This window comes from Salinifilum ghardaiensis, from assembly GCF_054491345.1.
In genome coordinates this window covers 3428713-3486383 of sequence record NZ_CM137101.1, presented here as the reverse complement: position 1 = coordinate 3486383, position 57671 = coordinate 3428713, and the positions used below count along the sequence as shown (strand labels likewise).

Below are 57671 nucleotides of genomic sequence, written 5' to 3'. Positions count from 1 at the left end.
GCCCGCGCCGACTCGGTGCCGAACCTGGAGATCGAGACCGGCGAGATCATCGGTGCCGGGCACGCCAGCGCCACCGGTCGGTTCGACGACGAGCAGCTGTTCTACCTGCGTTCCCGGGGCATTCCGGAGGACCAGGCGCGGCGGCTCGTGGTGCGCGGGTTCTTCGGCGAGATCCTGCAGAAGATCACCGTGCCGGAGGTCCGCGAGCGGCTCGAGGCCTCCATCGAGAACGAGCTCAACGCGGTCGGCGCCTGACTGCTCGCACACCAGCTTTCGCAGACACCGGGAGAACGAACAAGAACATGGCCACCCTGGAGATCAAGGACCTGCACGGATCGGTCGCCACCGAAGAGGGCGACAAGCCGATCCTCAACGGCGTGAACCTGACCATGAGCTCGGACGAGATTCACGCGATCATGGGGCCGAACGGCTCCGGCAAGTCGACCCTGGCCTACGCCCTGGCCGGGCACCCCAAGTACCAGATCACCTCCGGCTCGGTACTGCTGGACGGTGCGGACGTGCTGGAGATGAGCGTGGACGAGCGCGCTCGCGCCGGCCTGTTCCTCGCCATGCAGTACCCGGTCGAGGTGCCGGGCGTGTCGATGTCGAACTTCCTGCGCAGCGCCGCCACCGCCGTCCGCGGCGAGGCCCCGCAGGTGCGCCACTGGGTCAAGGAAGTCAAGGACTCGATGGGCAAGTTGGACATCGACTCCTCGTTCGCCGAGCGCAGCGTGAACGAGGGCTTCTCCGGCGGTGAGAAGAAGCGCCACGAGATCCTGCAACTGGACCTGCTGGACCCGAAGTTCGCCGTGCTCGACGAGACCGACTCCGGCCTCGACGTGGACGCGCTGCGGGTCGTGTCCGAGGGCGTGAACCGGTTCGCCGGCAAGGGCGACAAGGGGATCATGTTGATCACCCACTACACGCGCATCCTCAAGCACATCAAGCCCGACTACGTGCACGTCTTCGCCGAGGGCAAGGTCGCCGCGTCCGGTGGTGCGGAGCTGGCCGAGCGGCTCGAGGAGCACGGCTACCAGCAGTTCACCGGCAGCAAGGAGGCAGCGGTCTAGTCATGAGCATCCAGCCTCCTCGTACCACGAGTGCGAGCACGCCCCCGGAGGCCGCGTCGCTGGACGTCGCGGCGATCCGGGCGGACTTCCCGATCCTGGGGCGCACGGTTCGCGACGAGCGCCCCCTGGCGTACCTGGACTCCGGAGCGACCTCGCAGCGTCCGCGCCAGGTGCTCGACGCGGAGCGCTCCTTCCTGGAGAGCTCCAACGCGGCGGTGCACCGCGGTGCGCACCAGCTCGCCGAGGAGGCGACGGATGCCTACGAGCTGGCGCGGCGCAAGATCGCCGACTTCGTCGGAGCGGGCACCGACGAGGTGGTGTTCACCAAGAACGCCACCGAGGGCGTGAACCTGGTCGCCTACGCCATGAGCAACGCGGCCACGGCCGGGGCGGAGGCCGAGCGCTTCCGCCTCGGCCCCGGCGACGAGGTCGTCGTCAGCGAGATGGAGCACCACGCGAACCTCGTCCCGTGGCAGCAGGTGTGCCAGCGCACCGGCGCCACGTTGCGCTGGTTCGGCGTCACCGACGAGGGGCGCCTCGACCTGTCCGACATCGACGGCGTGATCACCGACCGGACCAAGGTCGTCGCGGTCGCGCACCAGTCGAACGTGCTCGGCACGGTCAACCCCCTGGACGAGGTGGTGGCCAAGGCGCACGCGGTCGGCGCGCTCGTCATCGCCGACGTGTGCCAGTCCGTGCCGCACGCGCCGGTGAACCTCGCCGAGCTCGGCGTGGACTTCGCCGTGTTCTCCGGGCACAAGATGCTCGGCCCGAGCGGCATCGGCGTGCTCTACGGGCGGCGGGAGCTGCTGCGGGACATGCCGCCGTTCATCACCGGCGGTTCGATGATCGAGATGGTCCACATCGACCGCTCGACCTTCGCCGAGCCGCCGCAGCGGTTCGAGGCGGGCGTGCCCATGACCTCCCAGGCCATCGGTCTCGGGGCGGCCGTGGACTACCTGTCCGCGGTGGGCATGCAGCGCGTGGCCGCGCACGAGCGGCAGCTGACCGAGGCGGCGCTGGGCGCGCTGTCCGAGGTGGAGGGCGTGCGGATCATCGGTCCGACGACCACCGACCACCGCGGCAGCGCCGTGTCCTTCGTCCTCGACGGGGTGCACCCGCACGACGCGGGGCAGGTCCTCGACAGCATGGGCGTCGAGGCCCGGGTCGGGCACCACTGCGCCTGGCCGCTGCACCGGAGGATGGGCGTGCCCGCCACGGTGCGCGCCTCGTTCTACCTGTACAACGAGCTCGACGAGGTCGAGACGCTGGCGGACGCGGTGCGCGAGGCGCGGCGCTTCTTCGGGGTCGCGTAGCGGGAGTTGATCGATGCAACTGGAGCAGATGTACCAGGAGATCATCCTGGACCACTACCGCAACCCGCACTGCAGCGGTCTGCGCGAGCCGTACGACGCGGAGTCCTTCCAGGTCAATCCGGTCTGCGGGGACGAGGTCACGCTGCGGGTGCGGTTGAGCGGATCGGGCCCGGACGCGATCGTCGACGACGTGTCCTACGACGGCCAGGGCTGTTCGATCAGCCAGGCGGCCACCTCGGTGATGACCGATCTCGTGGTCGGCCGGTCCGTGAAGGAATCGATGCTGACCGAGTCGTCGTTCAACGAGATGATGCACGGCCGCGGTCAGGTCGAACCGGACGAGGACGTGTTGCAGGACGGCATCGCCTTCGCCGGCGTGGCGAAGTACCCGGCACGGGTCAAGTGCGCCCTGCTGGGGTGGATGGCGTTCAAGGACGCCGTATCGCGGGTTGCCGAGGTCGAGGCGTCCTAGGGCAGACTGGACGCCGCGGGCAAGACAGCCGCAGGACAGGAGTGGGAGCGTCATGACGGACGAAACCCAGGTTCAGGACAGGGCCGATGCCCCGGAGGCGACCGCCGCGGGGACCGCTGAGGACTCCGTGCAGCGCGGGGCCGAAGGAATGCCGGAACCGCCGGCCCCGGCCGCCGAGCTCGCCAAGGTCGAGGACTGCGAAGAGGCGATGCGCGACGTCGTCGACCCCGAGCTGGGGATCAACGTGGTCGACCTCGGTCTCGTGTACGGCATCACGGTCGAGGAGGACAACACGGCCACGGTGGACATGACGTTGACCTCGCCGGCGTGCCCGCTGACCGACGTCATCGAGGAGCAGGCCGGTTCGGTGCTGATGGGCGGGCCGAACGGCGGGCTGGTCCGCGACTTCCGGATCAACTGGGTCTGGATGCCGCCGTGGGGCCCGGAGAAGATCACCGACGAGGGCCGGGAGCAGCTGCGCGCCCTCGGCTTCACGATCTAGGAGGATATTGTCAGGTCGTTTTGCGTGCGGCCCTTCGGCGCTGGCGCGTCGAAACGAGGAAGATCGCAGTCACCCGCGACGACGATCGGCAGCGACTTGACGGAGCACTTCTAAAAAGCTGCTGAGAGACGCGTGACCGCGGCCGGTGCCGGACCCTTCCGCGCCGGCCGCGGTCGTGTCCGCAGGGTTCACGGCGCCGCGTCGGGGTCCGCCCCGGTCTCGGCGGCCCGGACGGTCCGCCGCAGCGCCCCGGCGAAGCTCTCGTCCACGTTCCGCTTGCTGCTCTGCTGCGGCACGCTCGAATCGCTCTTCGGCGTGCCGCGCAGCACGTCGACCCGTTCCGAACCGGGGCGGGAGAGCACCCAGCTCGATCCGGACAGCGACTTCGCCTCGTGCTTGAGCGGGGCCAGTCGCTGGGAGGCCTGCTCGTAGGAGGCCATCGTCGACGGCGTGCACACCACGGTCGCCAGGGACAGGCCCACCTCCACCTCCCCGATGCGGCGCGGCGGGTCGAGCACCCGCTCGGACAGCGCCACGACGTCGTCGACGTCGGCGACGAGCAGGAAGTCGTCCCCGCCGACGTGGCCCACAGACACCGAGTCGAACGCGGTGGCCGCGTCCGTCAGCGCCCGCCCGAGGGTGCGGATCAGCTCGTCCCCCGCGGAGAAGCCGACCTCGTCGTTGACGGCTTTGAACCCGTCCACGTCGAGCCAGCTGACCGTGAACACCTCGCCGGCGGCGATGCGGCGCGCCACGTCGCGGGCGACCGCGTCGCTGCCGGGGAGCCGCGTCAGCGGGTTCAGCGTCGCGGCCTGCTCGACCTTCAGCTCGGCCATGCCGCGGATCAGGTCGCCGGCCTGGACCACGCCGAGGCAGCGGCCGTCCTCGTCGACGACGACCGCGTCGTCGTACATGCGGTTCTGGCTGGATTCGGTGACCAGGCTCAGCGCTTCCATCGCCGTGGTGGCCGTGGTGACCAGCCGCGGTTCGTCGGCGAGCCGGGAGGCGGGCCGCTTGGCGTGCAGTGCGTGCCCGTACGGGCCGGTGACGGCGAGCAGGAAGCGGTTGCGCTCGACCGTCCACTGCGGAACGTTGTGCTCGTCGACGAGGACGACGCCGCTGGCCTCCGGTTGCTGGGCGAAGACTTCGCGCACCTCGTCGGCGAGCACCCCGTGCGACAGCGTGACGGCCGGGATCAGGAACTCGGACACGCGGGGACCTGCGGCGAGCGTGCGCACCTGCGCCGAGCCCGGGTCGGTGACCTCAGCGGCCACACCGGGGACCGTGCGCGCGGTCGGGGGGCGGCGCGCGGCGGGCCCGAGCAGGTTGCCCTGCACCAGGCGCACGCCGTTGTGCCGCAGCGCGGTGAGCTGCCGCTCGGAGTCCACGCCGACGGCGTGCAGGCGCGCCTCGACGCTCTGGCACAGGTGCGCCAGGGCCTCCAGCGTCGCCGTCCGGTGCGGGTCATCGGGAACCCCGGCGACGACGGAGGAATCCACTTTGATCAGGTCCGGGGCGAGGTCGGTGAGCACCTTCAGCGGCACGTCGCCGCTGCCCAGGTCGTCCAGCGCGATCCGGAACCCCGCCTCGCGCAACTGCCGTGCCGCGCTCAGGAACCGCTCGGTGTCCAGCCGGGTGAACGGCGGTCCGATCTCCAGGGTGATGTCGGCCTCGTGGCGCCCGGTGGCCCGGACGTGGTCGCGCAGCGCCAGCACCTGCTCGGTCGCCTCGACGAGGGTGCCGGCGAAGACGTTGACGTGCAGCGGCACGTGGGCCTCGTGCTCGGCGGCCACGCCCAGCGCCGAGGTCATCAGCGCGACGTCGAGGTCGGCGAGCCGGCGCTGCCGCGCCGCGGCGCGGAACAGCGACTTCACGTTGCCGCTGCCGGGCCGGGACAGCACCTCGGCCGCGACGATGGCGCCCGTGCGGACGTTGACGACCGGTTGGAACCCGAACCGGACGGCGTTGAGCAGCGCGCGCACGGAGTCCGCACTGCCCGCGGTCATCGTCTCGCCGGTGCTGTGCACGAACCGCTCCGTGACATGTCAGTCCTCCACTCCGGTGGAGGTGCGTCCGCCTCCCACTCCGCTCCAACCTAGCGCGGTTGAGCAGTGCGTAACACCGTCCTCACGGGGCGGGTGTGGCCATGACCACAACCGAACGCGGCGGAGCGGCTACAACTCGTGCGGACCGGTCCGCCCGAAGCCGTGCCGCGCGATCGGACTGCCCGGCCGCACGCTGCCCCACGCCAGGCGCCGCCGCACCCGGGCGGGGGCGTTCCGGAACATCGCGGACATCGCCGCTGCGGTGCGCGCGGGATCCCCGTCGCCGGTGAGGAACGCGGTGCGGTGCCGCGGTGGCAAGGTGAGGAACGCTTCGAACATCTCCGGCACCAGGTGCGGGGGAAGCGCCAGCATGGCGTGCAGCGCCCGCCGCCGCAGCAGGTGCGCGCCGAGCTGCCGCGGTGGCCACAGCATCGCCCAGGCGGTGCGGGCGGCCTGCTGCGGTCCGCTGCCGAGCCCGGCGCTGATGGCCGCGGCCAGCCACGGTGCGCGTTGCAGCGAGGTGGCCACGCTGAAGCCGCTCGCCGGGTGCACCAGCCCCGCCGCGGCGCCGAACGGGATCACCCGCCCGGGCCTGGGCAGCGGGTCGTCGACGGGGAACCGCACGCGCTCCTCGGTCAGGCGCTGGTCGGGGTCGACGCCCGCGGCCGCCAGCCGCCCCGCCAGCCGCCGGCGCAGCAGCGCCAGCGGCAGCGCGGGCCGGCGCGCCAGCGCGGTCTCCTCGACGAGCAGGCGGCCCGGGGCGGTGCGCACGGCGTAGCGGAAGGTGGGCCAGCCGCCGTCGCTGTCCGGGGCCGGGCGCCAGTCCATGAACACGTCGGCGTCCTCGCCGCCCGGCAGCTGCTCGGCGGCGAGCACGACGCCCACGGCGCTCTGCTGCGCGGGAGTCCGGGGCGGGCGGCCGCCGCAGAGCACGCGGGCCGGGCCGGTCGCGTCCACCACGGCGGCCGCGGCCAGGCACCGCCCGTCGCGCAGGTGCACCGTCGATCCGGTCGGTCCGTGCTCGGCGGCGGCGACGCGACCGGTGATCTCGGTGACGTCGGGGCGCTGCAGGTGCTCCCACAGCGCGGCGTTGTCGAGCACCACGTACGGGCTGTGCCAGGTGTGCCAGCCGGTGCCGTGCACGCGGACCCGGGGCATGACCGCGGCCCGGGCGGCTTCGGGCAGGCAGGGGGGCAGTTCCGAGCGCCAGGCCGCGTAGGTGTGCGGCCAACCGCGCCGCGGGTTGGGGTCGACGAGCGCGACCTCCAGACCGGTGTCGGCGCAAGCCGCGGCCACCGAGCGGCCCGCGGGGCCGGCGCCTGCGACGAGGACATCCACCACGCTCCGCATCAGATCATGACCCGCACGACACGGTGCGCAGCCCCTGGTCGGTGCGCGCCCGCGCGGTCGGTAGCGTGACACCATGCCGACACGTTCCGAACTCCGCGCCCGTCGTTTCGGTGGGAACGCGGGTGCGGCCTCGACCGAGGACCTGGCGGGCAGCCCGTTCCGGGCCGACCGGGACCGGGTGAGCACTTCGGCGTTCTTCGCCCGCCTCGGCGGTGTGACGCAGGTCGTCAGCCCCGGCGGCCCGGGGCTGCTGCTGCACAACCGCCTGACGCACAGCCTCAAGGTGGCGCAGGTGGCCCGCGCGGTGGGTGAGCGGCTGCTGGCCGAGCCGGAGATCGCGGCCACGCTGGACCGGCTCGGCGGCTGCGACCTCGACGTGGTCGAAGCGGCCGCGCTCGGCCACGACCTGGGGCACCCGCCGTTCGGGCACCTCGGCGAGGTCGTGCTCGACCGGCTGGGGCGCAACCGGTTCGGCCTGGTGGACGGATTCGAGGGCAACGCCCAGAGCTACCGCGTGGTCACCCGGATCGACGTGCACGGCACCGGCGGCAGCGGCCTGGACCTCACCGCCGCGGTGCGCGCGGCGCTGCTGAAGTACCCGTGGACGCGGGTGCCGCACCCGGAGGCCCCGGATCCGCGCGGGGTGGACGGGCCGCCGCGCGGCGCCTCGGAGCCGCAGGATGCCGCGGGGACCGGATCGGCGAAGTTCTCCGGTTACCTCAGCGAGCTCGCGGACCTGCGGCACGCGCGAGCGCCGTTCGGTGAGCTGGAGCACTGGCAGCAGACCGTCGAAGCGTCCATCATGGACACCGCGGACGACATCGCCTACGCGATCCACGACCTCGAGGACTTCCACCGCGTGGGGGTGCTGCAGGGCGCGAACGTCGACAGCGAGCTGACCCGGTGGCTGGGCGACTCCCTCACGTTCGCCGGCGCGGCAGCCGAGGAGCTGGCCGAGAACTCGCAGCGGCCCGGTGCGTCCCTGGAAGCGCTGCGGCGCCGCATCCACGACAAGGACGCGTGGATCGCCAGCGACGAGGCCTTCATCAACGCGGTCAAGCGCGTGCGGGACAAACTGGTCCGCAGTCTGCTGTGGACACCGTTCGACCGCTCCCAGCAGGCCGAGCGCGCGGTGGCCGAGTTCTCCGGCGAGTGGACCCGCCGACTGGTCGAGGGCGTCGAGGTCGAGGAGAAGCCCTCCACCCGCTCCGGGCACGTGCTGCTGGCGCCCGAGCAGTGGCACGAGGTGCAGGTGCTGAAGTTCGTCCACCGCCGCTTCGTGCTGCAGCGCCCGGACCTCGCGCTGCACCAGCGCGGTCAGGACCGGTTGCTGAGCAAACTGGTGGAAGCGCTGGACAACTGGGTCATCGACCGCAGCGAGGTGGCCCGCCTGCCGCACCGCTTGCGCGACCTGTTCGACCTGGCCCGTCAGGAGACCACCGAGCTGTGGGACGTCTACCAGCAGCTCAGCGGTGCGGCCGCGCGGGCGGGAACGGCGGCCGAGCGGGAGGAGACCATCGAACGGATGGCCCGCGGTCGCGCGGTGCTCGACTTCGTCGCCTCCCTGACCGACGACCAGGCCGCCGCGCTGCTGGAGTCGTTGTCCGGGCGGACCACCCAACTCTGGAACGACGCCTTCGTGCTTTGACCGGTCGCGTGGGTCTTGCGTGGCCCGGTTGTGAGAGCCTGCGTGCAGGCGGGCGAGTGGTGGAGCGTTGTGCTGGTGGAGCACTCGAGAGGTTGGTGCTCGGAGGACGGCGCGCCGGAGCCGGAATTTCGCATCGAACCGTGGCCGACCTTCCTGCATGACCGCCTCCACGCGTGAACGCGGTGCAGTGGCAGAGGAGGCCGTCGTGGCGAAGGTGCGGGAGCTGCCCGGCGGAGGGCGGGCGGTCGAGGTCGGGCCCGAACGCGTCGCCCGCTGGTTCGAGCGGTTCGCCGAGCGGCACGGCGGTGCGCAGCGCACCGAGCGCAGTGCCGAGCGGGTGACCGTCACCGCCGCCGACGGGTCCACCGCCGCGGTGGCCGTGCCGTTCGGCCCGCTGCCCGGGCCGCACGGCGCGGTGACCGGGTTGGACGTCTCCGCGCTCGTGGAGCACCTGCACCGCGAGCGGCGGATCGGGCTGGTGCTGGTGCGCCGCGGCGCGCACAGCGTCGGCATCGCCGCGGGCGAGCGCGTCGTGCGCTCGAGCACCGACCGCCACCGGGTGCAGGGCAGGACGAAGGCGGGCGGCTGGTCGCAGCAGCGCTACGCGCGCCGGCGTGCCGGGCAGGCCCGCGAGGCGCTGCGGTCCGCGGCCGACGCGGTCGCCGAGACCCTCGTGCCGGAGCTGCCGGTGCTCGACGGCGTGGTGCTGGGCGGGGACCGCGGCGCGCTGGACGAGCTGGCGACCGACGGGCGCCTGGCCGAGCTGTTCGCGCGGGCCGAGCCGCGCGTGCTCGACGTCGCCGAACCGCGCCGCGCCGTCCTCGACGAGGCGGCCCGGCGCGCGGCGGCGGTGGAGGTCGAAGTGCGCGAGGCGTGAGCGCGGTGACACCCGCCCGGATCACCGGTGCGGCGCGTCGACGGGTACACTCGCCCAGTGGTGCGCAGGTCGAGGGCAGTGGCGAAGAGCCCCGCGGACGTGGATTGACCCCGTCTCCCACGCGCGGCTGCTCGCTTTTCGGCGATCGTTCGACCCGACCACGACTTCTCCCCGGAGCTTTTGTTGATTTCTGCCAGCGGCCTGGAACTGCGCGCGGGTTCGCGCATCCTGCTGTCCGACGCCACCCTGCGGGTGCAGCCCGGCGACCGGATCGGCCTCGTCGGCCGGAACGGCGCGGGCAAGACCACCACGCTGCGCGTCCTCGCCGGCGATGACGAGCCCTACGGCGGCACGATGCAGCGCAGCGGTGAGATCGGCTACCTGCCGCAGGACCCGCGCGAGGGCGATCTGCGCGTCACGGCCAAGGACCGGGTGCTCTCCGCCCGCGGCCTGGACCAGCTGCTGCGGGACATGGAGAAGGCCCAGTCGGCCATGGCCGAGCTCGCCGACGAGCGCGAGCGGGACAGGGCCGTCGCGAAGTACGGCCGGCTCGAGGAGCGCTTCGCCGCCCGCGGCGGCTACGCGGCGGAAGCCGAAGCGGGCCGCATCTGCGGCAACCTCGGCCTGGAGCAGCGCGTCCTCGAGCAGCCGCTGGGCACGCTCTCCGGTGGGCAGCGCCGGCGCGTCGAACTCGCGCGGATCCTCTTCGCCGCCGCCGAAGCCGGACCGGGCGGACGCTCGGCCACCACCCTGCTGCTCGACGAGCCCACCAACCACCTCGACGCGGACTCGCTGAGCTGGCTGCGCGAGTTCCTCAAGAACCACGAGGGCGGGCTCGTGGTCATCAGCCACGACGTGGAGCTGCTCGACGACGTCGTCAACAAGGTGTGGTACCTCGACGCGATGCGCGGCGAGGCCGACGTCTACAACATGAGCTGGCAGCGCTACCAGGACGCCCGCGCCGCCGACGAGCAGCGGCGCCGCCGCGAGCGCGCGAACGCCGAGAAGAAGGCCTCGACGCTCAAGGCGCAGGCCGACAAGCTGGGGGCGAAGGCCACCAAGGCCGTCGCCGCCAAGAACATGGCCCGGCGCGCCGAGCAGCTGCTCGAGAACACCGAGACCGAAGGTCCCAGCGAGAAGATCGCCAACATCCGGTTCCCCGAACCGGCCAAGTGCGGAAGCACTCCGTTGCGCGCGTCGGGCCTGTCGAAGGCCTTCGGCTCGCTGGAGATCTTCAGCGGCGTCGACCTGGCCGTGGACCGCGGCAGCCGGGTCGTCGTGCTCGGCCTCAACGGTGCGGGCAAGACCACGCTGCTGCGGCTGCTGGCCGGCAAGGAAAGCCCCGACTCCGGCGAGCTCGAACCCGGATACGGCCTGCGCACCGGGTACTTCGCGCAGGAGCACGAGACGTTGGACCACGACGCCTCGGTGTGGGACAACATCCGCTCGGCCGCCCCGGACACCCCGGAGCAGGAGCTGCGCACCCTGCTCGGCGCGTTCCTGTTCCGCGGGGAGCAGCTGCAGCAGCCCGCCGGTTCGCTCTCCGGCGGCGAGAAGACCCGGCTGTCCTTGGCCGGGCTGGTCTCCAGCGCCGCGAACGTGCTGCTGCTGGACGAGCCCACCAACAACCTCGACCCGGCCAGCCGCGAGCAGGTGCTGGCCTCCCTGCGCGCGTACACGGGCGCGGTCGTGCTCGTCACGCACGACCCCGGTGCGGTCGAGGCGCTGCAGCCGGAACGCGTGATCCTGCTGCCGGACGGGACCGAGGACCACTGGTCGGAGGAGTACCTGGACCTGGTCCAACTGCACTGAGGACCGCCGGATCGGCGTGCGCCGCGGGTCGTGCGGGGCGCCGTGCGGCGCCCCGGAACGGCGGTTCCGCCCGGGCGTGCGGAACGCCACGCGCCGGCGGTGGTGATCATGCTGACACCGCCCGAATACGTGTCCGAACCGGCGTGTCAAGGATCTTGGCGTGCGATCGCACAAATAACACCCGTGTAGGTGAGCTGATCACGGGGACGAGTGTGGTGAGCGTCGTCATTTGAACACGCACGGTGCCTGATGCGCCAGATGGCCTAGTTCATTCCGGTGATCGGAAGCCTCCGATTTCAACCATTGGACGATCTTTTTTTCATGATCACCTGGCGTTCGCGCTTTTCCTGTTCGATCATTGCGCTGACAGGGGTCGCGAGGCCCGACCTGCTCGGAGGGAAGGCGGGGACACTGTGACTGAGCTGAAGAAAGGCGCGCGCATCACAGGCAGCGCACGCGACAAACTTGCCGCTGACCTGAGAAAGAAGTACGAGAAGGGAGCGAGCATCCGCGCTCTCGCCGAATCCACCGGACGGTCGTACGGGTTCGTGCACCGGGTGCTGACGGAATCCGGCGTGCAGCTTCGCGGCCGGGGCGGCGCGACGCGGTCCAAGAAGAAGTAAGCGGCGGCCACGCCCGGTGACCTCGGGCGTGGCCGCGTTCAGCTCGTGGCCGGGCGCGTTGCGCACGTGACCCGGCGCTGTGACGGAGGCGGCCGGTGCCGAAGGCGGAGATGGACACCGACCTGCTGGTGCAGGCCGGGGTGGACCTGGCCGTGCAGCAGCGGCACGCCACGATCACCCTGAACCGGCCGGAAACGCGCAACGCGCAGACCCCGTTGACCTGGCGGGCGCTGCGGGAGGTCGGTGCGTACCTGGATCCGGAGGTCCGCGTCGTGGTGGTGCGCGGCACCGGCGGAGTGTTCTCCGCGGGCCTCGACCAGCGGCTGCTCGACGATGACGCGGTCGAGGGCATGGCGGGGCTCGCGGATCTCGTGCGTCGCCCCACGGAGCTGGCCGACGGGGAGATCGAAACGGCCCAGCAGGGTTTCACGTGGTTGCACGACCCGGAGCGGTTGACCATCGCCGCGGTGGGCGGCCCTGCCGTGGGAGCGGGACTGCAGCTGGCGCTGGCGTGCGACCTGCGCATCCTCTCGGAGGAGGCGTGGATGCGCGTGGACGAGACGGAGCAGGGGCTCGTGCCGGATCTCGGCGGGACCCGTCCGCTGGTGCAGACCGTGGGGTACGCGCGGGCCGTCGAGCTGTGCGTCACCGGGCGCGAGGTGCCCGCGCGCGAGGCCGAGCGCATCGGCCTCGCGAACGCGGTCGTGCCGCCCGAGCAGTTCGACGGCGAAGTCGACCGGCTGGTGGCCGCGGCCTGCCGGCTCCCGGACACGGCGCTGCGCGAGACGCTCGCGCTGCTGTCGCAGGACGCGGACGAGGCCGTCGACCCCGAGCAGCAGCTCGCGGCCGAACGGGCCGCCCAGCTGCGCTGCATCGGGGACCTGGCCGAGCGCCGCGGCTGGGAGTAGCAGGACTGCGCCGCGGCGCCGTTGCGCGGGGCCCGCGGACTCCTCACATCCCGGAGGTCCTCCCGTCCGGCAGCGCCACCGGGGCGAGGCGCGCGAACTCGTCGCCGGGGCCGGGGTTGGTGCTGTCCGTGCCGCCGCCGAAGTGGCGCAGCACGCCCCACACCGCGTTCAGCGCGGTGTGCACGGCCCCCTCGGCCCAGCCCGCCGTCCAGGACACGTCGTCGCCGGCGAGGAAGAAGCCGCGGTGGTGCTCGGCGAGCTCGTCCTGCGCGAAGTGCGTGAACAGGCGCCGCTGGTAACGGTAGTGCCCGGGGAGGTTCGCCTTGAACGCGCCCGTGAAGTAGGGCTCGTCCTCCCACGAGACGGTGACCGGATCTCCGATGATGTGCTCGCGGACGTCGACGTCCGGGTAGATCTCGCCCAGGGAACCGAGCATGATCGACATCCGCTCCTCCGCGGGCAGCGGCAGCCACTTCAGCGAGTCGTCGCACCAGGTGTACGACAGGCACAGCGCCGCGGGCCGGTCGTCGCCGAAGTCCAGGGGGTAGGTGCTGCGCGTCATGCGGTCGGTGAGCGTGGTGCTCAGCACGTCCCGTCCGGTGCGCGGATCCGCGTCCTTCCAGAAGGGACGGTCGACCGGGACGAACGTCTTCGACGACTCCATGTAGTGGGTCCGCTCGATCGCCGTCCACTGCTCCATGGGCAGCAGGGATTCGTCGCAGGCGATCTTGTTCAGCAGCATCCAGCTCTGCCCGGTGAACACGGCGGCCGGGAAGTGCGCCGTCTCCCCCGAGGCGTCGGTGACGGCGATGGGGCCGGAGCCCTGCCGGCGCAGTTCCGTGACCGCGGGGCGCGGAACACCGCCGTGCAGCGAGCGCAGGCTCGTCCCGCGCTGCCAGTGCACCGGCTTGTCCGGCTCGTGCCGCCACAGCCGCTGCGGCAGCTGCTGGCACCCGCCGAGGATGCTCACGTGGTCCTCGTCCGCGCCGGTGTAGACCACGCGGAGGATCTCCAGCATCGAGTTCGGGAAGTCGGTGTCCCAGCCGCCGGTGCCGAAGCCGACCTGGCCGAAGATCTCCCGGTGCGCGAACGACGCGAACTCGGGGGAAGCGCTGAGGAAGCCGTAGAAGGACTGGTCGTCCAGCTCGACCACGAGGCGGTTCCACAGCTCCTTGATCCGCGCGGTGTCCCGCCGGCGGATCGCGTCCTGCATCTCGGTGAGCTGCGCGCGGTCGCGCAGGGTGCGGTCCCACGCGCGGGAGACCTCGGAGAACACCGCCGGCAGGTCCTCGAGGGTGCGGGCGTAGTGCGATCGTCCCTTGAGGTCGATCACCGTGCTGCGGGCGCCCGGGGCCAGGGGGTTCGGGAACGGCGCGGTCTCCAGCCCGACCTCGTCGATGTAGTGGAACAGCGCCGTGGCCGACGCCGGGAAGCGCATCGCGCCCATCTCGGCGACCACGTCGTCCGGGCAACCGGGGAACGGAACGCTGCGCATGCGCCCGCCGATCTCGTCGGCCTCGTACACGACCGGCTTCAGCCCGGTTTTCATGAGCTCGTGGGCGGTGATGACGCCGGACAGACCGCCGCCGATCACGGCGATCTCGGTGCCGTGGTGCTCGGCGGGCACGGAGCCGAGACCGGCCGGGTGCGCCAGGTAGTCGTCGTACGGGAAGGGGAAGTCGGGGCACAGCATCGTGATCGGTTCCTGCGCGCCGGGCGCAGCGGTGGCGGAGTACACCCTGGGATCTCCTCGTCTCAGCGGGTCACGGGCGGGGCGCTGGCGCCACGCCGACGTAGTGGTGCGGCTGCCGGTCGGCGAGGTGCGTGTTGTTCGCGCGCGCTCTCGCCAGAGCGGCGGTGTCGACCTCGGCGGTGAGCAGGTGCGGTTCGGCGCCGGCGCGCACCACCTCGGCGCCGTCGGGGGAGGCCAGCACGCTGCGTCCGCAGTAGGCGGTCCCGTTCTCCTCGCCGCACCGGTTCACGTATGCCAGGTAGAGTTGGCTCTCGAAAGCGCGTGCGGGGACGACGGTTTCGGCGACGAACTCGTGCGGGCGGGCGAGCGCGGTGGGGACGACGAGCAGTTCGGTGCCGGCGAGCGCGTGGGCGCGCACCATCTCGGGGAACTCCACGTCGTAGCAGATCAGCAGTCCGATTCGGACTCCGCGCAGGGAGGCCTGCACCAGCGGAGTGCCACCCGGGGTGAACCAGGTGCGCTCGAACTGTCCGAAGAGGTGGGTCTTGCGGTAGTGGGCCTCCTCGCGGCCGTCCTCGTCGACGACCCGGACCGCGTTGTACACCTGCTCCCCGTCCCGCTCGGGGTAGCCGTACGCGATGGCGGTGCCGTGCTCGGCAGCGATGCGCGCGACTTCCGCGCCCGCGGGTCCGGTGCGGCCTTCGGCGAGGCGGTGGGTCTCGGAGCCGATGTCGTAGCCCGTCAGCGAGAGCTCCGGGGCCACCAGCAGGTGCGCTCCCGCCGCGGCGGCCTGCCGCGCGCGCTGGCCCAACCTGGCGAGGTTGGCCGCGGGGGAGGCGCACACCGTGGCGTCCTGGTCGAGGGCGATGTGCATGGTTGCGAAACTACGGGCCGCCGGTTGCGCAAGACAACGCGCGTGCATTCCTATTCCGCGCATTTGTGTTGCGGAAATTCGCCATCCCCCGTTCGCTCGCTGCGTGCCGCGCCCGGTGCCGCCGGGACGGCGCAGCGCCGTCCCGGCGGCACCGGGGGACTCACCGCGGCGGGTGGTGCTCAACATCGTTGCGCGGCTCGTTCAGCCGCGAGCGCCACGTGCCGTAGGCGAAGTAGATCGCCAGACCGCAGGCCATCCAGGCGCCGAAGACCAGCCACGTCGAGGTGTCCAGGTAGAAGATCATGTACGCGCAGACCACCGCGCCGAGCAGGGGAGTGGCCGGGTACAGCGGGACCCGGAAGCGGCGGGGCAGCTCCGGACGCGTGCGCCGCAGGACGATGACCGCGATGTTGACGAGGCCGAACGCGAACAGGGTGCCGATGCTGGTGGCCTCGGCGAGCGAGCCGAGCGGGACCACGGCGGCCAGCAGCGCGATGAACGAGGACACCACGAGCACGTTCCACCGCGGTGTGCCCGTCCGCGGGTTCACCCGCGAGAAGCGGCGCGGGATGAGGCCATCGCGCGACATGGTGAACAGGATCCGGGTCTGGCCGTACAGCACCGCCAGGACCACGCTGGCGATCGCCACCAGCGCACCGAGCGCCAGCACCGCCGACCACAGCGCCCCGGCCCCGGTCGTGCTCGTGAGGACCCGGCTGAGCACCGCCTCGCCGCCGGCGAAGTCGGTCCACGGCATGGCGCCGACCGCGGCGAGTCCGACGAGGCAGTACAGCGCCGTGACGATCACCAGCGAGAGGATGATCGCGCGGGGCAGGTCGCGCTCGGCGTTGCGGGCTTCCTCGCCCGCGGTGGACGCGGCGTCGAAGCCGATGTAGGAGAAGAACAGCGTCGCCCCTGCCGCGCTCACGCCGGACAGGCCCAGCGGCGCGAAGGGAGTGTAGTTCTGCGCGCGCACGGCGAGGAAGGCCACGGCGCAGAACACCAGCAGCGTGGCCACTTTGACCACGACCATGACGGCGTTCACCCGCGCGCTCTCCCGCGCGCCGCCGAGCAGCAGGAACATGGCCAGCAGCACCACGGCCACGGCCGGGATGTTGAAGATCCCGCCTTCGCCCGGGGGCTGGCTGAACGCATCGGGGATGACGGTGCCGGTGACGATGTGCAGCAGCTCGTTGAGGTACTGCCCCCACCCCACCGCGACGGCCGCGACCGAGACGCCGTACTCCAGGACCAGGCACCAGCCGCAGATCCAGGCGATGAGCTCGCCCAGCGTGGCGTACGTGTAGGAGTAGGCCGACCCCGAGGCGGGGATCATGCCGGCCAGTTCCGCATAGGACAGCGCCGACAGCAGGGCGGTGAACCCCGCCAGCGCGAAGGCGAGCACGACGGCGGGACCCGCTTCGGGCGTCGCTTCACCGAGCACCACGAAGATGCCCGTTCCCAGCGTCGCTCCGATGCTGATCATCGTCAGCTGGCCCAGCCCGAGCGACCGGTGCAGCCGGTGTTCGCCGTCGGTCTCCTCGTCGGGCTTCGTGACCGGTTTCCTGCGCATCACGCGGGTGCGCAGCGGTGCCGGTCCGGTGCTCGGTCTGCGCGCGGTGACGTCCGCGCGATCGGCGTGCAGCATGAGGTGGTTCTCCCGGGGTCGTCGTTGACCGCGATGCGGCATGCGCTTGTGCGCGACAGCACAACGCGATGCCGCGCAACAATAAAGAGACATCCGGTGCGCGAACAGCGCTGAACCTTGTGCATGTGCGGGTTGTTGCGGTGCAAAGTTGCGTCCGCGCTCAACGGTGCTGCCCGCGGTGCTCCGGCCGGCCGGTTTCCGGGGACGTGGGCGCGGTTTCCTGCGCTGCGCGCGGAGTTCCGCTGTGCACGGCGCGTTCCCGGATCGCTCCACAGTGCACTCGGCGGGAGGTGCGCTCGGCCGGTGGGGAGTCCGCACCGGGCGCGGCCGCGGCCCCGCGGTGCCGCGCTCCTGCTCCCGGTGCCGCGGGCTCGTGGCGCGCCTCGGCGCCGCGGGCGGGGACGCCCGCGCGGACGCGGCGCGCGGGCGTCCGGGAGTTGCGCCCTCCGGGTGATCGAGATCCCAGTGCGTCGAGCGGCGCGGCAGCCGGGATATCCTGGCGCGGGGAGAAGCCGATCAGCGCCGGCCGGGGGTAGTCATGTCGCACCGAGGGAACCGCAGAGCAGCGCTCGCCGAAGCCGCGATCGCGGTGCTCGCCCGCGACGGGGGCCGAGGGCTGACGCACCGGGCGGTCGACCGGCAGGCGGGGTTCCCCGAGGGGACCGCCAAGAACTACTACGTCACGCGCAGCGCGCTGCTGCGCGCCGTGGCGCACCACGTCGCCGAGGACCACGCCGCGGCGATGCGGCAGTTGCGGGAGACCGCGCCGGCCGGGCTCACGCCCGACGACATCACCGCCCTGTACGCCTCGATGCTGCGGCGCATGACCACCAGCGCGCGCAGCCAGTTCCTCGCCCTGTTCGAGCTGCACCTCGAGGCCGTGCGGGACGCGGACATCAGCGCCGCGCTCGGCGAGGTGGCCGAGGCCAACGCCGACACCGCGGTGGCCCTGCACGCCGAGGTGGACCAGCAGTTCAGCCGCCCGGCGGCGGGGCTGCTGGACGCGGGCATGCTGGGGGCGGCCCTGTCCGCGCTGAGCCTGCCGCGCGCGACGCTGGAGCGCAGCGGGCTCGACGACGCGGACCTGCTCGCGCGGGCGCTGCTGACCGCATCGCGCAACCTGCCGCCGAGCGCCACCTCGATCATGGGGCTGGTCGACGGGCGGGCCAGTTGAGCGGTGGCGGTTCGGGGCGATCATGTGACGCGCGGTAACCTGCGCTCGGCTGGCGTCGCGGACGCAGCCTCGTCACCGCGGGTGACCAGCGATACGTGGATGCGCTGGGGCAAGGGCCGCCTCGACCGGAAGTGATTGCGGAGAACATGTCGAATCCGTCAGCAGACAACGAGTTCGCCAACGACAACCCCGGAGGCGAGTCGGGCTCCTCGGCGGACTCCCCGACCGCCGTGTTCACGCGACTCGCCGACGTTCCGCTGGACGCGGTGGACAAGCTGATCGAGACGACGCAAGCCGTGTACGACGACCTGAACAGGGTCATGGGGCACCCGTACTGGGGGCACCTCGTCTTCCACCAGGGCGCCGCGCTGCGCGCGATGCACGAGGCGCGGGACTCGCTGCTCGGGCTGCGCGCCGAGGCCACCGGTGCCCGCAACACCGAACTGGGGGTGACTGTCACGACCGCGGTCGTCGACGGCGAGCGGTACTACGCGCACACCTCGGCGGACAAGACCTCCCTGGTCGACCAGGTGCTGCGCACCCCCGGCCCGCGGGCGCGGCACCTGTACGTGTGGGACCGGCCCTACGTGGACGAGGACGGTCCGGCGCCGGCCGTGCAGATCCGCGTGGTCGTGGACACCGACGCCGAGGTCGGTGCGCTCAACTACACCGAGGAGATCGAGGACGGCGAACTGGCGTCCTGGCAGCCGCAGAACCCGGAGCCCGTGGCGGAGGCGCCGCGGTTGCGCTTCGACGCGGGCAGCGCCCTGCAGTTCCCCCGCGACGCGGTGCTGCCGTTCCGGGAGCTGCGCGCCGCCCTCGACGAGTTCGTCCGCAGCGGGCAGCAGCCGGAGGCGGTCACGTGGCAGGTCGCCCGGTGGGGTGATTTCTGAGGCGATCCGGCCTCACCGGGCACGGCTCAGAGCGCGTCGATGATCGCGGGCCGCTCGCTCCGGTCCATCCGCACCGCCACGTCGGCACGGCTCTCCGGCGCCACCTCCTGCCCGTAGCGGTGCAGCGCGGGCAGGGTCCACTGCTCCTCGTCCGGCACCCGCTTGGGCAGGGCCGCCTCCGGCACGCCCAGGTGCACCGCGAACTCGAACGGCAGCCCCGCGCCGAGCAGCAGGGGCCCGTCCACCAGGAGCACCCCGCGCGGCGGCAGCGGCACCCGCGCCGCCCGGGGCGAGCGGTCGCGCTCGGCGTTCCACAGCGCCGGCAGCACGGTGCCGCGTCCCCGCTCGGTCGCCGGGTCGAGCGCCTCCCGCCGGAGCCCGGCGAGGTCGAACCAGCCGCTGTAGTACGACTCCGGGTCCTGCTGGCCGAACTCCAGCCGCAGCGAGGCGGGGCGCAGGTAGTCGCGCATCCGCACGCGCACGGCCTCCCGCCCCCGCGTGCGCAGCGGCGCGACCAGCTCGTCAGCCAGCTCGCCGGTGCCGAGGCCGCGAGCCCCGTCGACGGCCACCCGCAGCCGCGTGCCGCCCGCCGCGTCGATCCGGTCGGCCAGTTCGGTCAGCAGGTCCTGCCGGGACACCGAGCGCACGCGCATGCCCCGTTTCTACTAGAAGGCTTCGTCAGCTCGTTTTGCGCACGGTTGGGGGCGGGTGGCTGGGGGGTAGATGGGAGGAACCTCCCGAGGCGTTCCGCCTAGCGCAGCGCAGGACCCGTCATCCGCAGCGTGCGCCGCGCGGCGTCGAGCTCGGCCACCGCCCCGAGCGGCACCGTGGACTGCCCGGTGCAGTGGCCGAACCCCACCTCCCCCAGCACCGGGACGCCGAGCTCGCCGAGGACGTCGGACATCGTCGCCCGCACCTGCTCGGGTGGGCCGCACCGGGTCCACGAGCCCAGCGCGACGCCGCCGGCGCGGTCGAACCAGCCGGCCCGGCGCAGCTGGGTGAGGAACCGGTCCAGCTGGTACGGGTCCTCGGTGACGTCCTCGAGCAGCGCGATCCCGCCGGGCGGTGGGGCCGGCGCGTCGGGGGAGCCGAGCGTCCCGGCCGTGACGCTCAGGTTCCCGCCGCAGGTGGGCCCGCGAGCCGTCCCGGGCACCAGGCACTCCGCCGCCGCACCGGCGAGCTCGAGCGCCGCCCCCGGCTCGAACAGGCTGCGGCGGAGGTGCTCGCGGGCGGTCGGGTCCTCGGTGAAGGCCGGCGTGGCGAGCATCGGTCCGAACAGGGTCACCACTCCCAGGTGCGCGGCGAACGCGTCGTGCAGCGCGGTGACGTCGCTGGACCCGACCAGGACCTTCGGCCCGGCCGCGGCCATGGCCCTCCAGTCGAGCCGGTCGAGCACCCGCATGGTGCCGTACCCGCCGCGCGCGCACAGCACCGCGCGCACCTCCGGGTCGCACCAGGCCGCCTCCAGGTCAGCGGCCCGCTGGGCGTCCGTGCCGGCCAGGTACTCCACTCGGGGGTGCCGGGCGCGCACGTGCTCGCCGAGACGCACGTGCAGGTCCCACTCGCGCACCTGCCGCAGGCCGGTGTCGAGCACCTCCCCGGGCACGGGACCGGCCGGGGCCACGACGGCGACGGTGTCGCCCTCGCGGAGCCGCGGCGGGCGTTCGCGGTCGGCGGTCGGCACGGGGCGGCTCCTCGGGTGCTGCGAGCGGAGGGCTGCGGTGGGGCGGACCACGCGGGTCGCGGGGGTGTTCGCGCACGGCGAAACCACCCCGCATCCTGCCATCGGTGCTGCGCACCGGTGGCGATCGGCAACACCCCCGGGCACGGTTTCGCACACCGGGGTGCGAAACCCGGACCGGGCGCACACTCCGGGTCCGCCGTGGCTTAGTGTCGGCGGTGCCATGGCTCGTGTCATCCACGTATTCCGCCAACCCGACCGCTTCGTCTCCGGAACCGTCGGGGAACCCGGGGAGCGCACCTTCTACCTCCAGGCGACCGAGAGCCTGCGCACCGTCAGCGTCCAGCTGGAGAAGCAGCAGGTCTCCGTGCTCGCGGAGCGCATCGGTGCGCTGCTCGACGAGGTGCAGCGCCGGTTCGAGCTCGAATTCCCCGCGGAGACCCCCGAGGAGCTGATCGACACCGATCCGCTGGAGGTCCCGGTGGAGGAGGAGTTCCGCGTCGGCACGATGGGCCTGGGCTGGGACGCCGAGACGGAGGCCGTCGTCGTGGAGGTCCTCGCGATGACCGAGGAGGAGATCGACGAGTCCATCGTCCTCGACGACACCGAGGAAGGGCCCGACGCGCTGCGCGTGTTCCTCAGCCCGATGTACGCCCGGGCGTTCGCCGAGCGCGCCGAGCGGGTCATCAACGCCGGGCGCAAGCCCTGCCCGCTCTGCAACGAACCGCTGGACGCGGAGGGGCACATCTGCCCGCGGCAGAACGGTTACCGGCGCACCGACGAGGTGTGATCGGCGTGCTGCACACCGACGAGCACGCCCGCGAACTGCTCACACGGGGGCAGCTCGACGTGCGCGGCCGCCTCGTCGCGGCCTCCAACGCCACGCTGCTGTGCGGTGTCGAGTCCGACGGCGTCCGCGCCGAGTGCGTCTACAAACCGGTGCGCGGGGAACGCCCCCTGTGGGACTTCCCGAACGGCACGCTGGCCGGCCGGGAAGTGGCCGCGGCGCTCGTCTCCGACGCGCTCGGCTGGCACCTGACCCCGCCCACGCTGCTGCGGGACGGCCCGTTCGGGCCGGGCATGGTGCAGCTGTGGGTCGACGACCACAGTGGCGCCGGCCTCGTCGACGTGGTCCGCCCCGAGGAGACCCCCGAGAGCTGGCGGATCGTGCTCCACGCCGAGGACGAGGAGGGCGAACCCGTCGTGCTGGCCCACGCCGACGACGAGCGTCTGCAGCGCATGGCCGTGTTCGACGCGGTCATCAACAACTCCGACCGCAAGGCCGGGCACATCCTGCACACCGCCGGCGGCCGCGTGCTCGGCGTGGACCACGGGGTGAGCCTGCACACCGAGGACAAGCTCCGCACCGTCCTGTGGGGCTGGACCGGTGAACCCCTGCCCGCGTGGGCCGTCGAGCAGCTCCGCGAGCTGCGCAGCCTGCTCGAGGGGTCCCTGGCCGCGCAGCTGGTGGAGCACATCGACGCCGCGGAAGTCCGGGCCGCCGCCGCGCGCGTGGACCGGCTGCTGGAGAGCGGCACCTTCCCGGAACCGCCGGAGGCCTGGCCCGCGATCCCCTGGCCGCCGTTCTGACCCGCCGCGCACGCGCCGGAACCGTCCGCTCCGCAGGGCCGGCGGGTCAGCGCTCCTCCGGTCGTAGGACCCGCGGACGCCGAGCTCGCCACGTCCGGGCGGAACGTGCAGGCTGGCCGGTGTGCACTCCCGGCAGCGACGCTTCCCGGCGCGACCGCTGCGCCTGCAGCGCGGCGCCTACGCGGACCGCCTCGCGGAGGCGCCTCCGGGGTGGTTCGACGTGCTGCGCTTCGCCTGGACCGCCGAGGAGCGCGCCCGGCGGGAGGCCGTCGACGAGATCCCCGTGCGGCGTGCGGAACCCGCCCCCGTCGGCGAGCGCGACACCGCCCTGACCTGGGTCGGCCACGCCACCTACCTCATCCGGATGCAGGGCGTGGCCGTGCTGGCCGATCCTGTGTGGTCGGCGAGGATCCCCGGCGTGCCGCAGCGGCTGACCCCGCCGGGAGTGGAGTTCGACGACCTGCCGCCGATCGCGGCGGTGCTCATCTCGCACAACCACTACGACCACCTCGACGAGCCGACCGTCCAGCGGTTCCCGCGCAACACGCCGATGCTCGTGCCCGCCGGTCTCGCGCGGTGGTTCGAACGCCGCGGGTTCACCTACGCCGTCGAGCTGGACTGGTGGGAGTCCGTGCGGATCTCCGGCCTGCGGTTCACCTTCGTCCCCACCCGGCACTGGAGCCGCCGCCTGCCGTGGGACACCGGCGCCAGCCTCTGGGGCGGCTGGGTCATCACCAGCAGCCGCAGCCGCGTGCTGCACACCGGCGACACCGGGTACGGGCGCCACTTCGCCGAGATCGGCCAGTGGTACTCCGGCATCGACGCGGTCATGGTTCCCATCGGCGGCTACGAACCGCGGCAGCAGCTGCAGCAGATGCACATGACCCCGGAGGAGGCGGTGCACGCGGTCCGCGACCTGGGTGCGAGCTACGGAGCGAGCATGCACTGGGGCACGTTCCCGCTCAGCCGCGAACCCGCGGCCGAGCCGCTGCAGCGGTTCCGCGCCTACTGGACGCGGCTCGGCCTCGACGAGCAGCGGAGGTGGGACCTGGCGGTCGGGGAGACGCGCGTGGTCCCCCACCTGAAGCGGGGCCCGTGAACGCCCGCTCGGCGGAAAACCAGTGGACGGGCGGGTGAGACTGGCGGGCGTGATCCCCGAGCTCGAGCGCGATCCGCTGCCGCTGCGCGGCCGGGTCGCCGTGGTCACCGGGGTGAGCCGCCGCGCGGGAATCGGCTGTGCGATCGCCCGGCGGCTCGCCGCTCTGGGCGCGTCGCTGCTGCTGCAGCACCACCAGCCGCACGACTCCGCCCAGCCGTGGGGTGCCGACGACCTCGAGGACGTGCACGCCGGGGTGCGCGCGTGCCTGCGCGACGAGGCCCACCTCGCGGCGACGGCCGCCGACCTGGCCGAGCCGGACGCGCCGCGGCAGGTGTTCGAGGCCGCCTTGCGCGCGCACGGCCATGCCGACGTCCTCGTCTGCAACCACGCGCGCAGCGGATCGGACGGAGCCCTGGGCGAGCTCGACGCGGCCGTGCTCGACGGGCACTGGGCCGTGAACGCCCGTTCGTCGATCCTGCTCGCCCAGGAGTTCGCCGCCCAGCACGACGGGAGCCCCGGCGGACGGGTGGTGCTGCTGACCTCCGGCCAGCAGCAGGGGCCGATGCCCGGTGAGGTGGCCTACGCCGCGTCGAAGGGCGCGTTGGCGGAGATCACCCTGACGCTGGCGGACCAGCTGGCCGACGCGGGCATCACGGTCAACGCGGTCAATCCTGGGCCGGTTGATACCGGCTACCTCGACGCGACCACGTGGCAGGAGGTCGCACCGATGTTCCCGTTCGGCCGTTTCGGCGAGCCGGACGACCCGGCGCGGCTCATCGCCTGGCTCAGCACCGACGAGGCACGCTGGATCACCGGGCAGGTGATCAACACCGAGGGCGGGTTCGGCCGCTGGCGGCCCCGCGGGAACCGCCCGCGGGGCGGTGACCGGTAGCCGCCCCGCTCGGCGGCCGCCTCCCTCAGTCCACGAGCGCCTGGTGGACGAGCTGGCGCAGCTGCGACTGCAGCGGGTGCGTGCCGGACGGCAGCAGCTGGGTCAGGAACACCACGGTGATCTCCTCCGCCGGGTCGACCCAGAAGACCGTGCTGGCCGCGCCGCCCCAGGCGTACTCACCGGCCGAGCGGGGCACCTTGCCCGCCACCGGGTCCTCGACCACCGAGAACCCGAGGCCGAACCCGGTGCCCCCGTCGCTCGCGCTGGGGAGGTCCCCCAGCGTCATCGAGTCGAGAGTGGCCCCGCCGGGCAGGTGGTTGCGCGTCATGTACCGCACGGTCCGGCTGCCGAGCAGCCGCACCCCGTCCAGCTCGCCGCCGCGCAGCAGCATTTGCGTGAACCGGTGGTAGTCGTGCGCCGAGGAGATCAGACCACCGCCGCCGGAGAGCATCTTGGGCTGCTCCAGCGCGAGCTCGTGCGCGCGCTGCGCCCGCGGGTGCGGGGCGGCGCGCTTGGCCTCGTCGGCGACGTGGAGCGTGGCCAGGCGCTCGCCGTCGGCCGGGGCGGCGCTGAACCCGGTGTCGTGCATGCCCAGCGGTTCGAAGATGCGCTCCCGGAAGAACGCGTCCAACGACTGCCCGGAGGCGACTTCGACCACTCGTCCCAGCACGTCCGTGGCCAGCGAGTAGTTCCACCCGGAACCCGGGTCGAACAGCAGCGGCAGGCCGGCCCACACGTCGCAGCACTCGGCCAGGTCCAGCCCCTTGGCCATCCGGTCGTCGAACCCGGCCGCGCGGTACATCGCGTCCACCGGGTGGCGGTGGTGGAAGCCGTAGGTCAGCCCGGCGGTGTGGGTGAGCAGGTGCCAGATGCGGATCGGCTCGGTGGCCGGCCGGGTCCGCGGCGCGTCGGGCGTGCCGCCGAGGTACACCCGCGGTTCGGCGAACGCGGGAAGGAACCGGCTGACCGGGTCGGTCAGCTCGAACACGCCCTGTTCGTGCAGCATCATCGCCGCCACCGAGGTGACCGGTTTGGTCATCGAGTAGATGCGGAACAGCGTGTCGGTGAGCACCGGGGTCCCCGCGTCGACGTCCTGCCAGCCGCGTGCGGACAGGTGCGCGACCTTGCCGCCGCGCGTGACGAGCGCGAGCCAACCGGGCAGGCGCCCGTCGTCGACGTATCCGGCGAAGTGCTCGTCGAGCCGGCGCAGCCGCGCCGCGTCGAAACCGACCTCGCCGGGGGAGACCTCGATGTCCATGCAGTTCACCTCGTTGTCGCGGGACGGGACCGACGGTCTTTCTACCGCTCGTCGGGGCCCGGCCGAAAGCGCTGCCACCGTCGCGCACCGGACGCCACCGCGGCCGGGGCGGGGCGTTCCTCGGGAACGTCCCACCGCACGCCGCGTGGCAGGGGCCGCACCGCGTGCGATGCGGACGGCAGCGGCGCGTTCGTCGGCGCGGCGGCTAGGGTCGAAGGCATGCAACCCTGGTCGTCGGTTCCCGTGCCCCAGGTGCCGGGCACGCCTCGTCCGCTGCAGTTGTACGACACGTCCTCCGGAGCCGTGCACCGCACCGACCCCGGTCACGTGGCGCGGATGTACGTCTGCGGCATCACGCCCTACGACGCGACCCACCTCGGGCACGCCGCCACCTACCTGGCGTTCGACCTCGTGCACCGGATCTGGCTGGACAACGGTCACCGCGTGCACTACGTGCAGAACGTCACCGACATCGACGACCCGCTGCTGGAGCGGGCCGCGCACGACAACGAGGACTGGGTCGTGCTCGGGATGCGCGAGACCGCCCTGTTCCGCGAGGACATGGCGGCGCTGCGCGTGCTGCCCCCGACCGACTTCGTCGGTGCGGTGGAAGCCATGCAGGAGATCACCGAGGCGGTGGGCAAGCTGCTCGCTTCGGGCGCGGCCTACCGGGTGGACGATCCCGAGCACCCGGACATCTACTTCCGCCACCAGGCCACCGGCCGGTTCGGCTACGAGTCCGGCTACGACCACGAGACCATGAGCGCGTTCTTCGCCGAACGCGGCGGCGATCCCGAGCGCCCCGGCAAGGAGCACCCGCTGGACGCCCTGCTGTGGCGCGCCGCGCGCGAGGGCGAGCCCTCGTGGGACTCGGAGCTCGGCCCCGGCCGCCCCGGCTGGCACCTGGAGTGCTCGGTGATCGCGCTGAACCGGCTCGGTCTCGGGTTCGACGTGCAGGGCGGCGGCTCGGACCTGATCTTCCCGCACCACGAGTTCAGCGCGGCCCACGCCGAGGCGATCTGCGGGGAGTTCCCGTTCGCCAAGCACTACAGCCACGCGGGGATGCTGGGCCTCGACGGGTCGAAGATGTCGAAGTCGCAGGGCAACCTGGTCTTCGTCTCCCGCCTGCGCGGGGACCGGGTGGACCCGATGGCGATCCGGACGAGCCTGCTCGACGGGCACTACCGCGCGGACCGGTCGTGGACGGCCGATGTGCTCACCGCCGGGACCGCCCGGTTGGCGCGCTGGCGGCAGGCCGTGTCCGCCGAGAGCGGCCCACCGGCCGAGCCCGTGCTGGACCGGCTGCGCGAGCGCCTCTCGGACGACCTGGACACCCGGGGGGCCCTGGCCGCGGTCGACGAGTGGGCCGATGAGGCCCTGACCGGCCGGGGTGAGGACACCGCAGCTCCCGCGCTGCTGCGCACGGCCGTCGACGCACTGCTGGGCGTGCGGCTTTGATCGGTGTCGGGGGTGGTTGGTGAACTGATCGTCGTCTCCGCGGCGCGGGGACGACGACGGTGATGCCCAACCCCGAGGTGAGAAGTGAGCACGACGCGTCGGAGGCCGCCTGCGGTGTTCGAGGTGCTGCGCGCCCGGTACGTGCCCAGACTGCTGTCGGCTTCGCTGCTGGGGCGGTTGCCCACCGGGATGGCGCCGCTGGCGATCCTGCTGGCGGTCCGCGACAGCGGCGGGGGCTACGGGCTGGCCGGTGGGCTCACCGCGCTGTACGCCGGCAGCGCCGCCGTGTGCGGACCGGTGCTGGGCAGGTTGATCGACCGGACGCGCCAGCCGCCGATGCTGCTGGGCTGCGCGGTGGCCTCCGCGGCGGCTTTCGTCGTCCTCGCCGTCGCGGATCCCGCGGCCCGTCCCGCGGTGGGGGCGGGGGCCGCCGTGCTCGCCGGTGGCGCCACGCCCCAGCTGGAGCCGTGCCTGCGCGTGCTGTGGGAGCACGTGCTGAGCGGGCAGCGGGTGGTCCGCGCGGCGTTCTCGCTGGACGCGGGGACGCAGGAGCTCATCTTCGTCTGCGGGCCGCTGGTGGTCCTGGCTTCCGTCGCCGTCGCGGGCCCGTCGGGCGGGCTGGTGATGGCCGGAGCGGTCGGCTTGGCCGGCACGGTGTGGTTCGCCACGGCGCGGCCCGCGCGGCGGTGGCGGGCGGAGGAGCGCGAGCGGCATTGGGCCGGGCCGCTGCGGCACGCGGGCATGGTGCGGCTGTTCATCGCGCTGGTGGGTGTCGGGGCGACGATCGGCTCGTTCACGGTGGGTATCACCGGCTACGCGGAAGCCGCCGGGCAACGCGACGCCGCGGCGTGGTTGATCGCGCTCAACGCCGGCGGCGCCCTGCTCGGCGGGCTGGTCTACACGGCCGTTCCCGCGGCGCGGCGGGAGGACCGGCGCGTCCTGCTGCTGCTGGCGCTGCTCGCCGCGGGCTACCTCCCGCTGGTGCTCGCACCGCCGCTGCCGGTGATCGTGCCGCTGGTGCTGCTCAGCGGGTGCGCGTTGCCCATGGTGCTGGCCTCGGCGTTCGCGCTGGTGGCGGCGATGGCGCCGGAGGGCACGATCACCGAGGCGCACGCCTGGATGATCACCTCGTTCGGCGTGGGCAACGCCGCCGGGTCGGCCTTGGCCGGCGTCGTGCTCGACCTCGCCACGGCCTGGCCCGCGTTCGTCGTCGGCGTGCTGACCGCGGGGCTCGGCGCGCTCGTGATGCTCGCGCGCCTGGAACCTCGCGCGGACCCGGTGCGGGTTTCGGCGTAGCAACCCGTCGTCGCCGGTGGAAGCGAAGCAGCGCCCGCGAGCGGCCAGCTCGCGGGCGCTGCCGTGCGCGGGACGCCTCGCGGGAGTCCGCCGGCGGGCTTCAGCCCGGTCCGGGACCGGTGGGGCCCTTGCCGGGGCCGCCGGGACCGCGGCGCCGCAGGTACCGCTCGAACTCGGCGGCGATCGCGTCGCCGCTGGTCTCGGTGAGCTTCACCTCGGCGTCACCGCGCTCTTCGAGGGCGCGGACGTAGTTGCGGACGTCCTCGTCCTCCTCGGCCATCTCGCTGACGGTCTGCTCCCACTCCTCGGCCTGGTCGGGCAGGTTGCCGAGCGGCACCTCCACGTCGAGCGCCTCCTCGACGCGGTGCAGCAGCGCCAGCGTGGCCTTCGGCGAGGGCGGCTGCGACACGTAGTGCGGCACGGCCGCCCAGAAGGACACGGCGGGGATGCCGACCTGCACGCAGGCGTCCTGGAAGATGCCCAGGATGCCCGTGGGCCCCTCGTACCGGGACCGCTCCAGGCCGAAGCGGCTGGCGGACTCGGCGTCGTAAGCCGCACCCGTCACCGGAACCGGCCGGGTGTGCGGGGCGTCGGCCAGCAGTGCGCCGAGGGTGACCACGGTTCGAGCGCCTACTCGCTCCATGAGGTCCACGAGCTCCGCGCTGAAGGCGCGCCAGCGCATGTTCGGTTCGATCCCGTGCACCAGCACCACGTCGCGCTCGCCGCTCGGCGGGCGGCACACGGTCAGCCGCGTCGTGGGCCAGGTGATCTCCCTGGTGACGCCGTCGACGAGCTTCACCGTGGGGCGGCTGACCTGGAAGTCGTAGTAGGGATCCGGGTCGATCTCGCTCAGCGATGTCGCGTCCCAGATGAGCTGCAGGTGCTCGATCGCGGAGCTGGCCGCGTCGCCCGCGTCGTTCCAGCCTTCGAAGGCGCAGACGACGATGGGATCGGTGAGCTCGGGGAGCTCGGCGCGCTGTTGGTCTGTGGAGGGTGGGTCGCGATCGGTCACGGCGCCAGCCTACGACGTCCCCCCCGGGGGATGCCTAATTCCTCGGGGCGAGCGGTGTGCACAGCGCGAACGCTGCCGGATGGGGCGCGTGCGCTGCTCTCCTCCGGCGTGTCGTAGCGCGGGCCGACGGGTTGCGGGGCCCGGGCTCCGGGCCGGAGGCCGGGGGCGGCGGAGCCGGCGGGATGTCCGCTCTGGGCGAACGGTTTCGTGCGCGCGTGCGCGCAGGTGGGACTCGCCGTCCGGCGGCGGGGCCGGAGCTGGAGGGGCCGGCCCCGCCGAGCCCTGGCGCCGGCTGGTCCGTGCCGGTGGGGCGTGCACCGGCGAGGCCCCGCACCGAAGTGCCCTGCGCCGGCGATTCCGGCGCTGCCGGGCGGACGCGGCGGGGAGCGGCGCTCCGGCGGCGTGCGGGCGGGGGAGCGGACGCGCCGCGGAGGCGTGCCGCGATTCCGGTGCGGAATGCGGATCGGGCGAGCACGGTGCGCGCGCGGAAGAATGCGCAGAGTGCGGCTGGGCGGAGAAAGCGGCGCGGCGGGGTGCCGGCGCGTTTCTGGCCGGGGAATTATCGGGAAACACCGCCGGTCCCCGCGTAAATCCGGCGCGTCCGTTTTGTCCCGTTGAGCTTCGTTTTACCCGATGGGGTGCAATGCGTCAATTCTGTCCGCACCCCACCCGTTGGGAATGCGTCCCCCGGCCTGGTAGGTTTCTTATCGTGCAATCACGGATCGGCGAACACCTGCGCGCGCGCCCACAATTATCCGCTTTCCGGAACGCCTCGCTCCAGTGCACCTAGGAGGCCATGTTGCAAGCTGTTTCTGCGCCGCACCAACATTCCATCCCGTTGCCGGCGCGGGACGTCAAGCCGCGTTCTCGCGGCTTGACGATGGTCATCGACAGCGGGTTGGCAACGAGCCACTTCCGTGACATCATGGCCAGCTTCGGCGACTTGATCGACCTCGTCAAGTTCGGTTGGGGGACGTGCCTGGTCACCCCCGATATCGGGGAGAAGGCCGCGGCCGCGGTGGACAACGGCGTCGACTTCTACTTCGGCGGCACGCTGTTCGAGAAGTTCCTGCAGCGGGGCCGCCTCGACGAATGGTACAAGCTGTGCTTCGACAGCGGTGCGAGCACGGTGGAGATCTCGAACGGAAGCGTGGATCTCACCAACGCGGAGAAAGCGCGGCACGTCAGCCGTTTTGCCGAGGATTTCCGCGTTCTTTCCGAGGTCGGTTTCAAGGATCCGGCCCGTTCGCAGGAGCTCTCCCCGCAGGAATGGATCGACAGCATCCGCCGCGACCTGGACGCCGGGGCCAGCCACGTCATCACCGAGGCGCGGGAGAGCGGATCGAGCGGCATCTGCAGCGCCGGCGGTGACCTCCGCTGCGAGCTGATCGACGAGATCGCCGGCGCGGACGTCGACCTGAACGCCCTCGTCTTCGAGGCCCCCACGAAGCAGCTGCAGACGCATCTGCTGGGGCAGCTGGGGCCGCAGACGAATCTCGGCAACATCCGTCCGGACGACGTGATCGGTGTGGAAACCCTGCGCCTGGGGCTGCGCGCCGACACGTTCGACGTTTTCTAAGGAGAGTCTGCACACCATGCGCGACATGCACGACGCGTTCCACCTCGCGATCCCGACCCACGACCTGGACGCGGCGCAGGAGTTCTACGTGACCGGCCTGGGCTGCAAGCTCGCCCGCCGCTACGACGACCGGATCACGCTGGACTTCTTCGGCGACCAGGTCGTGTGCCACCTCTCGGACAACATCGACACCGACCCGCCGCAGCTGTACCCGCGGCACTTCGGCGTCACCTTCCGCAACCGCGAGGACTTCGACCGGCTGGTGAACCTGGCGGAGACGCGCGGCCTGGAGTTCTTCGTGAAGCCGAGCAGCCGCTTCGAGGGCTCCGTGGAGGAGCACCTGACCGTGGTGCTCAAGGACCCCTCCAACAACCTGCTCGAGTTCAAGCACTACTACGACCCGCGGATGATGTACTGAGGTAGCGGGCAGGCGCGCCGCCGGCCCGGCGGCGCGCCTCCGAGCGCGCGGTTCCGCCGCTACTCCCCGTCCGCGAGCAGCCCGGGGAGCTCGTCGAGCCCGTCGATCACGGCCAGGCACTCCGCGGCGGACGGGTCCTCGGCGTTCAAGGCGCCCCACGGTCCCCGGCGCAGCCGCACCGCCGCCATGCCGGCGTCCACGGCGGGGCGCACGTCGTTGTCCCACTGGTCGCCGACGTAGACGATCCGCTCGGCCGGCAGGTCGCACTCCTGTCCGATCCGCGCGAAGAACTCCGGGGCGGGCTTGGCCGCTCCCCACTCGGCCGAGGTGGCCACCAGGTCGGCGGGCAGCTCCAGTGCCCGCAGGTTCTCGGCCAACCCCGGGTCCTGGTTGCCGCACACGCCGACGAACAGCCCCGAAGCCCGCAGTTCACCGAGAGCGGGCCGAACGTCCGCGTACAGGTCGTCCTCGACGACATCGGCGCGCCCGGCTCCCGCCGCGCGCGCGGCGGACCAGGTCAGGTCCGGGCGCAGCAGCGGCACCACCTCGCGGAAGTCGGCTCCGCGCGCCAGCAGTCCGCCGAAAACGGCCGAGAACGTGTGCTGCGGAAATCCGAGGAAATCCGCCATGGCAGCGTAATCGCGCGATTTGTCCACAATGGTCTCGCCGATGTCGAAGAACACCGCGTTGAATCGAGGCATGCGCCGCACTCTAGCGAACCGGAGACGGGCGGGGGAGGCGCGCCGGTGGTGACGCCCGCCTCGCGGTCCGCTGCCGCGGTCCCGGCGCGCGTTCCGGGAGCGAGGCGGCAGGCGTCGCCGGTACCCGCGGGGCACCCGTGGCGATCGCGCTGCGGGGATTCCGCGGTAGCCGCGTCGGGCTGAACGTCCCCATCGCCAGTCCTCCCGCCTCCGGGAGGTCGTGATCGCCGCCGGTGACGTCATCTGTCCGAATGGGAGGCTCAGGGGCACGCGTGCTGCTCGGGCGGAGCGGCCGAGGTGGTCGCGCTCCGCCGTCGCTGCGGCTCGACCCGCCGCACCCGGGCGCGAGCGGAGCCCGCCGAGACGGCACCTGGTGGAGGGATCTTCTCCGCCCGCAGTCCTCCGCTGCCCCGTCGTCGCGGCGCCGGGGCTTCCCGGGCCCGCTGCCGCGGCGCTGGGGAGCTCTGCTCCTCCGGGGCGAGCCCGGCCGGGGATCTCGTGCGACCGGTGTTCGAGCTGCGGGGCGCCGGACCGGAGTCGCTCCGGGTGTCTCCCGCGACCCGTTCGACGCGCTCCCCGCGGCCGCGGCGGATCGCAGCAGCGCGGGACCGCGCGCTCGCGCGGGTCCGGGCCACCGGGGCGCGAGGTCCAGCGCTCGCACGCGCGGCACCCGGTTGCGCGGGATGCGGCCGAAGCAACCGCATTCCGCACAACGCCGCGGCCGCTGCGCCCGCGACCGTTCCGCCAGTACCCGCGCCACGGCCATCAGGGTCTCCCGCCTCGCGGAAGATCCTCTCGCGTCGCGGCAGGCTGCGCGGTGCGGGGAGGGAGCGGAGCCACCACCTCTTCCGGACGGCGGGAACCCGCGCTGCGACCGGGGCGGTTCCTGTTGCAGACGCGGTCGGTGTGACTGATACTCGCCCCAGGTATACCGCCAAATGCTCCCGGTGTCGGTTTTCAACCCTGCGGGGCGGTGGGCCGCGCCGCGAAGCGGCAGTTCTCGCAACACCGCACGAGCGCATCGCCGAGATCGCCGAGGAGGAGAGCACCGCCGGATCCGCGTCCGCGACGAACAAACCACAGCACCGGGATCCGGCACAGCACCGAGGCTCCGGCTGACGTGAGCCAACCATCCGTGATGGGCGGAAGGTGACCACCGTGTACAGCTACGTTCGATCCCACACGAATCCTCCGGTGTTCCTCATTTCGGGGATCGTCGCGGTCGCGTTCGTCCTGTGGGGAGTGCTCGGTCCAGGAACGCTGTATGACACCGCGACTGCGGTGAACTCGTTCATCACGTCGACCTTCGGCTGGCTCTACATCATCGCCGCCAGCTTGTTCGTCGTCTTCGTGGTGATCCTGCTGTTCACCCGCTGGGGAACGATCCGCATCGGACCGTCGGACTCCAAACCGGAGTACAGCAACCAGGCCTGGTTCGCCATGCTGTTCACCGCCGGCATGGGCATCGGCCTGGTGTACTTCGCCGTCAGCGAACCGGTCACGCACTTCCTCAGCCCGCCCACGGGCCAGGGGGGTACCGACGAGGCCGCGACGACCGCGATGCAGTACACCTTCTACCACTGGGGGCTGCACCCGTGGGCGATCTACATCATCCTCGGGCTCTCGCTGGGCTACTTCGCCTTCCGCCGCGGCCTGCCGCTGCGGCCGGCCTCGGCGTTCTACCCGCTCATCGGTGAACGGATCTACGGCTGGATCGGGCACATCATCGACATCCTGGCCGTGTTCGGCACGCTGTTCGGCATCGCCACCTCGCTGGGTCTCGGCGGGCAGCAAATCGGCGCCGGGTTCAACGCGTTGTTCGGCGTGGAGAACACGGCGACGCTGCAGGTCATCCTCGTGCTGGCGATCACCGCGATCGCGGTCGTGTCGCTGATGCTCGGCATCGACAAGGGCATCCGCAACCTCTCGCTGATCAACCTGTGGCTGGCGTTCCTGCTGATGGTGTTCGTCTTCACCGTGGGCCCCTCGCTGAACCTGTTGAACTCGGTCGCGGCGAACATCGGGACGTACCTGCAGAACCTGGCGGGGATGAGCTTCCAGACCTTCCCCAACGACGCGGGCGGCCGGTCCTGGCAGGGGGAGTGGACGCTGTTCTACTGGGGGTGGTGGATCTCCTGGTCGCCGTTCGTCGGCATGTTCATCGCCCGCATCTCCTACGGGCGCACGGTCCGCCAGTTCATCCTCGGCGCGCTGCTCGCCCCGGTCGGTGCCTCGTTCGTGTGGCTGACGGTCTTCGGCGAGTCGGCGCTGCGGCTGCTGCTGGCCAATCCCGCCAACCCGCTGGCCGAGGCGAGCAGCGAGACGGCCATGTTCGTGCTGTTCAACCAGCTGCCCGTCGGCGCGGTGATGCACACGATCGCCTCGGTCGTGGCCATCATCGTCGTGGTGCTGTTCTTCGCGACCTCCTCGGACTCCGGCTCGCTCGTGGTCGACATCCTCACCAACGGCGGTGATCCCAACCCGAGATGGCAGCAGCGCCTGTTCTGGGCTGTGCTGGAGGGCGTCATCGCCGTGGCGCTGCTGCTGGCCGGTGCTGCGAGCGGCGAGGACGCGCTCACCGCGCTGCAGACCGCCTCGCTGGTGGCCGGACTGCCGTTCTGCATCGTGCTGCTGGCGATGTGCGTGGGCCTGGCCAAGGGATTGGCCGAGGAGCGGATGACCGTGATCCAGGCCGAACCCCCGCCCGGAGCCGGCCTGCGGGTCAGCGCCGAGATCGGTCGACGCCGGGGCGAGCACGAGCAGGGGACGAGCACCGAGTCCACGACGAGTGAGTCGCCGCCCGAGGACGAGGGGAGGTGACCCCTGCGCGGTGCGCTGCCCCGGGCCGCCCGGGGCAGCGCACCGCGGTCGTCCGGGGCGAGTGCCGCCGGGAGCTTGCTCACCCCGCCGGCGGAGGTCGTCGGCGGGGTCCTCCCACGACATGTGCGAGTTCGGATGAGCTTCGAGGATGCGCGGGCCGGGCACGTGTCCGCCGGGACGGTGACCGCGTTCCTCGTGCTGGGCGCTCGGAAAGTGGAAGCGGCCTGAAGCCGCGACCGCAGCGGCAAACCCCGACGCCGCACGCGTCCGCGAGTGCTTGGCCACGTTCTCGGGTGCCGGCGCCGGTGTCGATGCTCTACTGGGACGCGGACGACGTTCCGCCAGAGGGGAGTGCACCGCGCGATGACGACCGCACCCGCCACCACGGGTATCGCCGCCGTCCTGTTCGACATGGACGGCACGCTGGTCGACTCGGAGAAGCTGTGGAGCGTGGCGCTGGAGGACTACGCCGCTCACCGCGGCGGCGCGCTCAGCGACGCTGTCCGGGAGGACATGGTCGGTTCGAACATGCCGCGCAGCATGCGGCTCATGCTCGACGACCTCGGCCTGCCCGCGGTCGAGGAGGACGTCGCCGCCGCGGGCGAGTGGGTCGTGGGCCGGATGCGCGAGCTGTTCGCCGCGGGGCTGCCCTGGCGGCCGGGAGCGCAGGAGGCGCTGCGCGCCGCGCGGGCGCAGGGGCTGCGCACCGCCCTGGTGACCTCCACGATCCGCTCGCTGACCGAGCAGGCGCTGGACACGGTGGGACGCGAGCACTTCGACGCGACGGTGTGCGGCGACGAGGTCGGCGGTCGCAACAAGCCCGACCCCGAGCCGTACCGGCGGGCGTGCGAGCTCCTCGGGCTCGCGCCCGAGCGGTGCCTGGCGGTGGAGGACTCGCCGACCGGCGTCGCCGCGGCCGAGGCCGCCGGCTGCCTCGTGCTCGCCGTGCCGTGCGAGGTGCCCGTGCCGGACGGGCCGCGGCGCGTGCTGCGGGACTCGCTCGAGCGGGTGGACTTCGGCGCGCTCGGCTCGCTCGCCCGCGAGGTGGCGTGAGCCCGCGGGCGCGCACGCGTGATCGGCCCCGCACGCGGACGGGTCCGCTGTCACGCCCGCGGACGGGGGATGCAAGGATTCGGGTGTGAAGACCTTCGACGACCTGTTCAGCGAGCTGCTCGACCGTGCCCGCACCCGCCCGGAGGGCTCGTCGACGGTCGCCGCCCTCGACGCCGGGGTGCACGCCCAGGGCAAGAAGGTGTTGGAGGAGGCCGGCGAGGTGTGGCTGGCCGCCGAGCACGAGTCCGACGGCGAGCTGGCCGAGGAGATCTCGCAACTGCTGTACCGGGTGCAGGTCATCATGGTGCAGCGCGGCCTCTCCCCGGAGGACGTCTACCGGTACCTGTGACCGAGTCCCCGACCCGTTCCGACCAGACGAGGAGTGCCCAGTCCCATGCTGCGTGTGGCGGTGCCCAACAAGGGCACGCTGGCCGGTCCTGCCTCCGAGATGCTCGCGGAAGCCGGCTACCGGCAGCGTCATGAGCAGCGGGACCTGACCGTGCTGGACGCGGTCAACAACGTCGAGTTCTTCTTCCTGCGTCCGAAGGACATCGCGATCTACGTGGGCAGCGGCAGGCTGGACCTGGGGATCACCGGCCGCGACCTGGCGCTCGACTCCGGCGCCGAGGTGGACGAGCGCCTGTCGCTGGGCTTCGGCGGGTCGACGTTCCGCTACGCCGCGCCCGCCAGTCCGCGCGAGTGGACCGTGGCCGACCTCGAGGGCCGTCGCGTGGCCACGTCCTACCCGCGGCTCGTGGGCGACGACCTGCAGCGGCAGGGCGTGGACGCCCGCGTCATCCGGCTCGACGGCGCGGTGGAGATCTCCATCCAGCTCGGCGTCGCCGACGCGATCGCCGACGTCGTCGGCTCGGGCCGCACGCTGCGCCAGCACGGGCTGGCGGCCTTCGGCGACGACATCTGCGTGTCCGAGGCCGTGGTGATCGAACGCGCCGCCGAGCGGGTCTCGGCCGAGGACGAGGATACCGAGAGCGACGACCACGCCAAGGAGCAGCTCATCGCGCGGTTGCAGGGCGTGGTGTACGCCCAGCAGTACGTCATGATCGACTACAACTGCCCGCGGGAGCTGTTGCCCGAGGCGACGCGGACCACGCCGGGGCTGGGCTCGCCCACGATGTCGCCGCTGGCCGACGACAACTGGGTGGCGGTCCGCGCCATGGTCTCGCGCAAGCAGGCCCCGGCGATCATGGACCGGCTCGCGGCGCTGGGCGCGAAGGCCATCCTCTCCTCGGACATCCGCGCCTGCCGCCTGTGACCGCCTCGGCGGCGCGATCTGCCGGGGTGTTCCACTCGTTGATCGTTTCCCCACCCGCGTCGTCGGACGTGCGCGCATAATGGGGTGGACGGTGTCGATCACGGGCCGCTCCCGGCGGGACGTCCCGGGGCGGCGCCACGGTGGAAGACGTCCCGGCCGGCTCCGCCGTCGAGGGCCGGGCTTTCGGTGGGGGTGTGCTCATGACGGTGATCGTTCCCGGCGAGACTCCGCCGCGGTGGGAGCTGTACGCAGGGATGCCCTGCTGGATCGAGCTCGCCACCGCCGAGGTCGACCGCGTCGCCGAGTTCTACGGAGGGATGTTCGACTGGACGTTCGCCCGGTCCGCGGAATCGGGGACCGGGGAGCACCTCATCGCGCACCGGGACGGCTACCCGGTGGCGAGCCTGCGCGAGTCCGCCGACGGGGAGTCCGCCGACGGCGAGTCCGCGTGGCGGCTGTACCTGGCCACCCGGGACCTGGCCGGCGGCGCGGAACGCGCCGAGGAGCTCGGGGCGCAGCTGCGCGTGCCGCGCGGCCACCTCCCCGGGATCGGCCACCACGCCGTGCTCACCGGCCCCGCCGACGGCGAGGTCGGGCTGCTCGAACCGGAGGAGTCGTGGCAGTTCGACGTGGGGCTGCCGGGCACGCTGATGTGGGCGGAGCTGGTCACGATCAAGGCGCAGACCGCCGACCACTTCTACCAGGAGCTGTTCGGCTACGAGGCCGAGCAGTTCGGCATGGAGCACCGCTCGGACTACTCGGTGTGGTACCTCGGCGGGGAGTCCGTGCTCGCCCGGGTGAGCATGATCCGCGAGCACATCACCCCGGCGACGGTGCCGCACTGGCTGCTCTACCTCGGCGTCGACCCGGAGATCGGCGTCGACGAGCTCGTCCGCAGGGCCATCAGCACGGGCGGACGGGTGCGCGTCGATCCCTACGACTCGAACATCGGGCGCGTGGCGGTCCTGCGCGATCCCTCCGGTGCCCGGTTCGCCGTCGTCGACTCCACGCAGGCGGGGGAGTTCGGCAGCGCGGCCAACTTCGACCCCTACGACGACTGATAGGGCCGGCCGGCACGCTCGGAGAGCACCGCGGACGGGCCTGCGTACGTGGGCAGGAAGCGGCTTCGCCGCTTGCCTGGCGGATCGGTGCGGCCACGCGGGCAGTCACCGATCCGCGCGTGCGCTTATTCGGGGCGGGAGTGCGCGTCGTCCGCGGGAACCTCCGGCCACCCCGGGTAAGGCGGGGGCGTGCCGCCGAAGGAGGGGCAGATGGCCTGGTGGTCGCAGAAGTTGCACAGCTTGCTCGGGCTCGGGCGGAAGTCCCCGCTGCGCCCGGCGCGCTGGATCGCCTGCCACATGGCTTCCAGGGTGCGCTCGAACCGCCGCAGCTCGGCCTCGTCCGGCTCGTAGGTCAGCGCCTGCTTGTTCGCCAGGTACAGCAGGAGCAGCTGGCGCGGGACCACGCCCCGCTTGCGCCAGAGCACCAGCGCGTAGAACTTCATCTGGAACATCGCCCGGGCCTCGCCGACCTCCGGAGGGGCGGAACCGGTCTTGTAGTCCACCAGCCGCACCTCGCCGGTGGGGGCGACGTCGACGCGGTCGATGAACCCGCGCAGCAGCAGGCCCGAGTCCAGCTCGGTCTCCACCCGCATCTCGCAGGCCTCCGGGTCGAGGCGGCGCGGGTCCTCCAGTTCGAAGTAGGCGTCGACGAGCTTCTCCACCGAGTTCAGCCACGGCTCCAGCTCGGGGTCGTCCGGTCCGGTGAACAACGCCGCCAGTTCCGGCTGCTCCTGCTGGAGCTGCTCCCAGGACGGCCGCACGAACTCGCGCGCCCGGACGGCCTCCCGTTCGGCGCGGGAGAGCTCGAACAGCTGCTCCAGCACCGAGTGCACCACGGTGCCCCGCGCCTGCGCCCGGGTCGGCGTCTCCGGCAACCGGTCGATCGCGCGGAAGCGGTACAGCAGGGGGCACTGCTTGAAGTCGCTCGCGCGGGACGGCGACAGCGCCGGGCGGCGCGAGCGCGCGGCGGTGCCGGTGGCCTCCGCCCGCCCCGGCTCGTCCGGAGCGGACGGGTGCGTCGACGCGGTGCTCGGATCGGCGGAGGGGTCGGTCATGCCCCGGGACCCTAGTCGAGCGGTCCGACGGGGGCGCCGCCCGGAACTGTCGGCGGTCCGTTCGCGGCCGGGGCGGCTACCCTGCGGGCATGGCCACCACGTCGCGCAGCGACTCACCCGGCTCCGCAGGCTCCGGCGGTTTGCTCCTCGCCCGCGTCGCGGGGGTGCCGGTGCAGCTGTCGGCGTCGTGGTGGATCGGCGCGGCGGTGATCGTGCTGCTGTACGCACCGCTGGTGGGGCGCATCCTGCCGCACGCGGGGGCGTGGGGGAGCGCGCTGATCGCGGCCGCCTTCACCGTGCTGCTCGGCGTGTCGGTGCTGCTGCACGAGCTGGGGCACTGCCTGGTCGCGCTGCGGCTCGGCCTGCCGGTGCGGCGGGTGCGGCTGTTCCTGCTCGGCGGGCTCACGGAGATGAACCGCAACGCGCCCCGCGCGGGGCAGGAAGCCGTCGTCGCCGTGGCCGGTCCGCTCGTCTCGCTCGCGCTGGGGGTGGTGGCCGGGGCGGGCTGGTTCGCGCTCGCGCCCGGCGGAGCGGTGTGGCTGCTCGTGGCGCAGACGTGCGTGGCCAACCTCGCCGTGGGCGTGTTCAACCTGCTGCCCGGGCTGCCGCTGGACGGGGGGCGGCTGGTGCGCGCGGGCACCTGGTGGCTGACCGGTGACCGCGGACGCGGGACCACCGCCGGCGTCATCGGGGCGGGGGCCGTGGCCGCGGGCTTGGTCCTCTGGGCGATGGAAGGGCTGGTCGCCGACGCGCAGGACCAGTGGCTGCGGCTCGGCATCGCGGTGCTCATGGCGTGGTTCGTCGTGGCGGGCGCGACCTCCGAGCGCGCGGCCGAGCAGGAGCGGCACCGGGCGGGCGAGCTGCCGATCCGGCAGCTGGTGCGCCCGGTGCTGCAGCTGCCCGCCGAGTGCCCCGTGGGGGATGCGCTCACCGCGGCCGCCGGTCGCGGTGTCGTGCTGGTGCGCGCCGACGGGATCGCGGTCGGCCTGCTCGACGAGAAGGCGGCCGAGCAGGTGGTCGCCGCCAACCCGGCGGAGCCGGCCGAGCGGGCGGCCGAACCGGTCCTGCCGGAGACGGTGCTGCTCGACGCCGACAGCTCCGAGGACGTGCTGGAGCGCCTGCGCAGCGTGGAGGCCTGGCAGTTCCTCGTGGTCGACGCCGGTGGCCGCCCGAGCGGGGTGCTGCGGCGCGTCGACGTGCGCAGCGCGCTGCGCGGCCGGCGCCCCGCGGGCCTGTGAGCCGACCCACCTCCACTCCCCGGAGTGCGCCCGGTGCGCCCTCGATGACCCGGGGTGTGGACATTTCCCGAGGAAAGTGCACATGCCCTGGGGTGTGAAGGTCTCGCCTTCGAGGGCGTGATGGCTGGCTGTTCGATGTCCGGTGGCCGCCCTCGTCGGTCGATCCGCGGGTCCTCCGAGGGATCTGGCCGCGGCGGGGAGCACCCCCTCTGCGACGATGGTGCGTCGCGTTGCAGGCCGGCAGTCGGGCAGTGAGGAAGCAGCAAGGTGACCAACACCGTCAGCGGTGCGTTCGAACCGGGCGACCGGGTGCAGTTGACCGACCCCAAGGGGCGGCGCTACACGATCGTCCTGCGGAGCGGAGGGGAGTACCACACGCATCGTGGCGTGCTCGCCCACGACAAGATCATCGGGCAGCCGGAGGGGTCGGTGATCGCCTCCACCGGCGGGATGTCGTTCCTCGCGCTGCGGCCGCTGCTGGCGGACTACGTGCTGTCCATGCCGCGCGGCGCGCAGGTGATCTACCCGAAGGACACGGCGCAGATCATCACCTGGGGCGACATCCGCCCGGGCGCGCGCGTGCTCGAGGCCGGTGCCGGCTCGGGCGCGCTGACGCTGGCGCTGCTGCGCGCGGTCGGCGAGCACGGCCGGGTGATCTCCTACGAGTCGCGCGAGGACCACGCCGAGCACGCGGTCCGCAACGTCGAGCAGTTCCTCGGCGAGCGGCCGGACAACTGGTCGCTGCAGGTCGACGACCTCGCCGCTTACGACGGCGGGCAGGTGGACCGGATCGTGCTGGACATGCTCTCCCCGTGGGAGGTGCTCGGCACGGTGCACGAGAACCTCGTTCCCGGTGGGGTGCTCGTGGTCTACGTGGCCACGACGACCCAGCTCTCGCGCGTCACCGAGGCGATCCGCGAGCAGCAGAACTGGACCGAACCGCAGGCGTGGGAGACGCTGCTGCGTCCCTGGCACTCGGTCGGCATGGCGGTGCGCCCCGAGCACCGCATGATCGCGCACACGGCGTTCCTGCTGGTCACGCGGCGGCTGGCGGACGGGGTGACGCCACCGCGCCCGCAGCGGCGCCCCAGCAAGGGCTGAGCCCGGGTGGCTCCGGCCCGGTGGGCACCGGGCCGGAGCCGCATGCGCCCGAAGCGCGGAGGGGCGGCACCGCGCGGGCGCCGCCCCTCCGCCATCGCCGTCCTCCCGGTATCACCGCGCCGCGTCGCAGCTGACCCAGGAACCGTCCTCGACGATCATGTTGATCTCCTCGTCCATCTGCTGGGACTGCGTCTGGCCGAGCACGGACATCGTCATCTCGCCGCCGACCTCGGCCGTCGCGGTCCCGTCGCCGTGGTCTTCCACCGAGACGAGTTCGGCGTTGATCTCCATGCCGTCGAGGAGCTCACGCGCTTGCTCCTCCGGCATCCCCTCCTGCTTCAGGGCTTCGACCGGATCGGTTTCCACGTTGCCCTGTTCCCGGTCCTCCGCGCAGGACAGGCTGGCCAGCGCCCGGAAGTCCTTGGCGTTCAGCTTGGCCACGAGTTCCTCCGCGGTGGGACGCGGGTCGCCCGGGCCGCTCAGGGCGAACACGAGCACGACGGCCACGACGGCGAGCAGGACCACGCCGCCGCCGATGCCGCCGAGGATCCACGGCGTCTTGGACTTCTTCGGCGGCCCGCCGTACGGGTCGCCGAAGCCGCCCGGTTGCGCGTACGGCCCGGGCGCGCCGTAGCCGGGCTGCTGCGGCTGGCCCGGCTGGCCCGGTTGCTGGGGCTGGCCCGGCTGCTGGGGGGAGCCGCCCTGCTGCGGCCAACCCTGCTGCGGCCAACCCTGCTGCGGCCAACCCTGCTGGGGTCCACTGGGCGGGAAGCCGCCGCCCGGCTGCTGCGGGCCGCTCTGCGGGTACTGCCCACCCGGCTGGGGCTGCCCCCAGCCGCCGGGCTGCTGCCCCCAGTTGTCCTGACCCGGTTGCTGCGGTGGGTAGGTCACGTCTCTCCCCCTGGTGCGGTCTCTGCTCGTGGCGGTTCGCGTCGCGCTCGGCCGGCCTCGGCCGCCCCCGCGGGCGCGGGAACCGGTGAATCGTGCGCGGCGACCCTACCGGGGACATTCCGTGCATCGATCAGGACCGGCCGAACTGTGCTCGGCTGCCCGGCCGGGGTCTCCCGGGCGGGATCCCCCGACCGGGCACCGCTGCGGTGCTGGGACGCGGGCCAGGCGCCCGGGGTTCCCGGCGATTCCGGCCTGCGCTCCGCCGTGAGCGCAGCACCGCCGCTGAGCGCACCGCCGCTGCCCGCGCCTCCGGAGGCACCGCGTTCCGCCATGCGGGAGGGAGCGGGCGCTTCGCGCCGGCTTCCCCGCCGGGGCCGCCACGGGCGCATGCCCGGCCGGAAGCGCGGGTACCGGACGTGGAGCGGCGTGTCGGGTGCGAGCGCGCCGCGCGCCGCGCACAGCGGTGAGGGCTGCGTACAGCGGAGGAGAGGAGCATCATCACCCGGATGGCGCAGGGAACACCCGAATGTCCGTCCCGCCGTGCCCACTCCTGGTCGTCGCGGCCGCTCCGCGGGGCGGTGCGCCGTACGGCGGAGATCGGGTCGTTGGGGTGTCCGGACGATGATCATCGACAGACCGTGGCCGGCCGGTGAAGCGGTCGGGCCGCAGTGGCGAACCAAGTTGGCGTACTGCATGGGTATCGGCTGATTTTTGTGGCACGCTGGGCGATCCGGCGGACATACACGACGCCGCCGTCGTCGGTGATCGCCGGTACCGTGGTGGTACGAGCACGGGAGGAGGGTGCCGACATGCAGCACGACCGTCCCGGCAACCTGCCTGAGCAGGGCGGTGAGCAGCAGAACCGCAGCAACGCCGAGCTTCGGGACCAGATCCGTCTGCTCGAGGACGAGGTGGCGACGCTGCGGCGCAAGCTCAACGAATCGCCCCAACAGGTCCGGGTGCTGGAAAAGCGGCTGGCCGAGGCATCCGAGAGAGTGAGCCAACTCACCGAACGGAACGCCAAACTCACCGAAACCCTCAAGGAGGCCAGAAGCCAACTCACCGCGCTGCGGGAGGAAGTGGACCGCCTCGCGCAGCCGCCGAGCGGCTACGGCGTCTTCCTGGCGGGCTACGAGGACGGCACGGTCGACGTGTTCACCTCGGGCCGCAAGATGCGGGTGGCGGTGTCGCCGAACGTGGACGTGGAGCAACTGCAGCTCGGTCAATCGGTGCGTCTCAACGAGGCGTTGACGGTGGTTGAGGCCGGCTCGTTCGAGCGGACGGGTGAGGTCTGCACCTTCCGGGAACTCCTCCCGGGGGCTGCGGGCGACTTCCCGCGGGCTCTCGTGCTGGGGCACACCGACGAGGAGCGGGTCGTGTGGCTCGGCGGCCCCCTCGCCGAGGCCGAGCTGAAGTCCGGCGATTCGATGCTGGTCGACAGCAAGGCCGGGTACGCCTACGACGTGGTGCCGAAATCCGAGGTGGAAGACCTCACCTTGGAGGAGGTCCCGGACGTGGAGTACCACAGCATCGGTGGTCTCGGGGGGCAGATCGAGCAGATCCGCGATGCCGTGGAACTGCCGTTCCTGCACTCCGATCTCTACGTGCAGTACCGCCTGCAGCCGCCGAAGGGCGTCCTGCTGTACGGACCGCCCGGCTGCGGGAAGACCCTGATCGCCAAGGCGGTCGCCAACTCCATGGCGAAGAAGGTGGCCGCGGCCCGCGGGGACGAGGACGGCCAGGCCAAGTCCTACTTCCTCAACATCAAGGGTCCTGAGCTGCTCAACAAGTTCGTCGGTGAGACCGAGCGGCACATCCGCACGATCTTCCAGCGGGCGCGGGAGAAGTCCTCGGAGGGCACGCCCGTCATCGTGTTCTTCGACGAGATGGACTCGATCTTCCGCACCCGCGGCAGCGGTGTGTCCTCGGACGTGGAAACCACGATCGTGCCGCAGCTGCTCAGCGAGATCGACGGTGTCGAGGGCCTGGAGAACGTGATCGTCATCGGTGCCTCCAACCGCGAGGACATGATCGATCCCGCGATCCTGCGGCCCGGTCGCCTCGACGTGAAGATCAAGATCGAGCGGCCCGACGCCGAGGCCGCCAAGGACATCTTCGCGAAGTACCTCACGCCGGACCTGCCGATCGACGAGGAGGACCTCAAGGAGTTCGGCGGGGACAAGGCCACGTGCATCGAGGCGATGATCCAGACCACCGTCGAGCGGATGTACGCCGAGAGCGACGAGAACCGGTTCCTGGAGGTCACCTACGCCAACGGGGACAAGGAGGTCCTGTACTTCAAGGACTTCAACTCCGGCGCGATGATCGAGAACATCGTGGACCGGGCGAAGAAGGCGGCGATCAAGGGCGTGCTGGACAACGGCTACTCCGGTTTGCGGGTGCAGCACCTGCAGGACGCGATCGTCGACGAGTTCGCCGAGAACGAGGACCTGCCCAACACGACCAACCCCGACGACTGGGCCCGCATCTCCGGTAAGAAGGGCGAGCGGATCGTCTACATCCGCACGCTCGTCAGCGGGAAGAACCAGGAGTCCGGCCGGGCGATCGACACGGCCACGAACACCGGCCAGTACCTGTAACCGACGCGCCGCTGTGGTGGGGCGGTCGCCGCACCGCCCCACCACGCGTGCGTCGGGACCGCCCGGCGGCCCGACCGGTGGCAGGAGCCGGCTCCGGACCGGGCCGCTCCGGAGCCACGGGCTCCGCGCCGAGTGTCGTCGCGCTGCGGCACCCGTTACGTTGGCGCCATGACTTCGCCGACGCGACGGTTCGGGCTGGGGCTCGCCGCCCTCGGACGACCCGCCTACATCAACGTCGGGCGCCAACCGGAACTGCCGCCGCAACGCACCGACGAGGCGATGCGGGAACGCACCCGCACCGTGCTCGACGCCGCCTACGGGCGCGGCGTCCGCTGGTTCGACGCGGCGCGCTCCTACGGCAGCGCCGAGCAGTACCTGGCCCACTGGCTGACCGCCCGCGAGCACGGCGACGTCACCGTCTCCAGCAAGTGGGGCTACGCCTACGTCGCCCAGTGGCAGATCGAAACCGAGGTGCACGAGGTCAAGGAGCACTCGGTGGATCGGCTGCGCAGCCAGTGGGAGGAGACGCGCCGCCTGCTGGGCCGGCGCGTGGACCTGTACCAGGTGCACTCGCTGACCGTCAGCAGCCCGCTGTTCGAGGACCTGGCGCTGCAGCACGAGCTCGCCCGCATCCGCGACGGCGGCACGCCCCTGGGGTTCTCCACCAGCGGTGCGGGGCAGGCCGAGACCATCGAGCGCGCCTGGGAGCTCGAAGTGGGCGGGCGGCAGCTGTTCAGCGCTGTGCAGTCCACGTGGAACGCGCTGGAGCCCTCGGTGGGCAGCACCCTCGCCGAGGTCCACACCGGCGGGTGGCGGGTCGTGCTCAAGGAGACCCTGGCCAACGGGCGCCTGGCGGTGGATCCGCCGGAGGCGGTGCGGCGCATCGCCGACGAGCACGCGGTCACCACCGACGCGGTGGCCTTGGCGCACGCCCTGCACCAGCCGTGGGCCGACGTCGTGCTCATCGGTCCGGTCAGCGTGGCCCAGCTGGAGTCCAACCTGGCCGCCTGCGAGGTCGCACTCTCCGAGGCGGAGCAGCTCGAGCTGGCCGGGCTCGCCGCGAAACCGGCGGAGTACTGGGGGGAGCGGGCTCAGCTCACCTGGCACTAGACGAGCAATTCCGCGCGGCACCGGCTGGCCACCGACAGCTCGCTGTTCACCGATGATGTGCGGGTGGTCGACTCCACCCCGGTGGAGCGCGGCCGCTCGCGGGAGGGGGCGGGCTCATCGAGTTCTCATCGGCTGCTGTGGTTGTTGCGGCGTTGTTCTTCGCGGTAGCCGTAGGCGGCTTGGCGGACGGCGCGGTCGGATTCGAGGCTGGAGCCGAGGGCTCCGGCGATGATGCCCATGGTGGTGAAGCTCCAGGCGAGGTTGAAGTACGTGTCCGGCGTCACCGGGGTTTGCAGCGTGCTGGTCAACACCGAGGGCGGGATGAGGAACGCGGCCACGGCCGTGTTGGTGATCAGCAGTCCGAGGTAGAGGCAGGTCACGCCGATGGTCAGGGTCAGCACGGTGGAGCTGTTGTAGAGCCGGGCCAGGCGCCGGAAGCCCTGCGCGCGGTGCTTGCTGCGTTCCCAGAGGTTGTGGGCGGTGATGAGCCAGACCACCAGCAGGGCCACGGAGGCGGCCGCGGCGAGGACTTCTTTGGCGGGGCTGAGGGCATCGGCGATCTGCCAGATCGTGCTCGAGGAGAGCCCGAAGGCGCTGGTGCCGAGCGCCGCGGCCAGCGCGCTCGACATTCCGAAGATCAACCGCCAGGGGCGGTTGGTGCGCACCATGCCGGAGAGCAACCGGAACCAGCCGCCCCACCGGGTGGCGGTGTAGCGCACTCCGGTGGCTTCGGAGAGGGTCGTTCGGTGCACCGGGGCGGTGAGGTTGGTCAGCCAGCTGTAGAGCCGGTGGCGGCTCGTGCTGCTCGGCTGGTGGTGGCCCTCGGTGAGCAGTTCTTCGAGCAGTTGGCGCAGCATGTGCCGCATCCGCCGGTGCGGTTGCAGCCCGCCGAGGGCGGGCAGGGAGACCACGCCGACCTGGCGGGAGGGGTCCACGTCGGCGATCAGCGGGCGTTGCTGCAGCAGCAACGGCAGGTCCGTCACGCAGATGGTGTATTCCCAGCCGCGGTGCGACTGGTAGTCCTGCAGCGCCGCGAACAGGTCTGCCCGATCTCCTTCGCCCGCGGTGATGGGGTCGGAGAGCACCTCGATCGTCCATTTCCCGCCGGCGTGCTCGTTCAGCCAGTGCGTCAGCTCGGCCGCCAGGTTGGAGCCGACCTGGGTGGGCATGTCGGGATCGGCCACGATGCCCAACACGCGGGGGCCTGCACCTTCCTGCGCGGCGACCCCGGCCTCCTCTTCCTGTTCTTCCTGCGCCGCCGCTGCCTCCTCCGCGTCCTCCTCGCCCTCCGCGTCCGCAACGTTCTGCGGGGCCTCCGCGTCTTCGGCGGAGGTCGCGCTGGCCGCGTGCTCGGCGGGGTGATCCGCTTGCCCGGTGCGCTCGCCCTGTGCGCCAGTGCGTTCGGCGTGGGCGCCAGCGGGGCGCCCGGTAGTGTCGGTGGTTGCTGTGTCCTCGCGCGTTTCCTGAGTCTCAGGCTGCCCGTCGCTGCGGCCGGTCATGTCATCTCCCACTGCTGCGCGCGTCGAGTCCCCCGAGCAGCGGTGCCCGCGGACCGCGAACCCGGCGCGGCCGCACGCACCGACTCCTCCGCCGCGGGCACGATCAAGGGTACCGCGTTCCGCGGAGTCAGCCACTTGAGCCTGCTTTCCCCGGCGAGGAGGAAGCCGCCGGCCGTCGTCCGGTCGAAACCCCTCCCCGAGTTCGGGTGTCCGCTCGGGCTGGTCAAGATTCTTGCGATCGGTTCCTGTGCACGGGTGTGCCCCGGGGGCGTACCCGTACTGCGGTGCCCGAACTCCTCGCGAGCCCATCTTCGTGGTGATCGGCATCCGCCGCCCGCGCTGCAGCAGGTGTGCTCCTGCCTGGCCCGGCCACGTGTGATGGCGGCTCCTCGGGGGAGCTTAACTGTTCCTGTTTCTGATGCAGAACATCGCAATCTGTGTTCTCCGGTCGCTGTGACGTTGCAGGAGTGGGCGCGTGAGCAGGGCGTGTCCTACCGGGCTGCGTGGAACTGGTTTCACGCGGGAACGTTGCCCGCGCCCGCTCGTCAGCTGGCAACCGGCACGATCAGGACGCACGAGTCGACTCGGAAACTGGCCCGGCACGTCGACCGCGGCACCGGCCGCATCCGCTCGGCGACGGTGACCTTCCAGCGGGGCCGGTGGCACGTGTCCTTCTCCGTGGCCGTCACCAAGCAGGAACCGGCCCCGGCGAGCACGGGCGGCACGGTCGGCGTGGACCTCGGTGTGACGTCGCTGGCGGTGCTGTCCACCGGTGAACAGGTGCCCAACCCGAAGCACCTGCAGCGCAGGCAACGCAAGCTGCGGCGGCTGCAACGCCGCATGTCCCGCCGCACGGGCCCGGACCGGCGCACCGGGAAGAAGGTGTCGCACCGGTGGCGCAAAACCCGCGATCAGGTGTCGCGGCTGCACACGCAGGTGTCGAACGCCCGCCGCGACGGGCTGCACCAACTGTCGACTCGCCTGGTCGACGAGTGCGCCACGATCGTCGTCGAAGACCTGAACGTGGCGGGCATGACCCGCAACCGGCGGCTCGCCCGGCACATCGCCGATGCCGGCTGGGGCGAGCTGCGCCGGCAACTCGACTACAAGACCACCTGGCACGGCCGGGAGCTGGTCACCGCTGACCGGTTCTCCCCCTCCAGCAAGACCTGCCACGACTGCGGCGCGGTGAAAGCCAAACTGCGCCTGTCGGAGCGGACCTTCACCTGCGAGCACTGCGGCTACACCGCGGATCGCGACCTCAACGCCGCCCGCAACCTCGCCGGTCTGGTCGAGGCCACGGGCGGCACGTCCTCCCAGAGTTGCCGGGCGACGCAAAACGAGCCCGCTGGAAACCCTGGTAAGACCAGCGCTGCTGGCGTGGGGTATCGCCACGGGAAGACCACACGACGTGTGGCCAAGGCCGCGTAGCAATACGACGGCTCAGGAAGTGCACGCTTTTGCACATTTTCTGAACGGTAGGTGCAGGACGGCAGTACCGAGTCCCGCAACCCCGGGGATGGTGATCGGCCATGCCGCAGCAGGCGTGGACGCGCAAGCAGGAACGCCAGTACGAGGAAATCAAGGAGCGGACCGAGCAGTGCGGCTCCTCCGAGGACCGCGCCCAGGAGATCGCGGCTCGTACCGTGAACAAGAACCGCGTCCAACGGGGAGAAGCCCGCCAACGCAGCGAGACGGCGAGGCAGGGCATGTCGCCGCAGCAGCGTGGAGGTATGCGCTCGGGCAACGACGAAGGTCCGGCAGGCCGCACCAAGCAGCAGCTCTACGAGGACGCCCGGCGGCAGGACGTCCAGGGCCGGTCGAAGATGTCGAAGGCCGAGCTCGCGGCCGCACTCGGTGATCGTTCCTGACCCGAGGCTGCACGGCCGGACGCGGCGTGACTGGAGCGTTGCGCGATCGGGCATCCAACCGTCCACACGCAGCGTCCTCGCCCGCGGTGCCCGGCCGAAGCACCGGCGCGAAGCTCACCGGGGAAGGCGGCGTTCAGGGGTTCGGCCCCGTGCGGTGCCGGGCAGCCGCGGGGCGAGCGCATCGACGATGACGAACATGCAGTCGCCGGCCAAGGACGAGAACTACGACCTGCTGACGGTGCTGCAGCCGTCGCTGCAGCACGTGTGCATGTTCGAGTCCTGCATCGAGGACGCCCGGCGCGAGGGAGGCACCGAGCTGGTCGAGTGGTTGAAGCCGATCCAGGAGAACAACCGCAGGGCCGGCATGGCAGTGCGCGGACGCCCCGCACCGCGCTCGCCGCGTTCGCGGAACGGGTCACGTCTGCGCTCGCGCGCACGTACCGGCCGCGCCCGCTCAACCCGGGTGGGTTTCACCGCCCACCGGTGCGAAGACCTCTCCGGTGTAGAAGCTGGAGAGCTGGTCCGAGGCGAAGAACACGTACGAGGGCGCGATCTCGTCCGGGTGGGCCATGCGCCCCATGGGGGACTGCGTTCCGAAACCTTCCACCTTCTCCTCCGGGAACGTGGACGGGATCAGCGGAGTCCACACCGGACCGGGTGCCACGCAGTTCACCCGAACACCGCTTTGCGCCAGCGACTGCGCCAACGACTTCGTGAACGCGTGGACCGCGGCCTTGCTCGCAGCGTAGTCCATCATGGACTTGTTCCCGCGCAATCCGTTCACCGAACCGGTGTTGATGATCGACGCCGGCGTGTGCAGGTGCGCCAGAGCGGCCCGGGTGATCCAGAAGGTGCCGTAAACGTTGATCTTGAACGTGCGGTCGAACGCCGCGGTGCTCACGTCTTGCAGATCGGTCGCAGTCGCCTGCGTCCCGGCGTGGTTGACCAGGACGTCCAGTCCCCCGAGCTCGCCGCTGACCTGCTCGACGACCTGCTCGCAGAACTCCTCCGACGCCAGGTCGCCGCGCAGTCGCAGGCACGTGCGACCCTCCTGCTCGACGAGCCGGGCCGTGTGCTCGGCGTCCTCCTTCTCCGAGGTGCCGAAGTAGACCACGGCCACGTCGGCGCCCTCCTTGGCGAAGGCGACGGCAACGGCACGGCCGATCCCGGAGTCGCCGCCGGTGATCAGTGCGCGGTTGCCCGCCAGCAGTCCCCGACCTTCGTAAGAGCGCATCTCGTCCTGCGGGTTCGGCTCCATCTCCCCGGAACTGCCCGGTGGTGGCTGTTGCTGCGCCGGGGGGTAGTTCTGGTCAGGCATGCTCCCTCCAACCACCAACTCGTCGACGCCCGTCCGCGAATACCCGGAGCGGCGCACCGACACACGTGTGGCGCGCCTGCGCCCGGACCGGGTCGATGAGCACCGACGCGCCTTCCAGGCGCAGCAGGAAAAGGGGTGGCGAGCCGAGAGCGCGCACGACGCGGTAGATGCGTTGTGCCGCGGAACCGTCCACCTGGGCAGTCGATCATCGAGCAGGAGGCTGACCCTCACCCGCCACGGGACGGCCGCTCCGCTGAACCGCTCATCCGGCTCGAGCGGTCACGTGGATCCGGCGTGGAAGGCGGGCAGCACCTTCTCCTGCCACTCCTGGAAGAACTCCTCCTGCGACGGCCCGATCTGCTGGACGTAGACCTCGTCGAACCCCGCGTCTGCGAACGCCCGGACCGCTTCGACGTGCCGGTCCGCGTTCGGTCCGCAGGGGAAGACCTCCTGGATCGCGCCGTCGTCGACGAAGCGCACCGCTTGTTCGAAGTCCTTCGGCGTGGGCAGGTTGAGCACCAGGGATCCGGGCAGCGCCTCCGTGGCCCACGTGCGGGCGGTTCGGACGGCTTCCTCCTCGCTGGGCGCCCAGCACGCCTTCATGCCGCCTTGCACCGGTTTCTCGTGACCGCCGGCCTCGCGGAACTCCCGGACGAGATCCGCGTCCGTCACCGGCGTGCACAGGCCGTCCGCGCTCGCCCCGGCGAACCGGGCGGTCCGCGGGCCGAACGCCGAGACGTAGATCGGCACGGGGCGTTCGGGCAGGGTGTACAGGCGCGCGTTCTCCACGGTGTAGTGCTCTCCGTGGTGGTTGACGTAGCCGCCCGCGTGCAGGGCGCGGATCACCGCGATCGCCTCGCGCAGCATGTCCGAGCGCACCTGCGGCGGCGGCCACCGGTCGCCGAGCACGTGCTCGTTGAGCGCTTCCCCCGTGCCGAGGCCGAGCGCGAAGCGCTCCCCGGTCTGCACGCCGGCCGTGGCGGCGGCGTGGGCGATGATCGCGGGGTGGATGCGGATCGTCGGGCAGGTCACGGCCGTGGTGATCGGCAGCGACGTCACCTGTGACAGCGCGCCGATCACCGACCAGACGAAGGGGCTGTTGCCCTGGGCGTCCACCCAGGGGTGGAAGTGGTCGGAGATCCACAGCCCGCGGAAGCCCGCCTGCTCGGCGAGCTGCGCCTGCCGCACGAGTTCGGCGGGTCCGAACTCCTCGGTGGCGAGGAAGTAGCCGATGCGCACCGCGGTCCTCCCTGGTGTTGCTGCTCGGGGCAGGTGCCGGCCCGGCACCCGGGCCCGTTCCCCGTGCGCGGTCTACCCCGCGCGGACGCCGGAAACACGCGGAAGGCGGGCAGCGCCGGGGCGCGGCGAGCGATCGCACCGCCCGCCTCGCGGCTGCGGGGCGCGCGTTTGGCCGCGAAGCGACCGCGGGTACGGCTGACGCGCAACGCACGAGGACTGCCGAACGCGTGCTCGGCGCGAGTCCTCCGCCTTCGGAACGGTCACGGCAGCAGCGCGATGGTGGAATGGGGTGTCGGCGTGGCGGAATTGGTCTCGGACCACGTTCTGCGCCGGTTGCGCGAGTGGGGCGTGGACAAGGTGTTCTCCTACGCCGGGGACGGGATCAACGGGATCCTGGCGGCGTGGCAGCGGGCGGGCAACGAACCCCGGTTCGTCCAGGCGCGGCACGAGGAGTTGGCGGCCTTCGAAGCGGTGGGGTATGCGAAGTTCTCCGGCCGCGTCGGAGTGTGCATGGCCACCGGAGGCCCCGGGGCGGTGCACCTGCTGAACGGGCTCTACGACGCGAAGATGGACCACGTGCCGGTGGTGGCGATCGTGGGTCAGCAGGGCACCACCGCGCTCGGCGGCGCCTACCAGCAGGAGATCGACCTGAACTCGCTGTACAAGGACGTGGCCAGCGAGTACGTCCAGTTCGTGGTGACGGCGCAGCAGCTGCCCAACGCGCTGGACCGGGCGATGCGCACGGCGATGGTCGAGCGCACGGTCACCGCACTGATCATCCCGGGCGATGTGCAGGAGACCGAGTACACACCTCCGACGCACGCGTTCAAGATGGTGCCCTCCAGCCTGGGGATCTCGGGTTCGACGGTGCTCCCGAGGGGGCAGGACCTGGAACACGCCGCGGAGGTGCTCAACTCCGGCCGGCGCGTGGCGATGATGATCGGCCAGGGCGCCCGCGGCGCGGCCGAGGAGGTCAAGCAGGTCGCCGACACGTTGGGGGCCGGGGTGGCCAAGGCGCTGCTGGGCAAGGACGTGCTCACCGACGACCTGCCCTACGTGACCGGAGTGTCGGGGCTGATGGGCACGCGCCCGTCGTGGGAGCTGATGCGCGACTGCGACACGCTGCTCGTGGTCGGTGCGAGCTTCCCGTACAGCCAGTTCCTACCGGAATTCGACCAGGCGCGGGCCGTGCAGATCGACATCGATCCGACGATGATCGGGATGCGCTACCCGTTCGAGGTCAACCTGCTCGGCGACGCGCAGGACACCCTGCGGCACCTGTTGCCGCTGTTGCGGCGCAAGGAGGACCGCACCTGGCGGCAGCAGGTGGAGGAGACCGTCAGCGGCTGGTGGGACGTGATGCGGCGCCGCGCGAACGTGTCAGCGGATCCGATCAATCCCGAGCGGGTCTTCCACGAGCTGTCGCCGCTGCTGCCGGAGAACGCGATCGTGACCACCGATGCGGGGTCGGTGGCGAACTGGTACGGCCGGCACCTGCGCATCCGCGGGGACATCCGGTGCTCGCTGTCGGGGACTCTGGCCACGATGGGACCGGGGATGCCGTACGCGACCGGCGCGAAGTTCGCCTTCCCCGATCGCCCGGTGTTCGCCCTGGTGGGCGATGGCGCGATGCAGATGAACGGCATCAGCGAGCTGATCACCGTGGCGCACTACTGCGCGGAGTGGGACGACCCGCGCGTCGTGATCGGAGTGCTCAACAACAGCGACCTCAACCAGGTCACCTGGGAGATGCGGGCGATGAGCGGTGCCCCGCAGTTCCTGCCCTCGCAGCAGTTGCCGGAGTTCCCGTACGCCGGCTACGCCGAATCGCTCGGGCTGCGCGGCATCAAGGTGGACGATCCCGGTGATATCGACAACGCCTGGCAGCAGGCGCTGCGCTGCGACCGCCCGTGCCTGGTCGAGTTCGTCACCGATCCCGCGGTACCGCCGATCCCGCCGGAAGCGAACTGGGAGCAGATGGAATCCGTCGCCGAAGCCATGCTCAAGGGCGATCCGGACGCCTGGTCGGTCCTCAAGGAAGGCGCCAAGGCCAAGGCGCAGGAGTTCGTCCCGGGGCGGGCGGACCGGCGGTGAGGGGGCCGCCGGTGGACGGTGCGGAGATCACCGAGGTCGGTGCCCGGGCGTACCGCGTCCCCACCGAGACGCCGGAGTCCGACGGAACCCTGGCGTGGTCGGACACGACGATCGTGGTCGCCGCGGTCCGGGCCGGCGATCGCACCGGTCTGGGGTACACCTACGCGCACCCGGCCTGCGTCGAGGTGATCGAGACCGTGCTGGCCCGGGCGGTGCTGGGGCGGGACGTGCTCGACGTGCCCGCGGCCTGGCGAGCGATGCAGCGAGCGATCCGCAACAACGGGCGGCCCGGATTGGTGTCGTGCGCCATGTCGGCGGTGGAGATCGCCCTGCAGGACGCCGCGGCGCGCCTGTGCGGGCTGGCGCTGAGCCGGTTCCTCGGCCGCGCGCACGAGAGCGTCGCCGTCTACGGCAGCGGGGGGTTCCTCACCTACGACGACGAGCAGTTGGAGCAGCAGCTGCAGCGATGGGTCGGGGAGCAGGGGCTGTCCGCGGTCAAGATCAAGATCGGTGAGGAGCGGGGAGGCAACCCCGAGCGGGACCTCGCGCGCACGGAGTTCGCGCGCAACCTCGTCGGGGAGGACGCCGAGCTGTTCGTGGACGCCAACGGGGCCTACTCGCCCGCGCAGGCGGTGCGCGTGGGACGGCGTCTGGACCAGGCGGGCGTGGTGTGGTTCGAGGAACCGGTCTCCAGCGACGACCTGACCGGGTTGCGGCGCGTGCTGCAGGCCGCGGAGGCCGACGTGGCTGCCGGTGAGTACGGCTTCGACCTGGCGTACTTCGCGACGATGCTCGAGGCCGGTGCGGTGGATTGCCTGCAGGTCGACCTCACCCGGTGCGGTGGGATCGGGGAGTGGCACCGCGCGGCGGCGTTGGCGGCGGCGCGCAATCTCGACGTGTCCGGGCACTGCGCCCAGAACATCACGGCACACGTGGCCGTCGCGACGCACAACGTCCGGCACCTGGAGTGGTTCCGGGATCACGAGCGCATCGAGGCGATGCTCTTCGACGGCGTGCTCGACCCGAGGGGCGGCGCGGTGCGCCCCGACCCGTCGGCCCCCGGGCACGGCATGACCCTGAAGGAGGCCGACGCCGAGCCCTACCGGACGGTGTGAGGTGCCTCGGTGCGTGGCCGAGACGACGAGCGCGGGAGGCGCGATGGCGGCGACCGGCCTGCCGGGGGTGGCCCGAGTGGACGCCGAGGCGTTGCGGCACGACCTGGTTTCTGCCGTGGACGGCGAGGTGCGGTTCGACGACGGCACGCGCGGGGCCTACGCCACCGACGCGTCGAACTATCGGCAGGTCCCCATCGGCGTCGTCGTGCCGCGCACGGTCGACGCCGGAGCCGAAGCGGTGCGGATCTGCCATGCGCACGGCGCGCCCCTGCTGTCGCGAGGCGGGGGTACCAGCCTGGGCGGGCAGGCCACGAACACCGCCGTGATCATCGACTGGACCAAGTACTGCCACGCTCTGGTTTCCGTGTCCCCGTCGCGGCGTACGTGCGTGGTCGAACCGGGGATCGTGCTCGACGTGCTCAACGGTCGGCTCGCCGAGCACGACCTCATGTTCGGCCCGTTCCCGTCCACGCACAGCCACTGCGCGCTGGGCGGCATGATCGGCAACAACGCCTGCGGGGCCAGCGCCCAGATGTACGGCAAGACCGTCGACAACGTCCGCAGCCTGGAGATCCTCACCTACGACGGGCTGCGCTGCTGGGTCGGACCGGTCACCGAGGCCGAGCTGGAAGCCGTGATCGCCGCGGGCGGCCGCGAGGGCGAGATCCACCGGCGGCTGCGCGAGATCCGGGACCGCTACCGGGAGCGGATCCGCCTGCGCTACCCCGACATCCCGCGGCGGGTGTCGGGCTACAACCTCGACGCCCTGCTGCGCGACGACGGCCTCGACCCGGCGGAGCTGCTCGTGGGCAGCGAGGGCACGCTCGTGACGGTGCTGCACGCCGAGCTCGCCCTCGTCCCCACCGTGGCGCGCAAGGCGATGGTGGTGCTCGGTTACCAGGACGTGGCCGCCGCGGCCGACGACGTCCCCCGGCTGTTGCAGCACAGCACGCCGCTGCAGCTGGAAGCGCTCGGCGGGGAACTGGTGCACTTCCTGCGCGAGGAGCGGACGTATCTGGACTCGGTGGCGTTGCTGCCCGCGGGGAGCAGCTGGCTCTTCGTCCAGTGCGGCGGTGATTCGGCGGCCGACGCCGACGGGCAGGTGCAGCGCCTGCTCGACGGGCTGGGCAAGTCCCCGCAGGACCTCGACGTGGCCGTCTCCGACGACCCCGAGCGCGAGCAGCAGATGCTCAAGGCGCGCGAGGCCGGTCTCGGGGCGACGGCCAACCCACCGGACATGCCCGAGAGCTGGGAGGGCTGGGAGGACTCGGCGGTGCCGCCGGGGAGGTTGGGGGATTACCTGCGCGACCTGCTGGCGCTGTTCGCCGAGTTCGGCTACGAGCGCCCCGCGCTGTACGGGCACTTCGGGCACGGCTGCGTGCACGTCCGGATCCCGTTCCGCATCAAGAGCGGCCCGGGCGTGGCGGCGTTCCGCCGCTTCGTGCAGCGCGCCGCCGACCTCGTCGTCTCCTACGGCGGGTCGCTCTCCGGCGAGCACGGGGACGGGCAGGCGCGCGGCGAACTCCTCGTGCGCATGTTCGGCGAGGAGCTGGTGCAGGCCTTCGGCGAGGTCAAGGACGTCTTCGACCCGGCGAACCGGATGAACCCCGGCAAAGTCGTGGCGCCCTACCGGGTGGACGAGCAGCTGCGGCTCGGGTCGGACTACCGCCCCGAGCACCCGAGGACGTACCTGGGCTTCCCCGACGACGGTGGCAGTTTCCACCAGGGCGTCATGCGGTGCGTCGGCATCGGCAACTGCCGCAGCACCAGCGGGGGCGTCATGTGCCCGTCGTACCGGGCGACCGGCGAGGAGGAGCACTCCACGCGGGGGCGGGCCCGGTTGCTGTTCGAGATGATGCGGGGCCACGCCGACACCCCGATCTCCGACGGGTGGCGCTCGCAGGCCGTGCACGACTCGCTGGACCTGTGCCTGGCCTGCAAGGGGTGCAAGTCGGACTGCCCGACCGGAGTGGACATGGCGATGTACAAGGCCGAGTTCCTCGCCCAGCACTACCGCAACCGGCCGCGCCCGACGACGCACTACTCGCTGGGGTGGCTCCCGGTGCTGGCGCAGGGCGCCCGGCTGGCACCGCGCCTGGTCAACACCGCGCTGCACGCGCCCGGATTGGCCGAGGCGGGCAAGCGCATCGCCGGGATCACCCCCGAGCGCGAGGCCCCGCGGTTCGCCCCGAGGAGTTTCCAGCAGCAGTGGCGCCGGCGCGCCCGGTCCGAACCGCGGCCGGGCGACCGCGACGCCGTGCTGCTGTGGCCGGACACGTTCACCAACCACTTCGAACCCCGCATCGCCCGCGCCACGGTCGAAGTGCTGGAGAACGCCGGCTTCCGGGTCGCCGTCCCGCAGCAGCCGGTGTGCTGCGGACTGACCCTGATCTCCACCGGCCAACTGACCTCGGCGCGGCGCGTGCTCCGCCGCACGTTCCGGG

General features: G+C 72.1%; 49 protein-coding genes (2 of these 49 only partly in view). 34 read left to right on the top strand and 15 right to left on the bottom strand.

Annotation, left to right across the window (positions count from 1 at the left end):
* The 5 genes from sufD to ACVGV0_RS15795 form a co-directional block, all read left to right on the top strand.
* On the top strand, window positions 1-255 hold the end of the coding sequence (gene sufD, locus ACVGV0_RS15815; RefSeq protein WP_459156458.1) for a Fe-S cluster assembly protein SufD. 966 nt of this gene lie to the left of the window's left edge; only the last 255 of its 1221 coding nucleotides appear in the window; its start codon lies off the left edge, out of view; it ends in the stop codon at window positions 253-255.
* 47 nt (window positions 256-302) lie between these two features.
* Window positions 303-1070, top strand: a complete 768-nt coding sequence (gene sufC, locus ACVGV0_RS15810; RefSeq protein WP_459156457.1) for a Fe-S cluster assembly ATPase SufC — start codon at window positions 303-305, stop codon at window positions 1068-1070.
* Window positions 1071-1072: 2 nt separating this feature from the next.
* Window positions 1073-2386, top strand: coding sequence for a cysteine desulfurase (locus tag ACVGV0_RS15805; protein WP_459156456.1), 1314 nt, complete (start codon window positions 1073-1075; stop codon window positions 2384-2386).
* 13 nt (window positions 2387-2399) lie between these two features.
* Window positions 2400-2858: a Fe-S cluster assembly sulfur transfer protein SufU gene (sufU, locus tag ACVGV0_RS15800; RefSeq protein ID WP_459156455.1), complete on the top strand. Its 459-nt coding sequence runs from the start codon at window positions 2400-2402 to the stop codon at window positions 2856-2858.
* A gap of 148 nt (window positions 2859-3006) precedes the next feature.
* Complete coding sequence (locus tag ACVGV0_RS15795) at window positions 3007-3360, top strand: metal-sulfur cluster assembly factor (RefSeq protein WP_459160027.1); 354 nt, start codon at window positions 3007-3009, stop codon at window positions 3358-3360.
* A 188-nt stretch (window positions 3361-3548) separates the two neighbouring features.
* Here the strand turns inward: ACVGV0_RS15795 and ACVGV0_RS15790 are convergent, their stop codons facing one another.
* The gene (locus tag ACVGV0_RS15790; RefSeq protein WP_459156454.1) at window positions 3549-5387 is read right to left on the bottom strand and encodes a GGDEF domain-containing protein; all 1839 of its coding nucleotides are present in this window, start codon (window positions 5385-5387) and stop codon (window positions 3549-3551) included.
* Window positions 5388-5534: 147 nt separating this feature from the next.
* Window positions 5535-6746 carry a lycopene cyclase family protein gene (locus ACVGV0_RS15785; RefSeq protein ID WP_459156453.1) on the bottom strand — a complete coding sequence of 404 codons (1212 nt, stop codon included), beginning with the start codon at window positions 6744-6746 and terminating at the stop codon, window positions 5535-5537.
* A gap of 82 nt (window positions 6747-6828) precedes the next feature.
* On the opposite strand from ACVGV0_RS15785, the gene ACVGV0_RS15780 reads away from it, so the two are divergent.
* The 5 genes from ACVGV0_RS15780 (at window position 6829) to ACVGV0_RS15760 (ending at window position 12623) form a co-directional block, all read left to right on the top strand.
* Window positions 6829-8403 carry a deoxyguanosinetriphosphate triphosphohydrolase family protein gene (locus ACVGV0_RS15780; protein ID WP_459156452.1) on the top strand — a complete coding sequence of 525 codons (1575 nt, stop codon included), beginning with the start codon at window positions 6829-6831 and terminating at the stop codon, window positions 8401-8403.
* A 205-nt stretch (window positions 8404-8608) separates the two neighbouring features.
* Window positions 8609-9280, top strand: coding sequence for an acVLRF1 family peptidyl-tRNA hydrolase (locus tag ACVGV0_RS15775; RefSeq protein ID WP_459156451.1), 672 nt, complete (start codon window positions 8609-8611; stop codon window positions 9278-9280).
* A 183-nt stretch (window positions 9281-9463) separates the two neighbouring features.
* On the top strand, window positions 9464-11092 hold the full coding sequence (locus ACVGV0_RS15770) for an ABC-F family ATP-binding cassette domain-containing protein (protein ID WP_459156450.1): 1629 nt from the start codon (window positions 9464-9466) through the stop codon (window positions 11090-11092).
* Between the two features lie 413 nt (window positions 11093-11505).
* Window positions 11506-11715, top strand: coding sequence for a helix-turn-helix domain-containing protein (locus ACVGV0_RS15765; RefSeq protein ID WP_459156449.1), 210 nt, complete (start codon window positions 11506-11508; stop codon window positions 11713-11715).
* Window positions 11716-11810: 95 nt separating this feature from the next.
* Complete coding sequence (locus tag ACVGV0_RS15760) at window positions 11811-12623, top strand: enoyl-CoA hydratase/isomerase family protein (protein WP_459156448.1); 813 nt, start codon at window positions 11811-11813, stop codon at window positions 12621-12623.
* Between the two features lie 43 nt (window positions 12624-12666).
* Here the strand turns inward: ACVGV0_RS15760 and ACVGV0_RS15755 are convergent, their stop codons facing one another.
* The 3 genes from ACVGV0_RS15755 to ACVGV0_RS15745 form a co-directional block, all read right to left on the bottom strand.
* A complete protein-coding gene (locus ACVGV0_RS15755; protein ID WP_459160026.1) occupies window positions 12667-14316 on the bottom strand; it encodes a flavin monoamine oxidase family protein in 1650 nt (549 codons plus the stop codon).
* A 70-nt stretch (window positions 14317-14386) separates the two neighbouring features.
* Window positions 14387-15190: a carbon-nitrogen hydrolase family protein gene (locus ACVGV0_RS15750; protein WP_459156447.1), complete on the bottom strand. Its 804-nt coding sequence runs from the start codon at window positions 15188-15190 to the stop codon at window positions 14387-14389.
* A 160-nt stretch (window positions 15191-15350) separates the two neighbouring features.
* On the bottom strand, window positions 15351-16763 hold the full coding sequence (locus tag ACVGV0_RS15745) for an amino acid permease (RefSeq protein WP_459160025.1): 1413 nt from the start codon (window positions 16761-16763) through the stop codon (window positions 15351-15353).
* Between the two features lie 613 nt (window positions 16764-17376).
* On the opposite strand from ACVGV0_RS15745, the gene ACVGV0_RS15740 reads away from it, so the two are divergent.
* Both ACVGV0_RS15740 and ACVGV0_RS15735 read left to right on the top strand, forming a co-directional pair.
* Window positions 17377-18012 carry a TetR/AcrR family transcriptional regulator gene (locus ACVGV0_RS15740; RefSeq protein ID WP_459156446.1) on the top strand — a complete coding sequence of 212 codons (636 nt, stop codon included), beginning with the start codon at window positions 17377-17379 and terminating at the stop codon, window positions 18010-18012.
* Window positions 18013-18158: 146 nt separating this feature from the next.
* Window positions 18159-18905 carry an Imm1 family immunity protein gene (locus ACVGV0_RS15735; RefSeq protein WP_459156445.1) on the top strand — a complete coding sequence of 249 codons (747 nt, stop codon included), beginning with the start codon at window positions 18159-18161 and terminating at the stop codon, window positions 18903-18905.
* A gap of 26 nt (window positions 18906-18931) precedes the next feature.
* Here ACVGV0_RS15735 and ACVGV0_RS15730 read toward each other — a convergent pair whose 3' ends face one another.
* Both ACVGV0_RS15730 and ACVGV0_RS15725 read right to left on the bottom strand, forming a co-directional pair.
* Window positions 18932-19558, bottom strand: a complete 627-nt coding sequence (locus ACVGV0_RS15730; RefSeq protein ID WP_459156444.1) for a nucleoside/nucleotide kinase family protein — start codon at window positions 19556-19558, stop codon at window positions 18932-18934.
* Window positions 19559-19656: 98 nt separating this feature from the next.
* The gene (locus ACVGV0_RS15725) at window positions 19657-20589 is read right to left on the bottom strand and encodes a S66 peptidase family protein (protein ID WP_459156443.1); all 933 of its coding nucleotides are present in this window, start codon (window positions 20587-20589) and stop codon (window positions 19657-19659) included.
* 220 nt (window positions 20590-20809) lie between these two features.
* Here ACVGV0_RS15725 and ACVGV0_RS15720 point away from each other — a divergent pair, with 220 nt between their 5' ends.
* The 4 genes from ACVGV0_RS15720 to ACVGV0_RS15705 all read left to right on the top strand — a co-directional run bounded on the left by ACVGV0_RS15720 (window position 20810) and on the right by ACVGV0_RS15705 (window position 24167).
* Window positions 20810-21376 (top strand): DUF3090 domain-containing protein, encoded by a 567-nt coding sequence (locus tag ACVGV0_RS15720; RefSeq protein WP_459156442.1) that lies wholly within the window; start codon window positions 20810-20812, stop codon window positions 21374-21376.
* Window positions 21376-22176, top strand: coding sequence for an SCO1664 family protein (locus ACVGV0_RS15715; protein ID WP_459160024.1), 801 nt, complete (start codon window positions 21376-21378; stop codon window positions 22174-22176). Before ACVGV0_RS15720 ends, ACVGV0_RS15715 begins: the two co-directional genes overlap by 1 nt.
* A 121-nt stretch (window positions 22177-22297) precedes the next feature.
* Complete coding sequence (locus ACVGV0_RS15710; RefSeq protein WP_459156441.1) at window positions 22298-23275, top strand: MBL fold metallo-hydrolase; 978 nt, start codon at window positions 22298-22300, stop codon at window positions 23273-23275.
* Between the two features lie 52 nt (window positions 23276-23327).
* Window positions 23328-24167: an SDR family oxidoreductase gene (locus ACVGV0_RS15705; protein WP_459160023.1), complete on the top strand. Its 840-nt coding sequence runs from the start codon at window positions 23328-23330 to the stop codon at window positions 24165-24167.
* Between the two features lie 25 nt (window positions 24168-24192).
* Here the strand turns inward: ACVGV0_RS15705 and ACVGV0_RS15700 are convergent, their stop codons facing one another.
* On the bottom strand, window positions 24193-25425 hold the full coding sequence (locus tag ACVGV0_RS15700) for a serine hydrolase domain-containing protein (RefSeq protein WP_459156440.1): 1233 nt from the start codon (window positions 25423-25425) through the stop codon (window positions 24193-24195).
* 219 nt (window positions 25426-25644) lie between these two features.
* Here ACVGV0_RS15700 and mshC point away from each other — a divergent pair, with 219 nt between their 5' ends.
* Window positions 25645-26883 carry a cysteine--1-D-myo-inosityl 2-amino-2-deoxy-alpha-D-glucopyranoside ligase gene (mshC, locus tag ACVGV0_RS15695; protein ID WP_459156439.1) on the top strand — a complete coding sequence of 413 codons (1239 nt, stop codon included), beginning with the start codon at window positions 25645-25647 and terminating at the stop codon, window positions 26881-26883.
* 84 nt (window positions 26884-26967) lie between these two features.
* Window positions 26968-28179 (top strand): MFS transporter, encoded by a 1212-nt coding sequence (locus ACVGV0_RS15690; RefSeq protein WP_459156438.1) that lies wholly within the window; start codon window positions 26968-26970, stop codon window positions 28177-28179.
* Between the two features lie 100 nt (window positions 28180-28279).
* Here ACVGV0_RS15690 and ACVGV0_RS15685 read toward each other — a convergent pair whose 3' ends face one another.
* Complete coding sequence (locus ACVGV0_RS15685) at window positions 28280-29191, bottom strand: PAC2 family protein (protein WP_459156437.1); 912 nt, start codon at window positions 29189-29191, stop codon at window positions 28280-28282.
* A gap of 796 nt (window positions 29192-29987) precedes the next feature.
* Here ACVGV0_RS15685 and ACVGV0_RS15680 point away from each other — a divergent pair.
* Window positions 29988-30770 (top strand): phosphosulfolactate synthase, encoded by a 783-nt coding sequence (locus tag ACVGV0_RS15680; protein ID WP_459156436.1) that lies wholly within the window; start codon window positions 29988-29990, stop codon window positions 30768-30770.
* A 16-nt stretch (window positions 30771-30786) separates the two neighbouring features.
* Window positions 30787-31188 carry a VOC family protein gene (locus tag ACVGV0_RS15675; protein ID WP_459156435.1) on the top strand — a complete coding sequence of 134 codons (402 nt, stop codon included), beginning with the start codon at window positions 30787-30789 and terminating at the stop codon, window positions 31186-31188.
* Between the two features lie 59 nt (window positions 31189-31247).
* Here the strand turns inward: ACVGV0_RS15675 and ACVGV0_RS15670 are convergent, their stop codons facing one another.
* Window positions 31248-31889 (bottom strand): HAD family hydrolase, encoded by a 642-nt coding sequence (locus tag ACVGV0_RS15670; protein ID WP_459156434.1) that lies wholly within the window; start codon window positions 31887-31889, stop codon window positions 31248-31250.
* A 1194-nt stretch (window positions 31890-33083) separates the two neighbouring features.
* On the opposite strand from ACVGV0_RS15670, the gene ACVGV0_RS15665 reads away from it, so the two are divergent.
* From ACVGV0_RS15665 to ACVGV0_RS15645, 5 genes are all read left to right on the top strand, one after another.
* A complete protein-coding gene (locus tag ACVGV0_RS15665; RefSeq protein WP_459156433.1) occupies window positions 33084-34709 on the top strand; it encodes a BCCT family transporter in 1626 nt (541 codons plus the stop codon).
* A 363-nt stretch (window positions 34710-35072) separates the two neighbouring features.
* Complete coding sequence (locus tag ACVGV0_RS15660) at window positions 35073-35762, top strand: HAD family hydrolase (RefSeq protein WP_459156432.1); 690 nt, start codon at window positions 35073-35075, stop codon at window positions 35760-35762.
* An 85-nt stretch (window positions 35763-35847) separates the two neighbouring features.
* Entirely contained in the window at window positions 35848-36111 is a 264-nt protein-coding gene (locus ACVGV0_RS15655) for a phosphoribosyl-ATP diphosphatase (protein ID WP_459156431.1), read from the top strand.
* A gap of 45 nt (window positions 36112-36156) precedes the next feature.
* A complete protein-coding gene (gene hisG / locus ACVGV0_RS15650) occupies window positions 36157-37035 on the top strand; it encodes an ATP phosphoribosyltransferase (RefSeq protein WP_459156430.1) in 879 nt (292 codons plus the stop codon).
* 200 nt (window positions 37036-37235) lie between these two features.
* Complete coding sequence (locus tag ACVGV0_RS15645; protein WP_459156429.1) at window positions 37236-38096, top strand: VOC family protein; 861 nt, start codon at window positions 37236-37238, stop codon at window positions 38094-38096.
* 125 nt (window positions 38097-38221) lie between these two features.
* On the opposite strand, the gene ACVGV0_RS15640 is transcribed toward ACVGV0_RS15645, so the two are convergent.
* Window positions 38222-39151: a RecB family exonuclease gene (locus ACVGV0_RS15640; protein WP_459156428.1), complete on the bottom strand. Its 930-nt coding sequence runs from the start codon at window positions 39149-39151 to the stop codon at window positions 38222-38224.
* An 89-nt stretch (window positions 39152-39240) separates the two neighbouring features.
* On the opposite strand from ACVGV0_RS15640, the gene ACVGV0_RS15635 reads away from it, so the two are divergent.
* Both ACVGV0_RS15635 and ACVGV0_RS15630 read left to right on the top strand, forming a co-directional pair.
* Window positions 39241-40389, top strand: coding sequence for a site-2 protease family protein (locus ACVGV0_RS15635; protein ID WP_459156427.1), 1149 nt, complete (start codon window positions 39241-39243; stop codon window positions 40387-40389).
* A 267-nt stretch (window positions 40390-40656) separates the two neighbouring features.
* The gene (locus tag ACVGV0_RS15630) at window positions 40657-41490 is read left to right on the top strand and encodes a tRNA (adenine-N1)-methyltransferase (protein WP_459156426.1); all 834 of its coding nucleotides are present in this window, start codon (window positions 40657-40659) and stop codon (window positions 41488-41490) included.
* Window positions 41491-41601: 111 nt separating this feature from the next.
* Here the strand turns inward: ACVGV0_RS15630 and ACVGV0_RS15625 are convergent, their stop codons facing one another.
* Window positions 41602-42381: an Rv0361 family membrane protein gene (locus ACVGV0_RS15625; RefSeq protein WP_459156425.1), complete on the bottom strand. Its 780-nt coding sequence runs from the start codon at window positions 42379-42381 to the stop codon at window positions 41602-41604.
* Between the two features lie 809 nt (window positions 42382-43190).
* Between ACVGV0_RS15625 and arc the strand changes: the two genes are divergently transcribed.
* Both arc and ACVGV0_RS15615 read left to right on the top strand, forming a co-directional pair.
* On the top strand, window positions 43191-44981 hold the full coding sequence (gene arc / locus ACVGV0_RS15620; protein ID WP_459156424.1) for a proteasome ATPase: 1791 nt from the start codon (window positions 43191-43193) through the stop codon (window positions 44979-44981).
* A 168-nt stretch (window positions 44982-45149) separates the two neighbouring features.
* Window positions 45150-46091, top strand: coding sequence for an aldo/keto reductase (locus ACVGV0_RS15615; protein WP_459156423.1), 942 nt, complete (start codon window positions 45150-45152; stop codon window positions 46089-46091).
* Window positions 46092-46216: 125 nt separating this feature from the next.
* Here the strand turns inward: ACVGV0_RS15615 and ACVGV0_RS15610 are convergent, their stop codons facing one another.
* Entirely contained in the window at window positions 46217-47590 is a 1374-nt protein-coding gene (locus ACVGV0_RS15610; RefSeq protein ID WP_459156422.1) for a hypothetical protein, read from the bottom strand.
* A 453-nt stretch (window positions 47591-48043) separates the two neighbouring features.
* Here ACVGV0_RS15610 and ACVGV0_RS15605 point away from each other — a divergent pair, with 453 nt between their 5' ends.
* The gene (locus ACVGV0_RS15605; protein ID WP_459156421.1) at window positions 48044-49021 is read left to right on the top strand and encodes an RNA-guided endonuclease TnpB family protein; all 978 of its coding nucleotides are present in this window, start codon (window positions 48044-48046) and stop codon (window positions 49019-49021) included.
* 101 nt (window positions 49022-49122) lie between these two features.
* Entirely contained in the window at window positions 49123-49461 is a 339-nt protein-coding gene (locus ACVGV0_RS15600) for a plasmid stabilization protein (RefSeq protein WP_459156420.1), read from the top strand.
* A 454-nt stretch (window positions 49462-49915) separates the two neighbouring features.
* On the opposite strand, the gene ACVGV0_RS15595 is transcribed toward ACVGV0_RS15600, so the two are convergent.
* Window positions 49916-50779 carry an SDR family oxidoreductase gene (locus tag ACVGV0_RS15595; protein ID WP_459156419.1) on the bottom strand — a complete coding sequence of 288 codons (864 nt, stop codon included), beginning with the start codon at window positions 50777-50779 and terminating at the stop codon, window positions 49916-49918.
* 279 nt (window positions 50780-51058) lie between these two features.
* A complete protein-coding gene (locus ACVGV0_RS15590) occupies window positions 51059-52018 on the bottom strand; it encodes a TIGR03557 family F420-dependent LLM class oxidoreductase (protein WP_459156418.1) in 960 nt (319 codons plus the stop codon).
* A gap of 297 nt (window positions 52019-52315) precedes the next feature.
* On the opposite strand from ACVGV0_RS15590, the gene ACVGV0_RS15585 reads away from it, so the two are divergent.
* The 3 genes in view from ACVGV0_RS15585 to ACVGV0_RS15575 are tightly spaced (at most 13 nt apart) and all read left to right on the top strand, a layout consistent with a single transcriptional unit that may run on beyond the window.
* A complete protein-coding gene (locus tag ACVGV0_RS15585) occupies window positions 52316-54112 on the top strand; it encodes a thiamine pyrophosphate-requiring protein (protein WP_459156417.1) in 1797 nt (598 codons plus the stop codon).
* A gap of 11 nt (window positions 54113-54123) precedes the next feature.
* The gene (locus ACVGV0_RS15580; RefSeq protein ID WP_459156416.1) at window positions 54124-55227 is read left to right on the top strand and encodes an enolase C-terminal domain-like protein; all 1104 of its coding nucleotides are present in this window, start codon (window positions 54124-54126) and stop codon (window positions 55225-55227) included.
* A gap of 13 nt (window positions 55228-55240) precedes the next feature.
* Window positions 55241-57671, top strand: partial view of an FAD-binding and (Fe-S)-binding domain-containing protein gene (locus tag ACVGV0_RS15575; RefSeq protein ID WP_459156415.1) — the 5' portion only. The gene runs 530 nt beyond the window's last position; the window shows 2431 of its 2961 coding nt (coding positions 1-2431); its start codon is at window positions 55241-55243; its stop codon lies off the right edge, out of view.

Excerpts from the sequence above, each read along its gene's own strand:
- ACVGV0_RS15780 (WP_459156452.1), top strand. The coding sequence starts at position 6,829 with ATGCCGACACGTTCCGAACTCCGCGCCCGTCGTTTCGGTGGGAACGCG.
- hisG (WP_459156430.1), top strand. The coding sequence starts at position 36,157 with ATGCTGCGTGTGGCGGTGCCCAACAAGGGCACGCTGGCCGGTCCTGCC.
- ACVGV0_RS15755 (WP_459160026.1), bottom strand. The coding sequence starts at position 14,316 with ATGCTGTGCCCCGACTTCCCCTTCCCGTACGACGACTACCTGGCGCAC.
- ACVGV0_RS15720 (WP_459156442.1), top strand. The coding sequence starts at position 20,810 with ATGGCTCGTGTCATCCACGTATTCCGCCAACCCGACCGCTTCGTCTCC.
- ACVGV0_RS15730 (WP_459156444.1), bottom strand. The coding sequence starts at position 19,558 with ATGCGCGTGCGCTCGGTGTCCCGGCAGGACCTGCTGACCGAACTGGCC.
- ACVGV0_RS15750 (WP_459156447.1), bottom strand. The coding sequence starts at position 15,190 with ATGCACATCGCCCTCGACCAGGACGCCACGGTGTGCGCCTCCCCCGCG.
- ACVGV0_RS15745 (WP_459160025.1), bottom strand. The coding sequence starts at position 16,763 with ATGCGCAGGAAACCGGTCACGAAGCCCGACGAGGAGACCGACGGCGAA.
- ACVGV0_RS15675 (WP_459156435.1), top strand. The coding sequence starts at position 30,787 with ATGCGCGACATGCACGACGCGTTCCACCTCGCGATCCCGACCCACGAC.
- ACVGV0_RS15735 (WP_459156445.1), top strand. The coding sequence starts at position 18,159 with ATGTCGAATCCGTCAGCAGACAACGAGTTCGCCAACGACAACCCCGGA.
- ACVGV0_RS15670 (WP_459156434.1), bottom strand. The coding sequence starts at position 31,889 with ATGCCTCGATTCAACGCGGTGTTCTTCGACATCGGCGAGACCATTGTG.
- ACVGV0_RS15740 (WP_459156446.1), top strand. The coding sequence starts at position 17,377 with ATGTCGCACCGAGGGAACCGCAGAGCAGCGCTCGCCGAAGCCGCGATC.
- sufU (WP_459156455.1), top strand. The coding sequence starts at position 2,400 with ATGCAACTGGAGCAGATGTACCAGGAGATCATCCTGGACCACTACCGC.
- ACVGV0_RS15795 (WP_459160027.1), top strand. The coding sequence starts at position 3,007 with ATGCCGGAACCGCCGGCCCCGGCCGCCGAGCTCGCCAAGGTCGAGGAC.
- ACVGV0_RS15615 (WP_459156423.1), top strand. The coding sequence starts at position 45,150 with ATGACTTCGCCGACGCGACGGTTCGGGCTGGGGCTCGCCGCCCTCGGA.
- ACVGV0_RS15805 (WP_459156456.1), top strand. The coding sequence starts at position 1,073 with ATGAGCATCCAGCCTCCTCGTACCACGAGTGCGAGCACGCCCCCGGAG.
- mshC (WP_459156439.1), top strand. The coding sequence starts at position 25,645 with ATGCAACCCTGGTCGTCGGTTCCCGTGCCCCAGGTGCCGGGCACGCCT.
- ACVGV0_RS15635 (WP_459156427.1), top strand. The coding sequence starts at position 39,241 with ATGGCCACCACGTCGCGCAGCGACTCACCCGGCTCCGCAGGCTCCGGC.
- ACVGV0_RS15600 (WP_459156420.1), top strand. The coding sequence starts at position 49,123 with ATGCCGCAGCAGGCGTGGACGCGCAAGCAGGAACGCCAGTACGAGGAA.
- ACVGV0_RS15610 (WP_459156422.1), bottom strand. The coding sequence starts at position 47,590 with ATGACCGGCCGCAGCGACGGGCAGCCTGAGACTCAGGAAACGCGCGAG.
- ACVGV0_RS15660 (WP_459156432.1), top strand. The coding sequence starts at position 35,073 with ATGACGACCGCACCCGCCACCACGGGTATCGCCGCCGTCCTGTTCGAC.
- ACVGV0_RS15700 (WP_459156440.1), bottom strand. The coding sequence starts at position 25,425 with ATGGACATCGAGGTCTCCCCCGGCGAGGTCGGTTTCGACGCGGCGCGG.
- sufC (WP_459156457.1), top strand. The coding sequence starts at position 303 with ATGGCCACCCTGGAGATCAAGGACCTGCACGGATCGGTCGCCACCGAA.
- ACVGV0_RS15640 (WP_459156428.1), bottom strand. The coding sequence starts at position 39,151 with ATGACCGACCCCTCCGCCGATCCGAGCACCGCGTCGACGCACCCGTCC.
- ACVGV0_RS15680 (WP_459156436.1), top strand. The coding sequence starts at position 29,988 with ATGTTGCAAGCTGTTTCTGCGCCGCACCAACATTCCATCCCGTTGCCG.
- ACVGV0_RS15645 (WP_459156429.1), top strand. The coding sequence starts at position 37,236 with ATGACGGTGATCGTTCCCGGCGAGACTCCGCCGCGGTGGGAGCTGTAC.
- ACVGV0_RS15595 (WP_459156419.1), bottom strand. The coding sequence starts at position 50,779 with ATGCCTGACCAGAACTACCCCCCGGCGCAGCAACAGCCACCACCGGGC.
- arc (WP_459156424.1), top strand. The coding sequence starts at position 43,191 with ATGCAGCACGACCGTCCCGGCAACCTGCCTGAGCAGGGCGGTGAGCAG.